Origin of the sequence: Ideonella sp. B508-1, from assembly GCF_000333615.1 — a bacterium.
Classification (GTDB): Bacteria; Pseudomonadota; Gammaproteobacteria; order Burkholderiales; family Burkholderiaceae_C; genus Ideonella.
The window spans coordinates 1-55,090 of record NZ_BADL01000126.1 but is presented as its reverse complement, the minus strand read 5'-3'; the positions used below and the strand labels follow the sequence as shown (position 1 = coordinate 55,090).

The 55,090-nt window shown below is 70.6% G+C and carries 44 protein-coding genes and 1 pseudogene; 19 read left to right on the top strand and 26 right to left on the bottom strand.

Annotated elements, in window-relative coordinates:
* The 9 genes and pseudogenes from I73_RS32365 to I73_RS05655 all read right to left on the bottom strand — a co-directional run.
* Window positions 1–454, bottom strand: a pseudogene (locus I73_RS32365) (phage late control D family protein); the annotation flags it as partial.
* 102 nt (window positions 455–556) lie between these two features.
* Window positions 557–994, bottom strand: a complete 438-nt coding sequence (locus I73_RS32360; protein ID WP_148289693.1) for a hypothetical protein — start codon at window positions 992–994, stop codon at window positions 557–559.
* 8 nt (window positions 995–1,002) lie between these two features.
* Window positions 1,003–3,222, bottom strand: coding sequence for a M23 family metallopeptidase (locus tag I73_RS32355; RefSeq protein ID WP_148289692.1), 2,220 nt, complete (start codon window positions 3,220–3,222; stop codon window positions 1,003–1,005).
* Between the two features lie 16 nt (window positions 3,223–3,238).
* On the bottom strand, window positions 3,239–6,148 hold the full coding sequence (locus tag I73_RS26195) for a type VI secretion system Vgr family protein (RefSeq protein ID WP_051049047.1): 2,910 nt from the start codon (window positions 6,146–6,148) through the stop codon (window positions 3,239–3,241).
* A 217-nt stretch (window positions 6,149–6,365) separates the two neighbouring features.
* Complete coding sequence (gene mdoH / locus I73_RS26190) at window positions 6,366–8,540, bottom strand: glucans biosynthesis glucosyltransferase MdoH (protein WP_234409419.1); 2,175 nt, start codon at window positions 8,538–8,540, stop codon at window positions 6,366–6,368.
* Window positions 8,541–8,542: 2 nt separating this feature from the next.
* Window positions 8,543–10,210 carry a glucan biosynthesis protein gene (locus I73_RS05670; protein WP_234409418.1) on the bottom strand — a complete coding sequence of 556 codons (1,668 nt, stop codon included), beginning with the start codon at window positions 10,208–10,210 and terminating at the stop codon, window positions 8,543–8,545.
* A 168-nt stretch (window positions 10,211–10,378) separates the two neighbouring features.
* Window positions 10,379–11,806, bottom strand: a complete 1,428-nt coding sequence (locus I73_RS05665; protein ID WP_051049045.1) for a sigma 54-interacting transcriptional regulator — start codon at window positions 11,804–11,806, stop codon at window positions 10,379–10,381.
* A gap of 21 nt (window positions 11,807–11,827) precedes the next feature.
* Window positions 11,828–12,436, bottom strand: coding sequence for a hypothetical protein (locus I73_RS26185; protein WP_051049042.1), 609 nt, complete (start codon window positions 12,434–12,436; stop codon window positions 11,828–11,830).
* Entirely contained in the window at window positions 12,429–13,874 is a 1,446-nt protein-coding gene (locus I73_RS05655) for an ATP-binding protein (protein WP_022979729.1), read from the bottom strand. Before I73_RS05655 ends, I73_RS26185 begins: the two co-directional genes overlap by 8 nt.
* Window positions 13,875–14,005: 131 nt before the next feature.
* Between I73_RS05655 and I73_RS05650 the strand changes: the two genes are divergently transcribed.
* Both I73_RS05650 and I73_RS05645 read left to right on the top strand, forming a co-directional pair.
* Window positions 14,006–15,310 (top strand): tryptophan--tRNA ligase, encoded by a 1,305-nt coding sequence (locus I73_RS05650; RefSeq protein WP_022979728.1) that lies wholly within the window; start codon window positions 14,006–14,008, stop codon window positions 15,308–15,310.
* Window positions 15,311–15,400: 90 nt separating this feature from the next.
* Window positions 15,401–16,735, top strand: coding sequence for a DUF805 domain-containing protein (locus I73_RS05645; protein WP_148289691.1), 1,335 nt, complete (start codon window positions 15,401–15,403; stop codon window positions 16,733–16,735).
* Between the two features lie 20 nt (window positions 16,736–16,755).
* Here the strand turns inward: I73_RS05645 and I73_RS05640 are convergent, their stop codons facing one another.
* From I73_RS05640 to I73_RS05630, 3 genes are all read right to left on the bottom strand, one after another.
* Complete coding sequence (locus I73_RS05640) at window positions 16,756–17,907, bottom strand: PepSY domain-containing protein (RefSeq protein ID WP_022979726.1); 1,152 nt, start codon at window positions 17,905–17,907, stop codon at window positions 16,756–16,758.
* Window positions 17,907–19,958, bottom strand: a complete 2,052-nt coding sequence (locus I73_RS05635; protein WP_022979725.1) for a TonB-dependent receptor — start codon at window positions 19,956–19,958, stop codon at window positions 17,907–17,909. The genes I73_RS05640 and I73_RS05635 overlap by 1 nt, the downstream gene beginning before the upstream one ends.
* A gap of 91 nt (window positions 19,959–20,049) precedes the next feature.
* Window positions 20,050–20,442 carry a DUF2946 family protein gene (locus I73_RS05630; protein ID WP_083876565.1) on the bottom strand — a complete coding sequence of 131 codons (393 nt, stop codon included), beginning with the start codon at window positions 20,440–20,442 and terminating at the stop codon, window positions 20,050–20,052.
* 74 nt (window positions 20,443–20,516) lie between these two features.
* Here I73_RS05630 and I73_RS05625 point away from each other — a divergent pair, with 74 nt between their 5' ends.
* The gene (locus I73_RS05625) at window positions 20,517–22,346 is read left to right on the top strand and encodes a long-chain fatty acid--CoA ligase (protein ID WP_026096351.1); all 1,830 of its coding nucleotides are present in this window, start codon (window positions 20,517–20,519) and stop codon (window positions 22,344–22,346) included.
* Window positions 22,347–22,366: 20 nt separating this feature from the next.
* Window positions 22,367–22,807 (top strand): potassium channel family protein, encoded by a 441-nt coding sequence (locus I73_RS05620; protein WP_022979722.1) that lies wholly within the window; start codon window positions 22,367–22,369, stop codon window positions 22,805–22,807.
* A gap of 13 nt (window positions 22,808–22,820) precedes the next feature.
* On the opposite strand, the gene glpK is transcribed toward I73_RS05620, so the two are convergent.
* Together glpK and I73_RS05610 are read right to left on the bottom strand one after the other, a co-directional pair.
* Window positions 22,821–24,317 carry a glycerol kinase GlpK gene (gene glpK / locus I73_RS05615; RefSeq protein ID WP_022979721.1) on the bottom strand — a complete coding sequence of 499 codons (1,497 nt, stop codon included), beginning with the start codon at window positions 24,315–24,317 and terminating at the stop codon, window positions 22,821–22,823.
* A gap of 58 nt (window positions 24,318–24,375) precedes the next feature.
* Window positions 24,376–25,143 carry a DeoR/GlpR family DNA-binding transcription regulator gene (locus I73_RS05610; RefSeq protein ID WP_026096350.1) on the bottom strand — a complete coding sequence of 256 codons (768 nt, stop codon included), beginning with the start codon at window positions 25,141–25,143 and terminating at the stop codon, window positions 24,376–24,378.
* A 139-nt stretch (window positions 25,144–25,282) separates the two neighbouring features.
* Here I73_RS05610 and glpD point away from each other — a divergent pair, with 139 nt between their 5' ends.
* Window positions 25,283–26,920, top strand: a complete 1,638-nt coding sequence (gene glpD / locus I73_RS26180; RefSeq protein WP_022979719.1) for a glycerol-3-phosphate dehydrogenase — start codon at window positions 25,283–25,285, stop codon at window positions 26,918–26,920.
* Between the two features lie 38 nt (window positions 26,921–26,958).
* Here glpD and I73_RS05600 read toward each other — a convergent pair whose 3' ends face one another.
* From I73_RS05600 to I73_RS05590, 3 genes are all read right to left on the bottom strand, one after another.
* Window positions 26,959–27,618, bottom strand: coding sequence for a hemolysin III family protein (locus I73_RS05600; RefSeq protein ID WP_022979718.1), 660 nt, complete (start codon window positions 27,616–27,618; stop codon window positions 26,959–26,961).
* 44 nt (window positions 27,619–27,662) lie between these two features.
* A complete protein-coding gene (locus tag I73_RS26175; RefSeq protein WP_022979717.1) occupies window positions 27,663–28,322 on the bottom strand; it encodes a class I SAM-dependent methyltransferase in 660 nt (219 codons plus the stop codon).
* A 107-nt stretch (window positions 28,323–28,429) separates the two neighbouring features.
* Window positions 28,430–29,950 carry a CoA-acylating methylmalonate-semialdehyde dehydrogenase gene (locus I73_RS05590; protein WP_022979716.1) on the bottom strand — a complete coding sequence of 507 codons (1,521 nt, stop codon included), beginning with the start codon at window positions 29,948–29,950 and terminating at the stop codon, window positions 28,430–28,432.
* A 91-nt stretch (window positions 29,951–30,041) separates the two neighbouring features.
* Between I73_RS05590 and I73_RS05585 the strand changes: the two genes are divergently transcribed.
* Together I73_RS05585 and I73_RS26170 are read left to right on the top strand one after the other, a co-directional pair.
* Window positions 30,042–30,995 carry a LysR family transcriptional regulator gene (locus I73_RS05585; RefSeq protein WP_022979715.1) on the top strand — a complete coding sequence of 318 codons (954 nt, stop codon included), beginning with the start codon at window positions 30,042–30,044 and terminating at the stop codon, window positions 30,993–30,995.
* 180 nt (window positions 30,996–31,175) lie between these two features.
* Window positions 31,176–31,904, top strand: coding sequence for a YecA family protein (locus I73_RS26170; RefSeq protein ID WP_022979714.1), 729 nt, complete (start codon window positions 31,176–31,178; stop codon window positions 31,902–31,904).
* A gap of 29 nt (window positions 31,905–31,933) precedes the next feature.
* On the opposite strand, the gene I73_RS05575 is transcribed toward I73_RS26170, so the two are convergent.
* The 5 genes from I73_RS05575 to I73_RS05555 form a co-directional block, all read right to left on the bottom strand.
* Window positions 31,934–33,244: an Hsp70 family protein gene (locus I73_RS05575; protein WP_022979713.1), complete on the bottom strand. Its 1,311-nt coding sequence runs from the start codon at window positions 33,242–33,244 to the stop codon at window positions 31,934–31,936.
* A gap of 121 nt (window positions 33,245–33,365) precedes the next feature.
* On the bottom strand, window positions 33,366–34,676 hold the full coding sequence (locus I73_RS05570; RefSeq protein ID WP_022979712.1) for a D-amino acid dehydrogenase: 1,311 nt from the start codon (window positions 34,674–34,676) through the stop codon (window positions 33,366–33,368).
* Window positions 34,677–34,825: 149 nt separating this feature from the next.
* On the bottom strand, window positions 34,826–35,248 hold the full coding sequence (locus tag I73_RS05565) for a universal stress protein (RefSeq protein WP_022979711.1): 423 nt from the start codon (window positions 35,246–35,248) through the stop codon (window positions 34,826–34,828).
* Window positions 35,249–35,325: 77 nt separating this feature from the next.
* Window positions 35,326–36,102 carry a metallophosphoesterase gene (locus I73_RS05560; protein ID WP_022979710.1) on the bottom strand — a complete coding sequence of 259 codons (777 nt, stop codon included), beginning with the start codon at window positions 36,100–36,102 and terminating at the stop codon, window positions 35,326–35,328.
* 39 nt (window positions 36,103–36,141) lie between these two features.
* A complete protein-coding gene (locus tag I73_RS05555) occupies window positions 36,142–38,013 on the bottom strand; it encodes a phosphoenolpyruvate carboxykinase (GTP) (RefSeq protein WP_022979709.1) in 1,872 nt (623 codons plus the stop codon).
* A gap of 350 nt (window positions 38,014–38,363) precedes the next feature.
* Here I73_RS05555 and I73_RS05550 point away from each other — a divergent pair, with 350 nt between their 5' ends.
* From I73_RS05550 to I73_RS05525, 6 genes are all read left to right on the top strand, one after another.
* A complete protein-coding gene (locus I73_RS05550; RefSeq protein ID WP_022979708.1) occupies window positions 38,364–38,612 on the top strand; it encodes a FeoA family protein in 249 nt (82 codons plus the stop codon).
* Window positions 38,613–38,623: 11 nt separating this feature from the next.
* A complete protein-coding gene (locus I73_RS05545; protein WP_022979707.1) occupies window positions 38,624–40,531 on the top strand; it encodes a ferrous iron transporter B in 1,908 nt (635 codons plus the stop codon).
* A 16-nt stretch (window positions 40,532–40,547) separates the two neighbouring features.
* Window positions 40,548–40,805 carry a hypothetical protein gene (locus I73_RS26165; RefSeq protein ID WP_022979706.1) on the top strand — a complete coding sequence of 86 codons (258 nt, stop codon included), beginning with the start codon at window positions 40,548–40,550 and terminating at the stop codon, window positions 40,803–40,805.
* A 185-nt stretch (window positions 40,806–40,990) separates the two neighbouring features.
* Complete coding sequence (locus tag I73_RS05535) at window positions 40,991–41,881, top strand: hypothetical protein (RefSeq protein WP_234409417.1); 891 nt, start codon at window positions 40,991–40,993, stop codon at window positions 41,879–41,881.
* 20 nt (window positions 41,882–41,901) lie between these two features.
* Window positions 41,902–43,092 carry a hypothetical protein gene (locus I73_RS26160; RefSeq protein ID WP_051049040.1) on the top strand — a complete coding sequence of 397 codons (1,191 nt, stop codon included), beginning with the start codon at window positions 41,902–41,904 and terminating at the stop codon, window positions 43,090–43,092.
* A 47-nt stretch (window positions 43,093–43,139) separates the two neighbouring features.
* Complete coding sequence (locus I73_RS05525) at window positions 43,140–43,733, top strand: MOSC domain-containing protein (protein WP_026096347.1); 594 nt, start codon at window positions 43,140–43,142, stop codon at window positions 43,731–43,733.
* A gap of 4 nt (window positions 43,734–43,737) precedes the next feature.
* Here the strand turns inward: I73_RS05525 and I73_RS05520 are convergent, their stop codons facing one another.
* Window positions 43,738–44,841, bottom strand: coding sequence for an alkene reductase (locus I73_RS05520; protein ID WP_022979702.1), 1,104 nt, complete (start codon window positions 44,839–44,841; stop codon window positions 43,738–43,740).
* A gap of 61 nt (window positions 44,842–44,902) precedes the next feature.
* Here I73_RS05520 and I73_RS05515 point away from each other — a divergent pair, with 61 nt between their 5' ends.
* A complete protein-coding gene (locus I73_RS05515; protein ID WP_022979701.1) occupies window positions 44,903–45,790 on the top strand; it encodes a 23S rRNA (adenine(2030)-N(6))-methyltransferase RlmJ in 888 nt (295 codons plus the stop codon).
* 21 nt (window positions 45,791–45,811) lie between these two features.
* On the opposite strand, the gene I73_RS05510 is transcribed toward I73_RS05515, so the two are convergent.
* Window positions 45,812–46,624, bottom strand: a complete 813-nt coding sequence (locus I73_RS05510; protein ID WP_022979700.1) for a hypothetical protein — start codon at window positions 46,622–46,624, stop codon at window positions 45,812–45,814.
* Window positions 46,621–47,313 carry an aquaporin Z gene (aqpZ, locus tag I73_RS05505; protein WP_022979699.1) on the bottom strand — a complete coding sequence of 231 codons (693 nt, stop codon included), beginning with the start codon at window positions 47,311–47,313 and terminating at the stop codon, window positions 46,621–46,623. Before aqpZ ends, I73_RS05510 begins: the two co-directional genes overlap by 4 nt.
* A gap of 133 nt (window positions 47,314–47,446) precedes the next feature.
* Between aqpZ and I73_RS05500 the strand changes: the two genes are divergently transcribed.
* Window positions 47,447–48,661 (top strand): CaiB/BaiF CoA-transferase family protein, encoded by a 1,215-nt coding sequence (locus I73_RS05500; RefSeq protein ID WP_022979698.1) that lies wholly within the window; start codon window positions 47,447–47,449, stop codon window positions 48,659–48,661.
* Window positions 48,662–48,687: 26 nt separating this feature from the next.
* Here the strand turns inward: I73_RS05500 and I73_RS05495 are convergent, their stop codons facing one another.
* Window positions 48,688–49,713 carry an AraC family transcriptional regulator gene (locus I73_RS05495; RefSeq protein ID WP_022979697.1) on the bottom strand — a complete coding sequence of 342 codons (1,026 nt, stop codon included), beginning with the start codon at window positions 49,711–49,713 and terminating at the stop codon, window positions 48,688–48,690.
* 117 nt (window positions 49,714–49,830) lie between these two features.
* Here I73_RS05495 and I73_RS05490 point away from each other — a divergent pair, with 117 nt between their 5' ends.
* From I73_RS05490 to I73_RS05475, 4 genes are all read left to right on the top strand, one after another.
* Window positions 49,831–50,937, top strand: a complete 1,107-nt coding sequence (locus I73_RS05490) for an acyl-CoA dehydrogenase family protein (protein WP_022979696.1) — start codon at window positions 49,831–49,833, stop codon at window positions 50,935–50,937.
* Window positions 50,934–52,319: an acyl-CoA dehydrogenase family protein gene (locus I73_RS05485; protein ID WP_022979695.1), complete on the top strand. Its 1,386-nt coding sequence runs from the start codon at window positions 50,934–50,936 to the stop codon at window positions 52,317–52,319. The genes I73_RS05490 and I73_RS05485 overlap by 4 nt, the downstream gene beginning before the upstream one ends.
* 1 nt (window position 52,320) lies before the next feature.
* A complete protein-coding gene (locus I73_RS05480; RefSeq protein WP_022979694.1) occupies window positions 52,321–53,106 on the top strand; it encodes an acetoacetate decarboxylase family protein in 786 nt (261 codons plus the stop codon).
* Window positions 53,107–53,169: 63 nt separating this feature from the next.
* Window positions 53,170–55,090: M61 family metallopeptidase (locus I73_RS05475; protein ID WP_022979693.1), on the top strand; the 1,921-nt coding region annotated here is incomplete at its 3' end.

Sequence of the window (55,090 nt, the reverse complement as noted above, 5' to 3'; positions counted from 1 at the left end):
GCACCCGGCCGAGGCGGTCCGTGTGCACCTCCTGGTCGCCCCCCGGGGTGGTGCTGCCGTCGGGCCCACCACGGTGGCCAGCAGCGGGCCCGGCGCCACGGCGGGCGGGTACAGGCACTGGCCGTGATTTTCCACCCACAGCGGCCGCCAGGGGATGTGGGCGCGGATGGCGGCAAAGGCGTTGGCGTAGCCGCGGGCCTGGGCCTGGCGGATCAGCGCGGGCTCCAGCCACTCGGGCCAGAACTCGGCCAGCGGGTCGTGGCGGCGGCGCCCCGCCCCAGGGCTGGAACTGGCGCGCCAGGGTCTCGGCCAGGTCCTTGGGCAGATTGTTCAGGCCGGCGTGGGTCACGTCGGTCAGCAGGAACTGCTTGTCTTCCTCGGGGCGCAGCTCGTCCAGGGCGTCCAGCGGGGAGTCGGTCAGCGCAAAGCGCTGACCCGCGCTGAAGCTGCGCACCACCGAGCGGCCCAGAACCGAGAGCGCCCTACTCCGCGCATCTGGCAGTCTCAAATTCGAAGTGCAACACCAGGCGCCCCACAGCCAATTAGAATAAATAAATTAATTTCCCAAGCATGGGCTATTATTCATAGAAATCCTAAATAAAACGACTCTACCATCCTTGTACCCCGTGTACTTTATATAGCGCCCCCCCGGATTTCCATCGTAATTTCCATATTCAACATATTGCCCCGTGACCTTACGATCGACGATCTCCAGCCATGTTCTCTGAAAATCCCCAGAATAGCCCCCCACCCCCTGAACTTCACTATCATAGACGACGGAGATGCTTAACTTTGAGTTATTATAATTAACAAAGCCACCGATATATGTATGATCATCTTCATCTCGGTATGACTTAAAAAAGAAGAACGACCTTCCCTTGCCGCCAGCACCATGCACCCCCTCACTTTGATAGCAAGCCGATTCGATACTAACTCCCGCATAAGTCATGCAGGAAATTAAAGCCAAAATTAATCCAATGAAATATTTTTTCATATACCATTCTAGCGCGGACGCTGCTTCATGAGCGACACAGAAATATCCCAGTCAACCGCAATATAACCCTTTACCGACTGACCCTTTTTATTCACGGTGAGCTCTTGCTCACTATTGCGTCGCCATGTGAAATGCAAATTTTCACTCGGCGAATCGGCAGGAAAATCCAGCAGAACATCTCTGATGAACAACACACTTTGCAAGCGCTCATCCAACCCATTTATATTCTGCAAGGCAACATTGCCATTGACACACCTACAGACGGCAACGCAGTCATCCACCGAGATCCCAGAGTCCATCTTTTTAATCATCCCACGATAACTAGAAATATAGTACCCAGCACTGTCCGCGCAATTGTCAGGATTATAATTCGTATTACTAGAAACCAGTAGATCGTCTGGATTCCATCCTGCCTCTGAAAATCTCGATGTGGCGCCTTCCGTTTGGGGGAACCCTCTGTATTTCCCGTATTTCTTGTAAGTCTCACCCCAGGTTAATTGTATTAGCCCCCGACCATAAAACGGATAATATGGCTTACTCTTTAGATACTTCCCATCCTTGCTATCGCCCTCTTTCATGAGACGCAAGTACCCCGTCTCGGGTATGACTTGAGCAAAGTAGTGAACCAATCGCTTTCGGCGATCAATCCCATATTTGCGATTCGCCCGATTGAAATGCCCACCCCAAGTCTCGCTTCTACTGAGGGCATCATTCCATGGGAAAGTATGGGCAACAAATTGTCTTCCGGTGAGATGCTTAAGCTCCCTGGGAAAGCACTGAGCCATTTCGTTGTTACTAATCCAGCCACACATCTTGTAGTGCCTAATGAATTGAAGCGGATGGAAATGCCAGACGCTGCGATCGGTCATCCCTGCGCCCGTCCAGAAAGCCATCTTGCTGACGTGTTCTTGGAACTTGCCCCAGCTCTCGTCGCTTTGCAACGGCTGCCCATCTTCACGCATGCGCGCATAGCGTGTCGACAAGTCCGAGTCGTCCCACTCGGTGGGCGCCTTGCAGATCATGTGACGAAGACGCCGCTCCGCATCCTCACCAGTTGCCTGTGCTAGAGCAATAACATCAGCATCGTCACACAGACCGTCTGCAGCATTGACGGTTGCCCCCTCGTCACTGCGCTTCCATCCCTGCCAATGCGGAAAGTCTGCATCACTGAGTTTGACAATCTTATTGGGCGCCAAGTCAATGTAGCCCACGGCGGAGTCGCTGTAACGAACCAGCTGCCAGTTTTCATTGCGAGTGGTGGTGTCTGACCCCAGCACGCGACCAAAGCGCAGCCATTCCAATCCAGCGCTGGGGCAATCGGGATACAACGCCGTCGAAAGCCGATACAACTCGTACTCGTAGTTGTCCTGCACGACCGGATGGCCAACCTGTTCGTAGCCTCCGGTTGCAGCTTCGCGATAGGTCGTGGCAATGCGCCGGCCCTGATGCAGACTCACGGAAACATACAGCTTCTCGTCATTGCGCCCCGTCACCCCAGGCGGGGTAGGAAAGTAGACGTCATGCTGTGTCCCAGGCGCATCCTGGATCAGGATGCCTTGAGTAGTGGCCCGCGGGTGACTCGCGGCAAAGTCACGTTGGGCAGGAACCACGAAGTGCGCATCACCAAACCAGTCGTCGCTACCGGTGCCCTGCGCGATGGCACCACTGTCATGCCAGACGCGGTTGAAATCCGCATCGAGCATGAACACCTCGAAGTGACAGGTCTCGCGTCCATACAGTTGTCCTGCAAATCCAAGCACGTCCTTGCGCCACACACGTTGATTGGCGGGGCGTTTGACATCTGTGCCTGGATTATTCCGAAACCATGTCGGTAGCTGACTGAGCCGATCCGCAGCCAAGTCCGCCTGATTCGCCAAATGCATATACAGCGAATAGAACACCACGGTTGTGTTCTCGCCAGACTGGGTTTCGTGGCGCAGCAGTACAAAGCTGGTGTCGTAATCACCCAATCCCTCGTAGGTCTCGCGAGCAGCAGTAAAGCGGCAAGCCACCACGGTGCCATCTGCAATGGCCCGGAGAGGCTCCCCGCCGCCATAGAGGTGCACACCACCATGCCAGCGGTGAACTTGCCCTTGGGGTGTGGTCAGCGTCGAGATGGGATAGCGCCCCTCGGTATTGACCAGAGCCGACTCGATGACGTTGGCCAGATAGATATCCTCGTCGTCGTGAATGTTGTCTTGACGCAGGATGGGATAACTTATCAGCATAAGGGAGATCGGAAACTCAAAGAGAGAAAGGGACCACCCCCGTCAGCACCAGGGAGCCTCGAGGTAGCCGAGGCATCACGGGGCTCACGGACGCCCCGCCCTCGAAGCTCTTGCTCCCCGCCTTGACCGTGATGGTCCCCGGACATTCGAAGGTGATGTTGCCGCCCTCCAGGGTGATGGAGGCCCCACCAGCGGTGGCCAGGGTGATCTTCTTGGCCGCGGCCCAGTTGACGCTGGCGCTCTGGCTCTGGATGGCCAGCTGCTTTTGCGCGGCCAGCTGGGCGCTGCCGGCCTGGGCCTGGATGGTCAGCGGGTCCTGCCCGGCGATCAGGGTCACGCCGGTGCCCGCGGCCTGGCCGCCGGGCTGGATGGCCCCGCCCAGGATGCCGATGGCCTGGCCGGTGTGCAGGCGCCAGGCGCCAGCCACGGCCTGGTCGATGTCCTGCGCGCTGGCCTGGTGGATGTTCTCGCCGGCGGCGTAGACGATGTCGCTAGCGGCGGTTTGCAGCAGGCCGCCACGGGCGCTGACGGCGGCGATGGCGTCGGTGCTGTGGGGCAGCTTGTCTGCGCTGGCCTGGGTGTTCTTGCCGGCCGCGTCGGCCTGGGCCTGGTCCACATCCTGGGCGCTGACCATGCCGCTGACCTGGGTGAGCCAGGCGGGGATGGGCGCGGCCTTCGGGTCGACCCGGCTCTGGCCGGCCTGGGCGCTGCCCAGTTGGCCGGAGAAGGCCACGGTCTGGTGGGTGGTGGCAGCCTGGCTGAAGGTCTGGCTCAGGGTGCCCAGTTGCCGGGCCAGGGCGATGCCCGCGGCGTTGTCGCCCGCGGGCTCGGCGGCCTGGGTGCCGAAGGTGCTGATGAGCAGACCCTGGCGGGCGCGCACGGCGCCGTAGGCGTCGGTGCGCAGCTCCCAGCCGGTGCCCCTAAAGCTGCCGCGGTGGTTGTCGGCCTGGTGGATGAGGTGGCCCAGGTTGAGCTGGCTGGCGTGCTGGGTGCTGGCCAGTTGCACCCGCAGCTGGCCGTCGCTGTCGTCGAACACGAGCTGGTTGTAGCCGCTGCCGCCGAATTCCTTGCTCTTGTAGCCGGACAGGGCTGCGGCGTTGCGCTGGCCGCCCTGGCTGAGCTCGCCCGGGGCGCCGCCGTGCCAGGCGGGGCTGTGGCCGCCGGTCAGATTGCCCTGGGCCGAGGGGCTGGCGTCGCTGCTGTTGGCAAAGCTGCTGGTGTCGGCCTCGGCCCCTTGGCCCCCCGGCGTGGCGGGCACGCCGCCCTCGCCGCGGCCGTGGTACAGGCCGCACAGGATGATGGGCTGCTCCAGGTCATCGTCCACATGGCCCACCAGCACCTCGTGGCCGATGCGCGGGGTCCACTGCAGGCCCTGGCCTTCGCCGGCCAGCGCCTGCAGCACGCGCACCCAGGGGCTGGCCAGCGCCGTGCCGGGTGCGTTGTCTTCCTGGCCCTGGAACTCGTAGCGGATGCGCACCCGGCCGAGGCGGTCCGTGTGCACCTCCTGGTCGCCCGCCGGGGTGGTGCTGCCGTCGGGGCCCACCACGGTGGCCAGCAGCGGGCCCGGCGCCACGGCGCGCGGGTACAGGCACTGGCCGTGCTCGTCCACCCACAGCGGCCGCCAGGGGATGTGGGCGCGGATGGCGGCAAAGGCGTTGGCGTAGCCGCGGGCCTGGGCCTGGCGGATCAGCGCGGGCTCCAGCCACTCGGGCCAGAACTCGGCCAGCGGGTCGTGGCGGCGGCGCCCGCCCCAGGGCTGGAACTGGCGCGCCAGGGTCTCGGCCAGGTCCTTGGGCAGATTGTTCAGGCCGGCGTGGGTCACGTCGGTCAGCAGGAACTGCTTGTCTTCCTCGGGGCGCAGCTCGTCCAGGGCGTCCAGCGGGGAGTCGGTCAGCGCAAAGCGCTGGCCCGCGCTGAAGCTGCGCACCACCGAGCGGCCCAGCCAGGCCTTGTGGCGGGCTTCGACGGCCTGCTGGGCCAGGGTGAGGCTGCGCTGGAGCTGGCCGCTGTCGGCCAGCAGGGCCCCGTGGCCGCTCTCGCCCAGGCTCTCGTAGGTTTCGAGCCAGGGGGCGTTCTGGCCGCCCACGCTGCCGGCGGTGGCCACCTCGGCGGCCACCAGGCGGGCCTGCTCGGGGTCGTAACGGGTGGCGCTGAGCACGGCCACGGCCTGCTGGCGTTGGCCGCCGAAGGCCTGGATCGTGTCCTGGCCTTCCTGCACGCCGTCGCGGTGAAAGCGCACGCCGCCCCAGGCGGCCGAGCCCGCGTCCTGCGGGCAGCTCTGGCTGGATGTGCTGTCGGCGAAGAAGACGACGGTGGGGCCGGGTTGGCCGTCTTCGGCCTCTTCAAAGCGATAGGCCAGGCCTTCGCGGGCCAGGAGGCGTTGCAGAAAGGCCAGATCGGTCTCGCGGTACTGCACGGTGTAGGGCCGCACGCCAGCCTGGGCCGAGGCCTGCAGGTGCGCGCTCACGCAGGGCGCCCAGCGCCAGCTGGCCCAGCCAGCGTAGCGCTCCAGCACGCTGTCGATGAGGTCGGTCAGCAGGGTGTCCTGCCAGACCTGGCTGCGCAGGGTCTGATCCAGAAAGCCCAGCCAGGGCTGGACGGTGAACTGGTAACGTGCCAGGCCGCCGTCGCTGTCCTCGGCCGCGGCCTGCAGCACCTGGCCTGTGCGGCGCTGCTCGCTGCCGTCGGCCAGGCGGGTGACCAGGGTCAGGGGCTGGCCCAGCAGGGCCTGCAGCGCCAGGCCCTGGGTCTCGCTGACGGCCAGCAGCTGCAGCTCCCAGGGGCGGCTGAGCGCTTCGCGCAGGGCCCAGGCCTGCACATGCAGGCCGGCCAGCTCGGCGCAGGGCGAATCGAGCCGGTACAGGCGCTGCTCATCGTCAAAGAGCCCCAAGGTGCTCGCCAGGGCGCTGGTCAGACTGCTGATCATGGTGTGCCGCCCTCCCTGGCCGGCTGTTGTGTGAACCTCTCAGCGCACGCCAACTCCACACTCGTCACACCGCACGCCCCGGGTCGCACGGATTCTAGGAAGGGGGCTCGGGCACTTCGTCACCCATCCGGGGGAGTTTTCATACGGACTGTCATGTCTGTCACCAACTGCAACAAAAAAAGGCCCCGAAGGGCCCTTGGAGGGATGCTGACGCGGCTCAGCGCGGCATGGCCTGGCCGGCGGTGGCGGCGTGCAGCAGGCGCAGGCTGTGCGGCTCGTTCAGGAAGTGCAGCTGCTCGGCGGCGGCGGCGTCCTGGGCGTTGCGGCTGAGCTGCAGCATGCGCTGGCGGCGGGCTTCGCCGCGCAGGCCCTGGCCGGTGTGGCGCGGGCCCACGGCCTTCATGGCCAGGGCCGCCAGGCGCGGCAGATCCGACAGCAGCGCGGTGGCCAGGGCCGGCAGGTTGGCGTAGAGCTGGGCGTAGTGCCAGGCCTGGCGCAGCACGGCGGGCGAACGCGCTTCCTCGGGGATGGTCAGCCAGCCGGCGTCGCGCAGGCGCTGGCCCAGCGCGCCCTGGCTGCTCAGCACCGTGAACGGCACCGAGAACAGCAGCGGCAGGCCCATGGGCAGCAGCCACAGCGTGGTGGCCGGCGACACGCTGGACACCGCCACCAGGGCCACGGCCACCACGGCGGTCAGCGGGCCGAAGCGGCGCAGGGCCTCGGTCCAGCTGACGTCGCTGGCTTCCCGCGGGGGCGACTTCCATTCCAGGGTCCAGCCGGTCAGGCCGCCGATGACGAAGACGCTGTGCGCGGCCATGCGGATGGGGGCCTGGATGGCCGACATCAGCGCTTCCAGCACCGAGCTGGCGATCAGCTGGGCGGTGCCACCGAAGGCGGCCTGCTCACCCCGGCGCAGCACGGCCCACACGCCCAGCACGCGCGGCAGGGCCAGCATCAGGCCGGTAGTGATCCACAGCGTGATCACGCTGCGGTGGGTCAGCAGGTTGGGCACGGTGTCGTCGTTGCTGTTCATCCAGATGCCGGCGCCCAGCACCACATAGGCTAGCCACAGTGGGGCCGACACATAGGACATGGCGCCGGTGGCCAGCATGGCGCGGTGCACGCCCTTGAGGCCCGGCTCGGCGATCAGGCGGGCGTTCTGCAGATTGCCCTGGCACCAGCGGCGGTCGCGCTGCAGCTCGGCCAGCAGGTGCGGCGGTTGCTGCTCGTAGCTGCCTTCCAGGTCGCCCACCAGCCACACCTCGTAGCCGGCGCGGCGCATCAGCGCGGCCTCGACGAAGTCGTGGGAGAGGATCTCGCCGGCCAGCGCACCGGTGCCCGGCAGGGTGCCCAGGCCGCAGTGCTTCATGAAGGGTTCGACGCGGATGATGGCGTTGTGGCCCCAGTAGTGGGCCTCGCCCAGCTGCCAGAACTGCATGCCCAGGGTGAACAGGCGGCCGGTCACGCGGCTGGCGAACTGCTGGGCGCGGGCGTGCAGGGTGGCGTGGCCGCAGGCGCGCGGGGCGGTCTGCAGGATGCCGGCGCGCGGGTTCTTCTCCATCAGGCGGGCCAGCGTCACCAGGGTGTCACCGCTCATCACGCTGTCGGCGTCCATCACCACCATGTAGCGGTAGTCACGGCCCCAGCGGCGGCAGAAGTCGGCCACGTTGCCGGCCTTGCGGCGGGTGCGCAGCTGGCGCCAGCGGTAGTACACGCGGATCTCGCTGCCCCCGGCGGCCAGTTGCTCGCGCATCGTCTGCCAGGCGCGCAGCTCGGCGGCCCGCACCTCGGGGCGGTTGGTGTCCGACAGCACGAAGACGTCGAACAGGCGCTGGGCGCCCGAGGCGGTCAAGGATTCGCAGGTGGCGCGCAGGCCGGCGAAGACGGTGGTCACGTCCTCGTTGCAGATGGGCATGATGACCGCGGTGCGGGCATCGGCCGGCAGGGTCACGCCCTCGGCGTCCTTCGCCGACAGGGTGTGGCGGTCGCCCTTGAGGGTGACCCAGAAGCCCATCACCGCGGTGATGGCACCGGCGGCCACCCAGGCGAACAGCAGGGTGAACAGGGCGACCTGGGCCAGCTCGACCAGGTTGGTGCCGGCACTGGGCTGGATGCTCCAGAGCAGGCCGGCCGACAGCAGAGTGGCCGACAGCACCCAGAACAGCAGCCAGCGGCGGCGGGTCTTGGCGGCGGCTTCCCAGGCCGCGGGAGCGGCGGCGCTGCGCGCGGCGCTCTCGCGCCAGGGCGCGTCGGCCGGGGCGGTTTCGCCGCGCAGGCGGCGCGTCACGCCCAGCCAGGGCTGGGGCTTCATGCTGCCGCGGTGGATGGGGGGCATGCCCGGCGCCGCGGTGGCGCCCGACGGGGTGGTGCTCGGAGTGCGGGTGTGGGTCATGGTCATTGCGGAGGAAGGATCTGGGTCCAGGTTTCGCTCACGGTGTCGGCACCGGAGCGCAGGTAGGCGCGCAGCTCGACCGGCCGGGCCGGGTCCAGGGTCTGCACGCGCAGGGTCAGTCGCCAGGCGCCGGTGGCGTCCACGCGGTAGACGTTCTGTTCGGTGATGCGGCCGGCGTCGTTGCTGCTGACCACCGCCTGCACGGCGGCGTTGTCAGGCAGGGGCTTGCCGCCCACCGTGCCGTTGAAATCGATGACGAACTGGCGCTCGCCCGCGGCCAGCGGGGCGAAGCCGCGGCCGGCGCGGGTCTGGCTGACCCACAGGGCGGGCGGGCGCTGCTGGGCGTCGCCCTGCCAGTCGATGCGCCAGGCCAGGTTCAGCGGCTGGCCCGCGGCGGGCAGTTGGGCCGGCACCCAGTAGGCGACGATGTTGTCGTTGGTCTCGTCCGGCGTGGGCAGCTGCATCAGCTCCACCCGGCCGGCGCCCCAGTCGCCCACCGGCGTCACCCAGGCCGAGGGTCGCTTTTCATAACGGGCCTCGGGGTCCTCGTAGCTGGCGAAGCTGCGGTCGCGCTGCATCAGGCCGAAGCCGCGCAGCGAGGGCATGGCGAAGGACGTGACCAGCGGCCAGCGCGGGTTCTGCAGCGGGCGCCACAGCCATTCGCCGGTGCCGCTGGCCACCATCAGGCCGTCGCTGTCGTGCACCTCGGGGCGGAAGTCGTCCTTGTTGGGCTGGTTCTCGCCGAACTGGAACATGCTGGTCAGCGGCGCGATGCCCAGAGTGCGGATGGGCTGGGTGGTCTGGCGCAGGAAGACGCGCGCCTGGACGTTGACCGCGGTGCTCTGGCCGGGCTGGATGTCGAAGCGGTAGGCGCCGGCCACGCGCGGGGAATCCAGCAGCGCGAAGACGGTCAGCACCTTGGCGCCGGCCTCGGGCCGCACGACCCAGAAGTCGGTGAAGCGGGGGAATTCCTCGGGGCCGCTGCCGCCGGCCGAATCGACCGCCAAGCCGCGGGCCGACAGGCCGTAATGCTGGCCGGCGCCCAGGGCGCGGAAGTAGCTGGCGCCCTGGAAGACGATCAGCTCGTCCTTGTAGGCGCTGCCATTGAGCGGGTAGTGCACGCGAAAGCCGGCGTGGCCGATGTCGCCCCAGGTGGCGGGCTGCAGGGCGGTGTTGGCGCCGTAGTCGAAGTCTTCCGGCCGATAGGGCAGCGCGCGTTCGCCATCTGGCGACAGCTCGTGCATGCGCACCGGCTCGGTCTGGTACTTGCCCAGGTGGAAGAACATCAGTTCGAAGGGCAGGCCCAGGCTGCGCCAGACGGCGTGGTCGGGCCGGAAACGGATGTCGCGGGCCTGGTCGTAGCTCAGGTCCTTCAGGGCCTGCGGGGTGCGGCTGGGCACCGGGGCGTAGGGCTGGCCGGCCAGGCTGCGGGCCCGCTCGCCCAGGCGGTCGAAGAAGGGCGCGACGATGCTGGCCGCGCTGGACGCGGCGGGTGCCGTGGCGGAGGCGGCGGCGCTGGCCGAGGAGGCAGCCGCCACCTGCAGCGGGGCTTGCGGCAGCTCAGGCGCGGCAGCCCGGGCACCGGCTTGGGCAGCCAGCAGCACGGCCAGCGCCAGCATCCGGCAAGCCGGGCGGCGGGCTGTGAAGAAGCGGCGGACAGGTGCAGTCATGCCGCTGACAGGGCAAAGCCCGTGCCAGACGGAAAAGTCGTTTCAAGTCAACGACTTGCAAACAAGCCCCCGGCCCACCCCCGGTGCTCGGGGGCAAAAGCGTCGCCGATCAGCGACAGGCTTTTTCGCTGCAGCGCAACAATTCAGCCAAGTGCTTGATGCACAAGGCTATTTGTCCTGTCGCTCGTCGGCGACAGGGGCCCCGCCCTCGTCGCCATCCGGCGACTCGCCGCGGAACAGGCCGGGCGTCAGGCCATGCTTTTGCAGCAGACGGTAGAACTCGGTGCGGTTGCGCTCGGCCAGCCGGGCGGCGTCGGCCACCTGGCCGTCGGTCAGCTTGAGCAGGCCCACCAGGTAGTCGTGCTCGAAGCGGCGCTTGGCCTCGGCAAAGGGCAGCACCTCCACCGTGGGCACCCGCAACGCCCGCTGCACCAGGCTCAGCGGGATCAGCGGCGCGGTGGCCAGCGCGCAGAGCTGCTCCACCACGTTGTGCAGCTGGCGCACATTGCCCGGCCAGGCGGCGGTGCTCAGGGCGCTCAGCGCGTCGGGGGCAAAGCCGTTCAGGCGCTTCTGGTACTTGGCCGCCAGGCGCTGCAGAAAGTGCTGGGCCAGCAGCGGGATGTCCTCGCGCCGCTCGGCCAGGGTGGGCAGGGTCAGCGTGACGACGTTGAGCCGGTAGTAGAGGTCCTCGCGGAACTCGCCGGCGGCCATGGCCGCGTCCAGGTCGCGGTGGGTGGCCGAAAGAATGCGCACATCCACCGGCACCGACTGCTGGGCGCCCACGGGCCGCACCTGGCGTTCCTGCAGCACCCGCAGCAGCTTGACCTGCAGCGTGGGCGGCATGTCGCCGATCTCGTCCAGGAACAGGGTGCCGCCGTCGGCGCTCTGGAACAGGCCGCGGTGGTTGGCCACCGCGCCGGTGAAGGCCCCCTTGACGTGGCCGAAGAGCTCGGATTCCAGCAGGGCCTCGGGGATGGCGCTGCAGTTGACCGCCACGAAGGGCCCCTTGGCGCGCGGGCTGGCGCGGTGGATGGCGTTGGCCAGCAGCTCCTTGCCGCTGCCGCTTTCGCCGCGGATCAGCACCGAGGCATCGCCCGCGGCCACCAGCCGGGCCTCGGCCAGCACCTCGTCCATCACCGCCGAGCGGCTGACGATCTCGGCCCGCCAGGCCTCGCCCGCCTCGTTGGTGCGGGGCGTGGCCGCGGCTGAGACGGCCAGGGCGCGGTCCACCGCGGCCATCAGCTCCTGGCCGTCGAAGGGCTTGGTGAGGTAGCTGAAGACGCCGCGCATGGTGGCGTCCACCGCGTCGGGAATGGTGCCGTGCGCGGTCAGCAGGATGACCGGCAGGCCGGGGTAGCGGGCCTGGATGGCGTCATAGAGCCTGAGCCCATCCATGCCGGGCAGGCGCACGTCGCTGAGCACCAGGCGCGGACGCGCCAGCTCCAGCCGGGCCAGGGCCTCCTCGGCCGTGGCGACCGCCGTCACGGCATGGCCGGCCGCGCCCAGGCGCAGCGACAGCAGGCGCAGCAGGTCCGGGTCGTCGTCGACCACCAGGATGGGAGTCTTGGTCTCGCTGTTCGTCGCGGCGCTGGGCATGGGCGTTCCTCGGGGCGGCGTTCAGGGACGCTTGGGGCCCAGCGAGCGCTCGATGGCCTTGAGGGCCTCGAGCTTTTCGCTGAGCTGGTCGATGCGGCGCTGGCTGTCGCGCTGTTGCTGGTTGAGCCGGTCGGCCTGCTCCTCCAGCCGACGCTGTTCGGCCGCGCGGCCGGCCAGCAGCCGGGCCCAGGGCGCCCAGGCCGCGGCCTCATCGCCGCTGGCCTTGCCCACGGCCTCCAGCAGGCCCTGGGCGCGGGCGGCGTCGCCGGGGTTGCGGGTGTGCAGCAGGGCCAGGCCCAGCTCCACCTGGTGGGCCGGCGTGGGGGTGTCGGCGCTCAGGCGGGCGATGCGCGCAGGCAGCGGCTCGCCGGTGGCGTTGCGCAGTTCGTCCTGCCACTGCAGCAGGCTGCGGCCCGCGAGATCGCGGTCGCTGTGGGTGGGCGCGCTGGCGGCCGGCGCGCAGGCCGGTGCGGGCGCGCTGGCGGGCACGGGCTCGGCCACGGGCCCCTGCGCGGGGGGCGGTGGCAGGCTGTCGCAGCCGGACAGCGCCAGCAGCAGGCCCATCAGGCCCGGCAGCAGCAAGCTTGGAACCCGGGCGGGGCGGCGGAACAGGAGGATCGGGTCAGGCATGGGGAGCTCGGGATGTGCGGGTGTCGCCCAGGGGCAGCAGGATGCGGAAGGTGGCGCCGCCCGGGCCGGGCTGCAGCGCCACGCTGCCGCCGTGGGCGGCCACCTGCTCGCGCACGATGGACAGGCCGATGCCGCTGCCGCGGGGCTGGTCCTCGGGCTGCAGGCTGCCACGGAAAAAGGGGTCGAAGATGTGCTCGCGGTCGGGCTCGGCCACGCCGGGACCGCTGTCCTGGATCTCCAGCGCGGCCTGGTCGCCCTCGCGCCAGAGCCGCCAGCGGATCTGCCCGCCTTCGGGGGTGAAGCGGATGGCGTTGATCATCAGATTGCCCAGGGCCATGCCCAGGCGGTCGGGGTCCACGGGCGCCTCCAGGCGCTCGCCGCCGGTCACCTCCACCGCGATGCGGCGGGCCTGCCAGCTCAGGCGCTGGGCCTCGACCACGCCCTCGACCAGGCTGCGCAGCCGGGTGGGCCGGCGCTGCAGGCGCTGGGCGTCGAAGGCGGCGGCGTTGTAGCGCAGCAGGTCCTCGATCTGCTGCTGCAGCACCGCGGTGTTGTGGCGCAGGATGCCCACGATCTCGGCCTGCCCGGCGCTCAGCGGCCCGCCCACGCCCTCCTGCAGCAGCGAGGCGCCCTCGCGCAGCGCGGCCAGCGGCGTCTTCAGCTCGTGCGAGGTGTGGCGCAGGAAGCGGTCCTTGTCGGCGTCGGACTCGATCAGGCGCCGACGCAGCCAGTCCAGCTGATGGCCCAGGCGAGCCAGGTCGGAGGGCCCGGAGATCTCCACCGGCTCGGCCATGCGCCCCTCGCCCAGGGCGGTGATGGCGCGGCCCAGCTGGCGCAGCGGCCGGGTCAGCCACAGGCCGAAGGCCAGGGCCGCCAGCGCCACCACCACGATGGCCACCGCCACCTGGCGCACCAGGCGGGCCCGCTGGGATTCCAGCGCGTCCTGCACCGCCTGGTTGCGCTCGGCGATGCTGCGCTGCACCTGCACCGTCAGGCGCCGCGTGCCCTCGCCCAGTTGCTCGAAGCCCTGGCTCAACGCCTGGTCGCGCTCGGGCGAGCCCAGGCCGGACTCGTCCAGCTGGCGGCGGATCTGGCCGGCCGCGCCCAGCCAGTGGCGGGCCAGCGGGGCGGTGGGCTCGAAGTCGACCAGCGGCTGCATGGCGTTGCGGGCCTCGCGCACCGCGGCGTCATAGCGCTGGCGCAGCGCCGGGTCGCCCAGCACCAGGTACTGGCGGGCGGCACGCTCCATGTCGGTGGCCCGGTCGCCCAGGCCGCTGACGGCCAGGTTCAGCGCCACCGCCTGCTGGGCGGCCTCGCGGCTCTTGGCCATCAGACCCTGCAGCGCCTGCAGGCCGCTGAGCGACACCGCGCCGAGCGCGGCGGCGGTCAGCACGAAAGCCAGCAGCAGCAGTTGGCGGAAGGAGGTGCGCAGGACCAAGGCAGGTGGGCTCCGCCGTGGAGCCGTGTGAAGCAGCCGGCAGTGTAGGCCGGCCGCGCCGGCCCGGGCGTGACCAGGGGCGACGCCGACTTGCGACAATGGCCCCCACAACCGCATTCACACCCCTTCCCATGCAACAGCGTGTCCTGACCGGCATCACCACCACCGGCACCCTGCACCTCGGCAACTACGTGGGCGCCCTGCGCCCGGCCATCGAGGCCAGCCGCGAGCGCGGCGTGGAGAGCTTCTTCTTCATGGCCGACTACCACGCGCTGATCAAGTGCGACGACCCGGCCCGCATCGAGCGCTCGCGCCTGCAGATCGCCGCCACCTGGCTGGCCGCCGGCCTGGACACCGAGCGCGTGGTCTTCTACCGCCAGAGCGACATCCCCGAGATCCCCGAGCTGTGCTGGCTGCTGACCTGCGTGACCAGCAAGGGCCAGATGAACCGGGCCCATGCCTACAAGGGCGCGGTGGACGCCAACACGGCGGCCGGCGAGGAGCCCGATGCCGGCGTGACCATGGGCCTGTACTGCTACCCCATCCTGATGGCCGCGGACATCCTGATGTTCAACGCCCACCGCGTGCCGGTGGGCAAGGACCAGATCCAGCACATCGAGATGGCGCGCGACGTGGCCACCCGCTTCAACCACCTGTTCGGGGCCGGCGAGGCGTTCTTCGTGCTGCCCGAGGCGCAGGTGGACGAGACCATGGAGCTGCTGCCCGGCCTGGACGGCCGCAAGATGAGCAAGAGCTACGACAACGTCATCCCGCTGTTCGAGGGCGGCGAGAAGGCGCTGCGCGAGGCGATCGCCCGCATCGTCACCGACAGCAAGCTGCCCGGCGAGCCCAAGGACCCGGACAGCGCCCACCTGGTCACCATCTTCGACGCCTTCGCCACGGCCGAGGAGCGCGCCGCCTTCCGCGCCGAGCTGCGCGCCGGCCTGGCCTGGGGCGAGGCCAAGACCCGCCTGTTCGAGCAGATCAACCGCCAGATCGGCCCGATGCGCGCGCGCTACGACGCGCTGATGGCCCACCCGGAGGAGATCGAGGCCATCCTGCAAAAGGGTGCCGAGCGCGCCCGCGCCCTGGCCCGCCCGCTGCTGGACCGCCTGCGCCACGCGGTGGGCCTGCGCCGCTTCCAGCCCCTGGCCGCCAGCGCGGCGCCGGTGGCCAAGGCCAAGACCGCCCTGCCCGTCTTCAAGCAGTACCGCGAGGCCGACGGCCAGTTCTACTTCAAGCTCAGCGCCCACGACGGCCGCGTGCTGCTGCAGAGCCAGGGCTTTGCCGGTGGCCGCGAGGCCGGCGAGTGGGTCAAGCGCCTGAAGCTGGAGGGCGCCGCCGCCCTGGCCGGTGCCCCGGTGAGCCTGGGCGAGGACGTGCAGGCCGAGGAGGTCGGCCTGGCCCTGGCGGCCCTGCAGCAGGCGGAAGTTTGATCTGCATCTCGCCTTGCCCCCCGCACAGGGGATTGCCGAACTGAGGCCGGCCCCCTAGCCTGCGGGGCGCATCAACACCCTGAGGGGCCCATGGATACTCCGGTTCGGCTGGTGTTCGCCGGCACCGTGCGCGATGGCTTCGATCGCGCCACCGTTCAGCAGAAGCTGGGCGCCTGGCTCAAGCTGGACGCCCCCCGGCTCGAGACGCTGTTCTCCGGCCGTTCGGTGGTCATCAAGCGCGGTCTGCCGGCCGAGGAAGCCGCGGCCTGGGTGAAGCGCTTCGCGACCCTGGGCGCCGAGCTGAAGGTCGAGCCCGACACCCCGATGCCGGCCAGCGTGCGCCCCACGCCAGCCCCTTCCGCGGTGCCCTCGGCCCCTGCGGCCACAGGCGCCCCTGCGGAGCCCGCGCTGTCCCTGGTGCCCACCGAGCCCCCGGCCACACCGCCGCAGGCCGAGCCGCCCATGCGCCTGGCGCCGGACCCCGCCAGCCTGGATGAGGTCACCTGCCCCACCTGCGGCGAGCGCCAACCGCGCCGCATCCTGTGCCGCCAGTGCGCCACCGACCTCCCCCGCGCCCTGGCCGCCCAGGAGGAACGGCGGGCGGCCGAACGGGCCGAGCGCGTGGCCGCGGCCCGGGCCCGGCGCGGCCTCAAGCCCCTGCCCGACCCGGCGGCCGAGCGCTTCCAGACCACCGAGGATGAAGTGCCGCTGCTGGGCCGCAGCTTCGACGGCCGCCTGGGCCGCATGAGCTACCTGGCCGGCAACCTGATGGCCTGGGCCGGCATGGCGCTGAGCTTCTTCCTGCTGATCAAGTGGCCGGGCTGGATGACCGGCCTGCTGCTGCTGGGCGTGGTGATCTGGGTCATGTTCTTCAGCTGGCGCCTGACCACGCTGCGCATGCACGACTTCAACCGCAGCGGCTGGTGGGCCCTGCTGTTCGGCCTGCCGGTGATCGGCCCCATCCTGAGCATCGTCATCATGCTGGTGCCGGGCGACGAGCACCCCAACGACTACGGCGAACCCCAGCGCGAGCGGCACTCGGGCCTGGCCATCGCCGCGGTGGTGGTGCTGGGCCTGTCGCTGAGCCTGAGCCTGCACGCGAGCAAGCGCTGGATGGAACGCATCTCCGACGACGAGGAGGCGGCACGGGCCGAGCAGGCCAACCGGCCCAAGGTCACGCTCGAGTCGGTGCTGGGCAGCCCGGAAGCGGTGCGGGCCTTCAACCGCCAGTACGTGACCGGGCGCGGTCACCGCGCCTTCGCCCGCTCGCCCAGCGGCGCCGCCTGGGGTCTGCGCACCGATGCCGCCTCGTCCGACGAGGCCGCCACCGACGCCCTGCGCCAGTGCAACGGCCGCCGCCCCGAAGGCGGCGTGGCCTGCCAGCTGGTGCACCTGGACGAGGACTGGGTGCTGCCGGAAGACTGAGCCCCGGCCCGGCCGCGCCCTCAAGACCCGCGACAGGCCCCAGGGCGATGGGCCGCCCCCCGTTGGCGGTCGCGACGGCGGCGCCAGCCGGTCCAGATGAGCACGGCCGGCAACAGCCCCCCCAGACAGGCCAGGAGCCGCCCCGCCTGACCAAACGCCTCGCCGTTGTGCAGGGGGTGCAGCCAGCGCCGCAGGGCATCGCCGGCCCCCTCTTGCGCCGGGTCCTGCACACCGCGCAGGGCCCCGCTGCAGGCGTCCACCCAGACATAGGTGGCCGGAAAGCGGGCACTGGGCTCGCCCGGCTGCTGCAGCCGCACCCGGATCAGGTCCTGGCCGGTGGCCGGGGTGTCGATCCAGCGGGGGCGGCCCTGCGGAAAGCGCAGCCGGGCCACGGCCAGGGCGACATCCAGTCCAGCCCCCCCATGCAGAGGATCGCAGGCCGGCACCGCCGCCGCAGGTGCGGGGGCCGGATGGGACCAGGGCCGCAGCAGCAGCGCCACGGTGTCCGGCCAGGCCAGGGCCGTCCCGGTGGCCATGAGCACGGCCAGCAGCCCGGCGCCATAAAGGCCGGTGAGGCGGTGCTGGTCCCAGCTGCGGCGGGGCCGGGCGGCGCCGGCCTTGGCCCACCAGGCCGTGCGCCACTGCGCGGGGCTGCGCGGCCACCACAGCACCAGGCCGGTGAGCAGGGCGGCCAGGCCCCACAGGCCCAGCAGGCCGACCACGGTGCGGCCGGTGGCGCCGGCCAGCAGGGTGTAGTGCAGGTCGTAGAGCCAGGTCATGGCGGTGTCGCCCCAGAAGCGCCGGGCCAGGGGCTGCAGGGTGCGCGGGTGCAGCGTGACCAGCCAGGGCGCGAAGAAGGCGCCTGCCCGCTCCGCCGGTCGGTACAGCCGCGCCGTCACCATGCCGCCCGGGGACGGCGGCAGCTCGATGCGCCAGGCCGTGCCCCGCTCGGGCGCCTGGGCCACCAGGGCCTGCCACACCGGCTGCCAGGCGGTCACGGCGCCGTCCCGCGGTGTCCAGGCCAGGGCGGGGTTGAGCTGCTCGTCCAGCGCCGGGTAGTAGACGAGCAGGCTGCCGCTCAGGCCCAGCAGGGCCAGCAGCAGCCCCAGCGGCCAGCACAGGCGGGCATGCCAGCGCCGCCAGCGCTCCCGCGCCTGAAGGGCCGCGGCCATCAGAAGCGCACCCGCAGGCTGCCCTGGACGTTGAAGCCCTCCACCGGGGAATGCAGGCGCTGGCTGCCATCCCACCAGACGTAGCCGGCGCGCTCGTCGCTCAGGTTGTTGAGGGCCAGGGTCCAGTCCACATCGGGCTGCATCTGCCAGTCCAGAGCCAGGTTGACGGTGGTCGCGCCACCCCAGCGTCCGGTGCTGTTGCTGCGCTCCAGGTAGTAGCGGGTCTGGCCCTGGTAGGACAGGGAGAGCCTCAGATTGGGGCGGGCCTGCCAGTCCAGCCCGCCGTTGTAGAGGACATGGGAGACGTGGTCGAGCTCCTTGCCGGCGGTGTCGGGCGCGTCGGGTGCCGGTGTGGTGATGCGGGCCCGCTGCAGGCTCAGGCCCGTCCAGGCCTGCCACTGTGGCGTCAGGCTGGCCTGCAGCTGCAGATCCAGCCCCCGGCGGCGGGTGGCGCCCACGTTCTCGGAATCGCCGCTGGGGTCGTTGAGCCGGCGGTTGACCTCGTCGGTGGCCAGCTGCTGCCAGACGGCCAGCCGCCCCTGCAGGGCCTCCAGGGGCTGGAACTTCCAGCCCAGCTCCCAGCCGGTGTTGCGCGAGGGCGCCAGATCGGCCTGCCGCGGCGGGATCTTGTAGCTGGCCGCGCCCACGCCGATCTGGAAGGTGCGCCCCCAGTTGGCATAGAGGCTGTGCCCGGGAACCAGTGTCCAGACGGTGCTGAGCTTGGGCTGGTGGATCAGGCCGTAGTGGTTGATGTCGGCCTCGGTGCCGGTCAGCCGGTTCTCGAAATGGCCGCCCACCGAGTCGATCCGCCAGGCCGGGACGATGCGCCAGGCGGGGGTGGGCTGCCAGAGCGCCTGCAGAAAGCCGCCGGTGGTGTCCAGGGTCCAGTGCTGGTCGCGGGTCTGGCTGCTGCGGCTGCGCTCGACGGTGAGGTAGCGCTGGCTGTCGTTGCGCTGGTGCTCCAGGTCCACACCGGCCTCCAGGGTCAGCCTGGCCGGCAGCAGGCGCCAGCTCCATTGGCTGCGCAGGCCGGTGTGCAGTTCCTGGCTGTCACGCTCCTGCTGGGAGGTGGTGGCGGAATAGCGCACCCAGCGGCTGTCGTCGTAGTGGTTGACCCAGCTCTTGAGCGACCAGGACAGGTCCGGGGCCCACTGGCCGTCCAGGTGGAGGCTGGCCTGGCTGACCTGGCGGTTGCCGCCATCGGTGGCGGAGATGGCGTAGGACATGTCGGGGTGGTCGACGGCATCCTGGTCGTCCAGGTAGCCGGGCTCCTGGGCTCGCTGGCTGTGGTGCCGCAGGATCAGGCCCAGGCGCCAGTCCGGATCGGCCTGCCAGAACCATTTGCCGGCCAGGGTGAGCTGGTCGGCGCTGGCGTGGTCCCGTGCGCCATCGTCGTGGCGCAGGGCCAGGGCGGTGTTCTGGCTCCAGTCGCCGCTTTCCATGGCGGTGGTCCACTGCAGATCGGCCAGGCCATGGCCGCCGGTGGCCAGGCGCAGGTCCTGCCCCTGCCCGCCGATGCGGCTGGCCACGTCCACATTGCCCGCGATGTTGTAGAGGCCGTAGCGGGCGTCGTTGGTGCCCCGCACGGTGGTGATGGTCGCCACGTCCAGCGGGGTGACGAGGTCCAGGTAAGGCATGTTGCCGTCATTGCTGTTGGACGGGATGCCGTCGAGCAGCAGCTTGACGGCGTTGACCTCGCCTTCGCCGTTGAAACCGCGCATGGAGATCTTGCCGGAGGTGGTGCCCTGGTTGAAGTTGGTCAGCTGGATGCCCGGCACGCGGCTGAAGATCTCCCAGGCATGGCCGATGGTGGTGTCCGACAAGGTATCGCCCCAGACCACGTCCACCGAGCTGAGCACCTGGCTGGCGGAGACCGGGCCGGTGGCACGGCCCGTGACCTCGACGCGGCCGATCTCGAAGGTGGTGCCGGCCGGCGTGGCCGTGGAGGGGGCCTGGGCCTGGGCGGGCAGTGACAGGGCGCAGGCCGCAGTGGCGATGAGGGACAGGGATGGCCGGCGCAGGACGGCCACGCCATGGAAGTGATGCTTCATGGTGACAACAAAGGCAGCAGCCCGCCGGGCATGCGCACGCAGGCGCGCCCAGCAGGCGGATCAAAGGGGAATGCGGGGAAGAAGGCCCGCGTCAGGCGGGCAGGCCGTGGCCCGGCACCGGGGGTGCGCGCGGCTGGGCGGTGCGCCAGACGGGCAGCCGGTACGGCGCCTGCAGGAACAGGCGGGGCAGCGCATAGGCCAGCACCCACACCACGGGCGCCAGGGCGGGGGGCTCGGCGGGCCAGACCAGCGGCGCATGGCCGAGGCTGCAGAGCTGGCATTCACCGGCGGCAGGCGTGCCGCCGCCGTCGTGGTCATCGTCGGTCCGGGCCGCGATGATCTTCATGCCGGTGCTGGTGCAGATGACCAGGCCGGGGGCCTGCCCGCTCGCACGCTGGAGTTGCAGCCCGAGCGGCATCAGGGCCGAGCACAACAGGCCCAGCCCCACCAGCACATGCAGCAACCTGGCCCAACGTGACGACATGGCCGGGATTCTAGAAAGGACCGGCGCCCGATAATCGCTGCGTCGACTCTTTGTGGCTTTGGCCCCTCACCGCCTTGACCTTGCCCCACGTGACCCTGGCTGACACCCTCCCGGCCCTGCTGAAGGCCCGCGTGGCCCTGTCCCCGCAGGGCGAGGCCTACCGGGCCTTCGACCCCGCCACCCAGCGCTGGGCATCCCTGAGCTGGGCCCAGGCCGGCGAGCGGGTGGGCCGTTGGCGCGACGCCCTGGCCGCCATGCCCCTGCCCGAAGGCGGGCGGGTGGCCATCCTGCTGCCCAATGGCCTGGATGCGATGAGCATCGACCAGGCTGCGATGGCCCTGGGTCTGGTGCCGGTGCCGCTGCACGCCATCGACAACCCGGGCAGCATCGGCTACATCCTGGCCGACAGCGCGGCCTCGCTGCTGGTGCTGGAGACGCGCCGCCAGTGGGAGGCCATCCTGCACACCGGCGCCATCCTGCCGGCGCTCAAGGCCGTGGTGGTCACCGGCGACCTGACCGCCAGCCCGGAGGACCTCTCCCGCCTGCCCTCGGCCCATGTGCCGGTGCTGGGCCTGGCCGACTGGCTGGCCGCGGGCCGGCCCTCGGCCGACCGCCCCGGCCCGGGGCCGGAAGACCTGGCCGCCATCGTCTACACCTCCGGCACCACCGGCCGGCCCAAGGGCGTCAAGCTGAGCCACCGCAACGTGGTGGCCAACCTGACCGCCGTGCTGCAGTGCGTGGCCCCGACGCCGCAGGACCGCTTCCTGTCCTTCCTGCCGCTGTCGCACACCTTCGAGCGCACGGTGGGCTATTACCTGCCCATCGCCACCGGCAGCTGCGTGGCCTACGCCCGCTCGGTGGCCGAGCTGCCGCAGGACATGCTGGTCCAGCGGCCCACCGTGCTGGTCTCGGTACCGCGCATCTACGAGCGGGTCTACGCCAAGCTGCAGGAGGTGATGGCCGCCTCGCCGCTCAAGGCTCGGCTGATGAACTGGACCATCACGGTGGGCTGGAGGCGCTTCCGCGCCCGCCAGGAACTGCCGCCGGACGCCGACGGCGCCCCGCGTCTGCTGGACGCCCTGGTCTGGCCGCTGCTGTCGCTGCTGGTAGCGCGGCCGGTGCTGGCCCGCTTCGGCGGGCGCATCCGGGTGGCGGTCAGCGGTGGCGCGGCCCTGCCCGCGGCGGTGGCCCGCACCTTCCTGGGCCTGGGCCTGCCCATCGTGCAGGGCTACGGCATGACCGAGACCTCGCCCATCGTCTCGGCCAACCGGCTCGAGAGCAACGACCCGATGAGCGTGGGCCGGCCCCTGCCGGGCGTGATGGTGCGCATCGGCGAGAACCGCGAGCTGCAGGTCAAGGGCCCCTCGGTGATGCAGGGCTACTGGCACCGCGACGAGGACACCGCCCGGGTGCTGACCCCCGACGGCTGGCTGTGCACCGGCGACCAGGCCGAGATCCTGGACGGACGCATCTACATCCGCGGCCGCATCAAGGACATCATCGTCACCTCCACCGGCGAGAAGATTCCGCCGGTCGACCTGGAACAGGCCCTGTGCGAGGACCCGCTGATCACCCAGTGCTGCGTGGTGGGCGAGAACAAGCCCTTCATCGGCGCGCTGGTCGTGATGCAGGAGGACGAATGGCGGCGACTGGCCTTCAGCCTGGGCCTGGACTGGCAGGACCCGGCCAGCCTGCGCAGCAGCGTGGCGCACGAGGCGGTGCTCAAGCGCCTGGCCCAGCGCGCTGCCGGCTTCCCGCGCTACGCGGTGCCGCGCGCGGTGGTGCTGAGCCTGGAACCCTGGACCATCGAGAACACCCTGCTCACGCCGACCCTCAAGCTCAAGCGCCAGAACCTGATGGCCCGCTTCGAGAATGAGCTGCAGGCACTGTACGCGTCGCGCTGAGCTGGCGCGTTACGAGCTCCATGCTGCTTGTTGTCTTTTCCGTTCTGACGCTGCTGGTGTCGACCACGCTGGTGCACTACGAGGTGCTCAGCCGCATCGACGCCAGATTGCCCCAGCTGCGCATTCCCAGCCGCAGCAAGCTGATGGTGGTGATGCTGGCCGCCTTCGTGGCCCATGCCCTGGAGATCGCGCTCTACGGCCTGACGCTCTACACCCTGCAACGCCTGGGGATGGGCAGCCTGACCGAGTCGGGGCGCCCCGAGTGGGGCAGCAGCCTGTACTTTTCGGCCGAGACCTTCACCTCGCTGGGCTTCGGCGACCTGGTGCCGGTGGGCCCGCTGCGCATGCTGGCCGGGGCCGAGGCGCTCAATGGCCTGGTGCTAATCGGCTGGTCGGCCTCCTATGCCTACCTGGCCATGGAGCGCTTCTGGCGCGAGGCGCGGCCCTCGGACGACCGCTGAGCCGCGGGCCCGATCATCCCGCCATGGCCTGGCGCACCGCCTGGTCCCAGCGCGCCATGCGTTCGCGGGCCTGATCACGCGGCAGCGTGGGCTCGAAGCGGCGCTCCACCCGCCACTGGCCAGCCAGGGCCTCGGGCCCGTCCCACACGCCGGTGGCCAGGCCGGCCAGGTAGGCCGCGCCCAGCGCGGTGGTCTCCACCACGGCCGGCCGCACCACCGGGATGCCCAGCAGATCGGCCTGGAACTGCATCAACAGGTCGTTGACGCAGGCGCCGCCATCCACCCGCAGCTCGCTCACGGGTTCGCCCCCGGCGGCCGCCACGTCCTGGCCCATGGCCTGCAGCAGCGCCGCGCTCTGGAAGGCGATGCTCTCCAACGCGGCGCGGGCGATGTGGGCCACGGTGCTGCCGCGGCTCAGGCCGACGATGGTGCCGCGGGCCTCGGTGTCCCAGTAGGGCGCGCCCAGGCCGGTGAAGGCGGGCACGAACATCACGCCGCCGGCGTCGGGCACGCTCTCGGCCAGGGCCTGCACCTCGGAGCTGGCGCTGATGGCGCGCAGGCCGTCGCGCAGCCACTGCACCACCGCCCCGCCGATGAAGACGCTGCCCTCCAGCGCGAACTGGGGCGCCTGGCCCGGCGCCGCCGCCGCGGCGGTGGTCACCAGGCCGTGGGTGCTGGCCTGGGCCTGGCCGCCGGTGTGCAGCAGCATGAAGCAGCCGGTGCCGTAGGTGTTCTTGGCGATGCCCGGGCCGAAGCCGGCCTGGCCGAACAGGGCGGCCTGCTGGTCGCCCGCCATGCCGGCCACCGGCACGGGCGCGCCCAGCAGGTGGGCCTCGGTCTGGCCGAACAGGTGGCTGCTGGGGTGGACCTCGGGCAGGGCCTCGGGCGGCAGGCCCAGGGCCAGCACCAGGGCCTCGTCCCAGCCGCCCTGGGCCAGGTTGTACATCAGCGTGCGCGAGGCATTGGTCACGTCGGTGGCATGCACCCGCCCGCCGGTGAGCTGCCACAGCAGCCAGCTGTCGACCGTGCCGAAGGCCAGCTCGCCGCGCGTGGCGGCTTCGCGCACGGCGGGCACCTGGTCGAGCAGCCAGCGCAGCTTGCTGGCGGAGAAGTACGGGTCCAGGCGCAGCCCGGTGCGCTGGCGCACCTGGGGCTCCAGCCCGGCCTCGCGCCAGGCGCTGCAGATGGCCTCGGCCCGCCGGTCCTGCCAGACGATGGCGCGGTGCAGCGGCTCGCCGGTGCGGCGGTTCCAGACCACCGTGGTCTCGCGCTGGTTGGTGATGCCGATGGCGCGCAACTGGCGGGCCTCGAGGCCGGCCCGGGCCAGGGCTTCGCGGGCGGTGGCCCACTGGCTCTCCCAGATCTCCATCGGGTCGTGCTCGACCCAGCCGGGCTGGGGAAAGATCTGGCGGAATTCGCGCTGGGCCATGGCGACGATGTGGCCGCGCTCATCGAACACGATGCTGCGCGAACTGGACGTGCCCTGATCGAGGGCCAGGATGTGGCTCACGGCGTGTCTCCTTGTCTGGTGCGTCTGTGGCGTGGCGCGCGATGGCAGGACCGGTGGCTCAGGCCGAGGCCAGCTCCAGCTGCACGCCCGCCTCGGCCAGCAGGGCCGGGAAGGGCTCGGGCGGCGCGGCATCGGTGAACAGCAGGTCGATCTGGTCGACCCGGGCCAACTCCACCATGGCCGGGCGGTTGAACTTGCCGTGGTCGGCCACCAGCCAGACCTCGCGGCTCTGCTCGATGATGACCCGCGCCACCATGACTTCGCGGTAGTCGTAGTCGCGCAACGAGCCATCGGTCTCGATGCCCGAGATGCCGATGATGCCGATGTCCACCTTGAACTGGCGGATGAAGTCCACCGTGGCCTCGCCGACGATGCCGCGGTCACGGTGACGCACCACGCCGCCGGTGACGATGACCTCGCAGTCGGGGTTGTCGGCCAGGATGCGCGCCACGTTCAGGTTGTTGGTGATGACCCGCAGGCCCTTGTGCTGCAGCAGCTCGCGGGCCACCGCCTCGTTGGTGGTGCCCAGGTTGATCAGCAGCGAGCAGCCATTCGGCACCCGCGCCGCCACCACGCGCGCGATGCGCCGCTTGCCCTCCGCGTTGAGCGACTCGCGCTGACGGTAGGCGATGTTCTCGGTGGTGGAGTGCGGCAGGCGCACGCCACCGTGGAAACGCGCCAGCAGGCCGGCCTCGGCCAGCAGCTTCACATCCCGGCGCACCGTCTGCAGCGTGACGTTGAAACGCTCGGCCAGGGCCTCGACCGTCACCGCGCCACGGGCACGCACCTCGTCCAGCAGCTGGGATTGGCGGGGATTGGGGGTCATGGACTGCATTGTCCACCGCCCCAAAACGAAAACAAACGATGCAATTCACATTGCAAACGATCAAATATTTGGTTAAAAAGGAAAATATAGGAACAGGCTCGCACCCTTCCGGGGCCCTTTCAACCTCAGGAGACACCGCTTGCCCAACGCCTCGTCCGCACCGGCCAACCCCGGAGCCACCACCGCTGCCCCGCTGGACTGCGACGTGCTGGTCGTGGGCGGCGGCATCAATGGCTGCGGCATCGCCCGCGACCTGGCCGGCCGCGGCTGGCGCGTGGTGCTGGCCGAGCAGGACGACCTGGCCGCGCACACCTCCTCGTCGAGCACCAAGCTGATCCACGGCGGGCTGCGCTACCTGGAGTACCGCGAGTTCTCGCTGGTGCGCAAGGCGCTGCAGGAACGCGAGGTGCTGCTCAAGAGCGCGCCACACATCATGTGGCCGCTGCGCTTCGTGATGCCGCACGACCCGGCCATGCGGCCGGCCTGGCTGATCCGCCTGGGCCTGTTCCTGTACGACCACCTGGCCCGCCGCGAGGTGCTGCCCGGCTCGCGCGGCGTCGACCTGCGCCAGCACCCGGTGGGCGCGCCGCTGCAGGACCGCTTCAGCCGCGGCTTCGTCTACTCCGACGGCTGGGTGGACGACGCCCGCCTGGTGGTGCTCAACGCCATCGACGCCCGCGCCCACGGCGCCCGGGTGTTCACCCGCGCGCGGGTCAGCAACGCCCAGCGCGAGGCTCAGGGCTGGCAGGCCACGCTGGCCCAGGCCGATGGCCGCCAGTGCCAGGTGCGGGCCCGCGCGCTGGTGAACGCCGCCGGCCCCTGGGCCGAGCGCTTTCTGCGCGAGACGGCCCGGCCGGCCGGTCACGAGGCCCTGGCCACCAAAAGCCTGCGCCTGGTCAAGGGCTCGCACATCGTCGTGCGGCGCTGCTTCGAGCACGACCACGCCTACATCTTCCAGAACCCGGACAAGCGCATCATCTTCGCCATCCCCTACGAGCGGGACTTCACCCTGATCGGCACCACCGACCAGGAGATCCACGGCGACCCGCGTGGCGCGGCCATCACCGAGGACGAGATCGCCTACCTCTGCGCCCAGGCCAGCCGCTACTTCAAGCGCGCCGTCACGCCGGCCGACGTGGTCTGGACCTATGCCGGCGTGCGGCCGCTGCTGGACGATGCCTCGGGCGACCCCTCGGCCGTCACGCGCGACTATCTGCTGGAGCCCAACCACGAGGGCGCGCCGCTGCTGAGCGTGTGGGGCGGCAAGATCACCACCTTCCGCAAGCTGGCCGAGGATGCCGCCACCGAGGTCGGCCAGATGCTGGGCGAGGCCCGCCAACCCTGGACCGAAGGCGCCTTCCTGCCCGGCGGCGATCTGCGGGACTGGATCGGCCCGGCCCGCCGCCCGGACACCGATTTCGAGCGCCTGGTGCAGACCCTGGGCCAGCGCCACCCCTGGCTGCCCGGCCCGCTGGCGCGCCGCCTGGCGCGGGCCTACGGGGCCCGGGTGGGCGCGCTGATCGGCGAGGCCCGTTCCCTGGCCGGGCTGGGCGCCGAGGTGGCGCCGGGCCTGCACGAGGCCGAACTGCGCCTGTTGCAGCGCGAGGAATGGGCCCAGGACGCCGACGACGTGCTGTGGCGGCGCAGCAAGCTGGGACTGCACTACACCCCGGAAGAGCGCCAGCGCGTGCGCGACTGGCTGCGGCAACACCCTGGGGGCAGCGGCGGCCTCCCCCAAGACTGCCCGCCGTGCTCGGTGGCGGCAGACCCGCCCTGAAGACGCGCTGACCGCGCCCGATCACGGCACGTGGCGAATCACTGCGCGTGCCAGAGCGCCGCGAAGAAGTGGCAGGTGCTGCCGCCCAGCACGAACAGGTGCCAGACGAAGTGGGCGTAGCGCACCCGGTTGTCGAGCATGAAGACCACCGCGCCCAGGGTGTAGCTGAGCCCGCCGATCACCAGCCAGAGCAGGCCGGAGACGGCCATCTGCGCCACCATGGGCTTGAGCGCGAACAGCGCCAGCCAGCCCATGGCCACATACAGGCCGGTGGACCACCAGGGGTGGCGCAGCCGGTCCAGCAGCTTGACCGTGACCCCGGCCACCGCCAGCGCCCAGATCACGCCCAGCAGCCACCAGCCCCCGTGCTCGCGCAAAGCCCCCAGGGCAAAGGGGGTGTAGCTGCCGGCGATGAAAAGGTAGATGGCCGCATGGTCGGCCCGGTTCATCCACAGCTTGGCACGCCCGGCCGGCAGCGCGTGGTAGACCGCAGACACCAGGTACAGCAGCATCATCGTGCCGGAGAACACGCTGACGGCGACCAGATTGAGCGTGCCGCCCCCCTGGCGCTGGGCCTGCCAGAGCAGAATGGGCAAGGAGGCCACGGCCAGCAAAAAGCCCAGGCCATGGCTGATCGCATTGGCGATCTCCTCCCCCAGGGTCTGGGGGCGGTCGGCGGTGAGGGACGCGGTGCGCATGTGTTCATTGTGCACCGCAGCGAAAACCATGTCCCCTCTCGGCATCAGGGTTTGTGGCCGATGGCGAAGTAGATGCAGCCCATCCAGGTGCTGTGCACCTGCAGGTCCGGCAGCCAGCGGGCCAGGTGCTGCCAGGGCTGGTGCAGCCGGTCCAGCGTGGTCAGCGAATAGAGCGCCGCGCTGAAGACCCAGGCGTTGGCGGCCCAGGCCCAGGCCGGCGCCCATTCCAGCCCGCAGGACACCACCGTGGCCCCGGGGCGCAGATGGTCCATCACGGCCGACAGGGCTTCGGGCTGCTGCAGCAGATCGTGGGCGAACTGGAACAGGGCGGCATCGGCCTGCAGCCCCTGTGGCCAGCCGGCATGCTGGACATCGGCCTGGCAGATCTGTACCTGGGGCCAGCCGGCCTCGGTGCAGCGCTCCTGTGCCCGCCGGGCCATTTCGGGGCAGGGCTCCAGCCCCCAGACGCGCCCTTGCGGCCCCACCTGCTCGGCCAGCAGCGGCAGGCTCAGGCCGGTGCCGCAGCCCAGGTCCAGCACCTGCTGGCCCGGCTGCAGCCCCAGCAGGGCCACCGCCTCGCGCCGCAGGGGTTCGAAGGGCGCCAGCTCCGCGTCATAGAAGGCCGCGCGCTGGCGGTAAAGCGCCTGGGCGCGCGCCAGATCCGGCGCGCCCGGCGGCGATGGGGATGCGGTGACTGGGGCCATGGCGGATCCTCCCGAAGCCTGAGCTTCAGGCCGAGCTGCCTGGCTTGTCCAGTCGACCGCCTGATCCTCGTCAACCCGTGGGGGTGTGCCGAGGGAAAGTCCCAGGCTTACTTGGCCGTGGGCATCACGAACTCGGCGCCCTTGGCGATGCTGTTGGACCAGCGCTGCATGATGCTCTTCTGCTTGGTGTAGAAGCGCACGCCCTCTTCGCCGTAGGCGTGCATGTCGCCGAACAGGCTCTTCTTCCAGCCGCCGAAACCGTGCCAGGCCATGGGCACCGGGATAGGCACGTTGATGCCCACCATGCCCACCTGCACCCGGCGACCGAACTCGCGCGCCACCTGGCCGTCGCTGGTGAAGCAGGCCACGCCGTTGCCGTACTCGTGGGCGTTGACCAGGTCCAGCGCCTCGGCGAAATCCTTCACCCGCACGCAGGCCAGCACCGGGCCGAAGATCTCTTCCTTGTAGATGCGCATGGCCGGGGTGACGTGGTCGAACAGCGTGCCGCCGGTCCAGAAGCCCTTCTCGTGGCCGGCCACCGTGGTGCCGCGGCCATCCACCACCAGGGTGGCGCCCTCAGCCACGCCGGCCGCGATGTAGCCCTCGATGCGGTCACGCGCCTCGCGGGTGACGATGGGGCCCATCTCGGCGTCCAGCTCCATGCCGTTCTTGATCTTCAGCGTCTTGGCGCGCTCGGCCAGCATCGGGATGATCTTGTCGGCCACGTCGCCCACCAGCACCGCCACCGAGATGGCCATGCAGCGCTCGCCGGCCGAACCGTAGGCCGCGCCGATCAGCGCGTCCACCGCCTGCTCCAGGTTGGCGTCGGGCATCACCACCATGTGATTCTTGGCGCCGCCCAGGGCCTGCACGCGCTTGCCGTTCTTCGCGCCGGTCTCGTAGATGTACTGGGCGATCGGGGTGGAGCCGACGAAGCTCACCGCCTTCACGTCCGGGTGGTTCAGCAGCGTGTCCACCGCCAGCTTGTCGCCCTGCACCACGTTGAAGACGCCATCGGGCAGGCCGGCCTGCTTGAGCAGCTCGGCAATGAACAGGCTGGGCGACGGGTCGCGCTCGCTGGGCTTCAGGACGAAGGTGTTGCCGGTGGCCAGGGCCATCGGGAACATCCACATCGGCACCATGCAGGGGAAGTTGAAGGGCGTGATGCCGGCCACCACGCCCAGGGGCTGGCGCAGGGTCCAGTTGTCGATGCCGGTGGAGACCTGGTCGGTGAAGTCGGTCTTGAGCAGCTGCGGTGCGCCGCAGGCGAATTCAACGATCTCGATGCCGCGGGTCACCTCGCCCTGGGCGTCGGTGAAGACCTTGCCGTGCTCGGCAGTGATCATGGCCGCCAGGGTGTCGCGGTGCTGGTTCAGTAGGGCCAGGAAGTTGTTGAGCACACGGGCGCGGCGGATCGGCGGGGTGTCGGCCCAGGCCGGGAAGGCGGCAGCGGCGGCAGCCACGGCGGCGTTCACGTCCTCGGCGCTGGCCAGCTGCACCTGGCAGCTCACCACCCCGGTGGCGGGGTTGTAGACGGCCTGGCTGCGGCCGCTGCTGGCGGGCACCGGCTTGCCGCCGATGAAGTGGCCGATGTCGGTGCTGCGGGTGAAGGCTTCAGGGGCGCCCATGGCGGTCTCCGGTGTGTTCTGAAAGGCCCTCAGTCTAGGCAGCGCCCGGCCTGGCGCCAATGCCCAGATTCTGGAATCATTGTTCACTGAAATGAACAATGAACCCCTGCGCGCCGACGCCTCCCGCCCCCTGGGCAGCCTCTGGTCCCACGTCCACGCCCTGACCGTGCTGGGCGAGGCCGGCAGCTACACCGCCGCGGCCCGCCGCCTGGGCCTGAGCAAGGCGGCCATGAGCCTGCGCATCAGCGAACTGGAGGCCGCCGCCGGTGTGCCCCTGGTGCGCCGCACCACCCGCAGCGTGCGCCTGACCGAAGCCGGCCGCCAACTGGCCGACAGCACCCGCCCGGCCTTTGCCAGCATCGCCGAGGCCTTTGCCGGCGTGCACGACCTGGCCGGCCAGCCGCGCGGCCTGTTGCGCCTGACCGCCCCGGTCGCCCTGGCCCGGCAGCAGCTCTTTCCCCGCCTGCCGACCTTTCTGCAGGCCTACCCCGAAGTGCGCCTGGAACTGGACCTGTCCGACCGCCTGGTGGCCCTGGCCTCCGAGGGTTTCGACCTGGCGCTGCGCCACACCGACCACCCGCCCGAAACCCATGTGGCCTGGGCCCTGTGTCCCACCGAGACCCTGCTGGTGGCCAGCCCCGGCTACCTGGCCGCCCAGGGCACACCGGCCCACCCGGCCGACCTGGCCCGGCACCGCTGCCTGTTCTACCCCCGGGCGGACGAGGCCCCGGGCTGGAGCTTTGAGCCCGATGGCGGTGGCGAGCGGGTGACGGTGGGCATTGCCGGGCCGCTGGCGGCCAACAACAGCGAGGCCCTGCGCGAGGCCGCGCTGGCCGGCCTGGGCATCGCCCTGCTGCCGGACTTCAGCATCCAGGCGGCCTTGCGTTCGGGCGCCTTGACGCCGGTGCTGCCCGGCTGGCGGCCGGTGGGGGTGTTCGGTGGCCATCTGTGGGCCATCCGGCCGCGCACCGCCCAGGTGCCGCGCACAGTGCAGCTGCTGGTGGAATTCCTGCGCCAGGCCTTCCAGGACGGCTTTCGCCCCTGAGGGATCCGACCAAAAAAAACGACCCACCCCCTGCGGGGCAGGTCGCTCAAGTCCTCCAAGAGGACGTCGTTGGGACCGGGGGAAGCGCCAACGCGCTTCGATGGGCATCACTGTAAGGAAATTCCGCTTTTGCGGTATCCCTCTGAAGAGGGACACCCCGCGCGGCGTGACAATGTCACGATGGCAGCTTCAATTCCCACCACCCCGTTGTCCGACGCCGACATGGCCGCGCTGGAATCCGCCCTGGATGCCCTGCCCGCCCCGCTGGAGCCGCTGGACCTGTCGATGCTGGACGGCTTCCTGGCCGGTGTGCTGCTGCAGCCCACCCCCGTGCCCGAGGCCGAGTGGCTGCGCCACGTCTACGACGCCGATGGCCGGCCGCTGCCCAAGGGCGTGGACCCGGCCCCCATCGCCAACCTGGCCCGCCGCCGCCATGCCGAGCTGAATCGCGCCATCCACGGCCGCCAATGGTTCGACCCCTGGGTCTTCGAGCTGGAAGACGAGGACGGCGACGAGATGGACCCCTTGGCCACGGTGATGCCCTGGGCCGCCGGTTTCGCGCTGGCGATGGAGTTCTTCCCGCAGCTGATGCGGCAGGACCCGCAGCAGGTCATGGAGCCGCTGGCGGCCATCTACCGCGCCTTCGACCCGGACGATCTGGAAGACGCCGACGAGCTGCTGGCCACCATCGAGGAGCTGGAGCCCCCGGCGGATCTGGAGGAAGCCGTGGAGGCCCTGGTCAGCAGCACGCTGCTGCTGGCCGATGTGACGCGCCCGCAGTCGGGCCAGCCGCGCACCGCGGGGGCCCGCCGCAGCGGCCCTCGGCCGGGCTCAGGGGCCAAGGCCCCGGGCCGTCCGGCGCCCCGTGGCCCGGGCAGCGGCCCGCGCAAGCCGGGCCCCAAGCACTGAGGTACGCCCGTCGAAGCGGGCGCTGACTTTCAGGCGAAGACCCGCTGGGCGTGCAAGCCCAGGCCCTGGGCCACGGAAGCCAGCCGGTCGCCGCGCACCGTGCGCGCCTGGGCGTAGGGCGCGGCGATGCGCTGGGCCAGCGGCGCCAGGCCGGTGGAACCGCCGGTCAGGTAGACCGCCTCGATGCGCTCGGGCGTGACGCCGGCCAGCCGCACCGTCTCCAGCCCGGTCTGGACGATGCGCTCCAGGTCGGTCTCGATCGCGTCCAGCGCCTGGGTCTCACCCAGCTGCGCCTGCAGCCCGCGCTCCAGGCTGTCCAGCGCGATGGTGGCGTCGCGTCCCTCGGCCACCGCGATCTTGGCGGCCTCGGCCTGCGCCAGCAGGCCATGGCCCAGGCGTTCCTCGGCAATGGTCATCAGCCGCCGGTGCAGCACCGGGTCGGCATAGAAGGCCTTCATCCCCCGCAGCTCCATCACCCGCGGCAGGGTGTAGACGGTGTTGATCAGGTGCCAGGTGGCCAGGTCGAAATAGACCTTGCTGGGCACCTCGCGCTCGGCCGGCTTGGGGCCGCGGGCGCGGTAGCCGGCCAGCGGCAGGATGGCGCTGAGCTCCACATGGCGGTCGAAGTCGGTGCCGGCCACATGCACACCGTGGCTGGCCAGGATGTCGTCGGCCCGGTCGATGCGGGCGCTGCGCTGCGGCCCCACCCGCACCACCGAGAAGTCCGAGGTGCCGCCGCCGATGTCGGCCACCAGCACCAGCTGCTCATGGTCCACCGTGGCCTCGTAGTCCAGCGCCGCGGCGATGGGCTCGAACTGGAAGGCCACTTCCTGGAAGCCGACCTGACGCGCCGCGGCCTCCAGCGCGGCCTGGGCCTGGGCGTCACGGGCCGGGTCGTCGTCCACGAAGAACACCGGTCGGCCCAGCACCGCACGCGGGATGGCGTGGCCGGCCTCGCGCTCGGCCAGGGTCTTGAGGTGGCGCAGGTAGCCGGCGATGACCTCCAGAAAGGTCACCGCATGGCCTTCGCCCAGGTCGGTGCTCTGCTCGATCAGCGAGGAGCCCAGCACGCTCTTCATCGAGCGCATCAGCCGACCCTCGACGCCGTCCACATAGGCGCGCAGCGCGGCGCGGCCGTACAGGCGCTCGGGCGCCTGGTCGGGGGCCAGGTCTTCCAGCGCGTAGAAGACCGCGGTGGGCATGGTGCGCTGGCCGGGCTCCACCTCGACCAGGCGCACCTGGGCGGCGGCCACCGGCAGGGCGATGGCCGAGTTGGAGGTGCCGAAGTCGATGGCGCAGAAGCCGGCGGTGGCGCCGGCGGAGGGCGAAGCGGTCGTCATGGCAGCGCGGAAACGAAAAGGGCGGCGATTGTGGCACGCAGGGGCCACCTTCGCCGCCCAGGGTCGGGCGCGGCCTTGGAAAGTCGTCCTCAGGTGGCCGCGGCCACCTGGGAAGCCGTGCTCAGGCGGCCACGGCCACCTGGGGCTTGCCGGCGGGCAGGGCCTCACCGCAGAAGCCGAACTGCAGCTGCGGGCGCTTGCCGCTGATCAGCTCGGCCATGGCCTTGCCGGAGCCGGCGCCATGGGTCCAGCCCAGGGTGCCGTGGCCGGCGTTGAGCCACAGGTTGCTGATCTTGCTGCGGCCGATGTAGGGGATGTTGTTGGGCGTGCTGGGGCGCAGGCCGGTCCAGAAGTTGGGCTCGCTGGTGTCGGCCACGCCGGGGAAGAGCTGCTCGTAGCGGCGCACCAGGGCGGCGCAGCGGGCCTTGGCGGTGGGCGTGTCCAGCCGGGTGTCCAGGCCGGCCATCTCGGCGGTGCCGGCCACGCGGATGTGGTCGCCCAGGCGCGAGATGGCGACCTTGGCGCCGTCGTCCAGCAGGCTGACCATGCTGGCCGCCTCGGGCTTCTTCAGGCGCATGGTGGCCGAATAGCCCTTGGCCGGGTAGATGTCCAGGTCGATGCCCAGGGGACGCAGCAGGGCCGGGGTGTAGGAGGCCATGGCCACCACCACCTGGTCGCCGGTGACGGTGCGCGACAGGCCGGTGCTGTGGTCCACCAGCTTGACGCCCGAGACCTCGCGGCCACGCAGGTCGAAGCCCTGCACCTCGTGCTGCCACAGGAACTTGACGCCGCGCTCGGCGCAGCGCTGGGCCAGCTGCTGGGTGAAGACCTTGGCGTCGCCGGATTCGTCGCTGGGCGTGTAGGTGCCGCCGAAGATCTGCTGGGTCGAGTGGGCCAGGGCCGGCTCGACCTTCAGCACGTCTTCACGGCTCAGGATGCGGCGGTCCACGCCGTAGTCGCGCATCAGCTCGGCCGCCTGGGCACCGGCCTCGAAGTCCTTCTGCGAGGAGAAGAAGTGCAGGATGCCCTTCTCCAGGCGGTTGTAGTCGATGGTCGTGCTGGCCAGGATTTCCTTGAGCGCGGCGTGGCTGTACATGCCCAGGGACACCAGCTGCTGGACGTTGCGGGCAAAGGCCGCGTCGGTGCACTGGGTCAGGAACTTCAGGCCCCAGCGCCACTGGTACGGGTCCAGGTGGGGGCGGAACAGCAGCGGCGCGTCGTCCTTGAGCAGCCACTTGGCCACCTTGAAGGGCGCGCTGGCATTGGCCCAGGGCTCGCAGAAGCAGACCGAGATCTGCGCGCCGTTGGCGTAGGTGGTCTCCAGGCCGGCGTCCGGCTGGCGGTCCACCACGGTGACTTCATGGCCTTCCTGGGACAGGAACCAGGCGGTGGCCGTGCCGATGATGCCGGCGCCGAGAACGATGACCTTCATGCCGCAACCTCGCGAGAAAAAATGGGACCCGACACCTGATCGATGTCAATGGGCGCATTCTGCGCAGAGGTCTGGCAGCAATGAAGATACTTTAATGAATTTCAGAGGCGATCAGTTTCTCTAATGTCTCAGGCGACGTCGGAAGGACCTCAGCGCACGAGCAGGACCGGCAGCTCGCAGCCGGCCATGACCTTGGTGGCCACCGAACCCAGCACCAGGTTGCCCAGAGTGCCGTGGCCGTGCGAGCCCATGATCAGCAGGTCGTAGCCGCCCTTCTTGGCCTGGGCCGTGATCTGGTCGGCCGCCGGCCCCACCTTGGCCAGGAACTCGGCCGGGATCTTCTGGCGGTTGAAGAAGGTGCGGATGGGCTTGAAGACCTTCTCGGCCTCGTCCTCGTAGTGGGACTTCAGCATGGCCTTGTCCAGCACCGCGGCGGCGCGCGGCGGCACGGCCGGCACGACGGTGATGACGGTGTATTGGTGCTGGCCACCCAGCCATTCGTCGTGCGCGGCCAGGTAGGCCAGCATGCGCTTGGTGTAGGGGCTGCCATCGGCGGGCACGAGGATCTTCATCGTCATCTCCTGGTGAGTTCTGGCTCCAGTGTGTCAGCCTGACCCGGGCTTCTCTTGCCCGGGATCAAGCCTGTGGCTCAGACCTCGATGAGGCGGTGAGGTTCAAAGCCCTCGGCTTCGCCCTTCTTGGCCAGGCCGCGGGCCTGGCAGACCACCCGGGCGGGCGCGCGACCGGGCCGCTCGATGCGGTAGTCGTGGCGGCAGTGCAGGTGCCCGTGCAGCCACAGGTCGGCCCGCGGGATCAGGTCGTCATCGGCGTTGCAGAAGCTGGCCGTGCCGGGCTGCCGGCCAAAGCGCGGATCGGCGCTGCGCAGGCTGGGCGCGAAGTGGGTGATCACCACGGTGGCATCCCAGGTGCCCTGGGCGGGCTGCATCAATGCAGCTTCCAGCCAGGCCCGGTCGGCCAGGCCGGCGGCGCGCACCGCCTCGGGGTCGAAGACCGCGCCGCCACGGGTGCTCTGCTGCACCCGGGTGAAGTAGCTGGCCGCGCGCATCGCGCGCTCCCGTTCACCCACGCCAAAGAGGTCGAAGTCACTCCAGCGCACTGTGCCCAGAAAGCGCACCCGCCGACCGTCCGCACCGGTGCGCACCGTGGCGTCGTGCTCCAGCAGGGTGATGCCCAGTTCGGCGCAGCGCGCGCGCAGACCGGCCAGGGCCTCGTCCAGGTCGCGGCGGTCGAACTCGTGGTTGCCCGGCACGAAGATCACCGGCACCGGCCAGTCGGCAAAGCGGGCCAGGCCGTCCCAGGTGGCGTCCACATCGCCGGCCAGCACCAGCAGCTCGGCGCCGGGGGCCGGCGTCGGGTCGAAGGTCTCGGTCTCGAGGTGGAGGTCGGACAGGAGCTGGAGTCGCATGGGCGGCAAGTGTCGCCCATGCGGGCCGGGCAGACCGGCTCAGCGCGCCAGGGCGGCTTCGAGCTTCTGCTTGGTGGCGCTCAGCTCGGCCGGCAGGTGGTAGGCCAGCTTGTCGAACAGCTCCTGGTGCAGGGCCAGTTCGTCCTTCCAGGCGGCCGGGTCGGCGTCGATGATGCTGTCGAACTGGGCCTTGGAGAAGTCCAGGCCGGTCCAGTCCAGATCTTCGTAGCGCGGGCTGATGCCGAAGAAGTGTCCTTCGCCCTGGGCCTGGCCCTCGATGCGGCCGATCATCCACTTCAGCACGCGGGCGTTGTCGCCATAGCCCGGCCAGACGAACTTGCCGTCGGCGCCCTTGCGGAACCAGTTGACGCAGAAGATCTTGGGCAGCTGGGCGCCCTCGCCCTCCAGCTTGTGCTCGATGTCGAGCCAGTGCTGGAAGTAGTCGCTCATGTTGTAGCCGCAGAAGGGCAGCATGGCGAAGGGGTCGCGGCGCACCACGCCCTGGGCGCCGAAGGCGGCGGCGGTGGTCTCCGAGCCCATGGTGGCGGCCATGTAGACGCCCTCGGTCCAGGTGCGGGCCTGGGTCACCAGCGGCACCGTGGTGCTGCGGCGGCCGCCGAAGATGAAGGCGTCGATGGCCACGCCCTTGGCGTCGTCCCAGGCCGGGTCCAGCGCCGGGTTGTTGGTGGCGGCCACGGTGAAGCGCGAGTTCGGGTGCGCGGCCTTGGCGCCGGTCTCCTTGGCGATCTGCGGCGTCCAGTCCTTGCCCTGCCAGTCGATGGCGTGGGCCGGCGGCTCGCCGTCCATGCCCTCCCACCAGACGTCGCCATCGTCGGTCAGCGCGACGTTGGTGAAGATCACGTCCTTCTTCAGCGACGCCATGCAGTTCGGGTTCGTCTTGAAGTTGGTGCCCGGGGCCACGCCGAAGTAGCCGGCTTCCGGGTTGATGGCATAGAGGCGGCCATCCTTGCCGGGCTTGATCCAGGCGATGTCGTCACCGATGGTGGTGACGGTCCAGCCGCCCAGGGCCGCCGGCGGGATCAGCATGGCGAAGTTGGTCTTGCCGCAGGCGCTGGGGAAGGCGGCCGCGACGTGGTACTTCTTGCCCTCGGGGTTGGTCACGCCCAGGATGAGCATGTGCTCGGCCAGCCAGCCCTGGGTGCGGCCCATGGTGGAGGCGATGCGCAGCGCGAAGCACTTCTTGCCCAGCAGGGCGTTGCCGCCGTAACCCGAGCCGTAGGACCAGATCTCCTGGGTCTCGGGGTAGTGGACGATGTACTTGGTGCTCGGGTTGCAGGGCCAGACGGTGCTGTCCTTCGCGCCCTCGGCCAGCGGCGCGCCCACGGTGTGCACGCAGGGCACGAAGTCGCCGTCGGTGCCCAGCAGGTCGATCACGGCCTTGCCCATGCGGGTCATCAGCTTCATGTTCACGGCCACATAGGCCGAGTCCGACAGCTCCACGCCGATGTGGGCGATGGGCGAGCCCAGCGGGCCCATGCTGAAGGGAATGACGTACAGCGTGCGGCCGGCCATGCAGCCCTTGAACAGGGCCTGCTCACCGGTCTGCAGCAGCGCGCGCATCTCGGTCGGGGCCATCCAGTTGTTGGTGGGGCCGGCGTCTTCCTTCTTCTGGCTGCAGATGAAGGTGCGGTCTTCGACCCGCGCCACGTCGGACGGATCGGTCACGGCCAGGTAGCAGCCCGGGCGCTTGACCGGGTCGAGTTTCTTGAAGGTTCCAGCGTCGACCAGCTGCTGGCACAGGCGGTCGTACTCTTCCTGGCTGCCATCGCACCAGTACACGTCCTTGGCCTGGGTCAGGGCCGCGATCTCGCGGACCCAGGCCAGCAGGCGGGCATTCTTGACGTAGGCGGGGGCGTTCAACGACACGCCCGGGGCGGCAGGATGGTTCATGGACAGCGCTCCTCAAGAGGGGAAAGGCGGAATGGGGCCAGCACCTGCAGGCCGGGGCCGGCCTCTGGCGAACAGCTCGCCCGAGGCGCTCGCCCCATCCCGTGAAGGGGGCAGACAGGCAGCCCGGATGCAGGCGCCGGACCCGTCCGGGATGTGAACGAGCGGCCCTGCCCCGGCTGCGCGAGGGGTGACTTTTGAGTGTAATTCGGTGGTAACCGTCGTGGCTCGCGGGAAGCCATGCAAAAGACGCATGACGGAATGTGCATCTCGACTGAACCCCGCGGGTTCACCCTGATCAGTGCAAATGAGACATAATCTCATTCACGTTTCACCCGGACCTGGTTTGCGTCATGTTGTTGTCCCAACTGCCCACGGGCGCCCGTGCCCTGGTTGACCGCTTGGAAGCGGCCAGCCCCGCGATCGATGACGGCACGCTGCTGCGGCTGGCGGAGCTGGGCTTTCTGCCCGGCGAGCCGGTGCAAATCGTGCAGCGTGGCCCGGGCGGGCGCGAGCCCCTGGCGGTGCTGGTGGGCGACACCCTGTTCGCCCTGCGTCTGGTGGAAGCCGGCTGCGTGGCGGTGACGCCCGCGGCGGCCTGAGGAGAGCGACCATGAGCGAGACCGTGGCCGCCACCCTGGGCGAACTGAAGCACCGCGCCCCCAGCATCGCGCTGGTGGGCAACCCGAACTGCGGCAAGACCGCCCTGTTCAACCTGCTGACCGGCGCGCGCCAGAAGGTGGCCAACTACGCCGGCGTGACGGTGGAGCGCAAGATGGGGCAGGTGCGCCTGCCCGATGGCCGCACCGTCTCGGTGATCGACCTGCCCGGCACCTACAGCCTGCGCCCGGCCACGCTGGACGAGCAGGTGACGCTGGAGGTGATCGAAGGCCGGCGCGCCGGCGAGGACGTGCCCGACCTGATCGTGGCCGTGGTGGATGCCACCAACCTGCGCATGAACCTGCGCCTGGTGCTGGAGCTGCGCGCCCTGGGCCGCCCGATGGTGCTGGCCCTGAACATGGCCGACGTGGCCCGTGACCGCGGCCTGGCCATCGACACCGCCGCCCTGGCCGAGGAGCTGGGCTGCCCGGTGGTGGAAACCGTGGGCGTGCGCAACGACGGCCACGCCGCGCTGCTGGCCCAGTTGGGCCCCAGCCTGACGGCCGCCGCCGGCCAGCATGTGCCGGCCTGCATCAACGCCAGCGAGGAAGTGTCGCTGGACGACGTGATGGCCCTGCAACAGCAGGTGCGCCGCATCCTGGCCCGGGTGCAGCCGCCGGTGGCCAGCAAGCCCCGGCTGGATGCCCAGCTCGACCGCTGGGTGATGCACCCGGTGGTGGGCCCGCTGCTGCTGGCCGTGCTGCTGTTCATCGTCTTCCAGGCGGTGTTCTCCTGGGCCAGCGTGCCCACCGACCTGATCGACGGCGGCATGAAGGCGCTGGGCGCCTGGGCCAGCGCGCACATGGCCGAGGGCCCGCTGCGCAGCCTGATCGTCGATGGCGCCATCGCCGGGGCCGGCAGCGTGCTGGTCTTCCTGCCGCAGATCCTGATCCTGTTCGCCTTCATCCTGGTGCTGGAGGACTCCGGCTACCTGCCGCGGGCGGCCTTCCTGCTCGACACCCTGATGGGCAAGGTCGGCCTCTCGGGCCGGGCCTTCATCCCGCTGCTGTCCTCCTTTGCCTGCGCGGTGCCCGGCATCATGGCCACCCGTACCATCAGCAACTGGCGGGACCGGCTGACGACCATCATGATCGCGCCGATGATGACCTGCTCGGCCCGCCTGCCGGTCTATGCGCTGCTCATCGCCGCCTTCGTGCCCAACACCTCGATGGGCCCCTTCAACCTGCGCGGCCTGACGCTGTTCGCCCTCTATGTGGCCGGCATGCTGGGCTCGGTGCTGGTGGCCTGGATCTTCAAGCGCCTGTGGCACAAGAGCCGCTACCAGCCACTGATGCTGGAGCTGCCGCCCTACCGCCTGCCCAGCCTGCGCAACCTGGGCCTGGGCCTGTGGGAACGCGCCCGCATCTTCGTGCGCCGGGTGGGCACCATCATCTTCGCGCTGACCGTGGTGCTGTGGTTCCTGGCCACCTACCCGGCCCCGCCGGACGGCGCCACCGGCGCGGCCATCCAGTACAGCTTTGCCGGCCAGCTGGGCCGCCTGCTCGAGTACATCTTCGAGCCCATCGGCTTCAACTGGCAGATCGCCATCGCCCTGGTGCCCGGCATGGCCGCCCGCGAGGTGGTGGTGGGCGCCCTGGGCACGGTGTACGCCCTCTCGGCCGCCGATGACGCGGTGGCCGACGCCCTGACCCCGGTGATCGCCCACAGCTGGTCCCTGGCCACCGCGCTGTCCCTGCTGGCCTGGTTCGTCTTCGCCCCGCAGTGCATCTCCACGCTGGCCACGGTCCGGCGCGAGACCAACTCCTGGCGTTACCCCGCCGCCATGGCGATCTACCTCTTCGCCCTGGCCTACGGGGCCGCCTTCATCACCTACCACGTGACCCTGGCGCTGACCGCCTGAAGCAAGGAGCCCCACCATGCTGCAACACCTGATCGTGGCCCTGATCGTCGGGGGTGCCGGCCTGTACGCCGCCTGGACCCTGCTGCCCGCCGCGCTGCGCCGCCCGCTGGCCCGCAAGCTGCTGCCCCTGGCCCCCAACGCCACCTGGCTGCGCAAGGCCGCCGGCAGCGCGGGCGGGGGTTGCGGCGGTGGCGATGGCTGCTGCGGCTGCAGCAGCAGCAGTGACCCGGCCCAACCCAAGCCGGTGACGCTGCACCGCATGCCGCGCCACTGAGCGCGCCCCCGCCACCGCACGCCTCCTGCCACGTCAAGCCGGGCCATCCCGGCTGTCACCACCGCGCCTCGCTGCCCCTGCAGACTGGGGGTTTTCCGTGATGGCGCGTGCCCCCGCCGACACGCGACCATCGCGCCGCACGACCGTTCGTTCGTGCAGAGAACACCGCGAGGAGGAGAGGCACCGTGAAGAAGGCACCACGCACCTGGATGTGGGCGTTCGCTGCCCTGGCCGCCATGGCCGTGGCGGGCACCGCCCTGGCCACCAACTATGCGCTCTGGGTCAATGGCCGCGGCGGCGGCGGTGTGGCCGGCAACTATGCCGACTTCACCTACTGGGGCCCGTCCTCCACCGCCGCGGGCGTCAACAAGAAGGCCGTCAACTGGGACGGCTACAACCACATCTCGGACCAGAACTACCTGATCCGCAACGCGCTGGACTGCTACTGCACCGGCAGCAACTGGTGCTACATCGCCGCCCACAGCGCAGGTGACCTGATGATGGGCTACACCCTGGCGATGTACGGTGGCAGCAGCCGCACCATCACCAACGCCACGCCCAACAGCGCGGGCGTGTGCAGCGCCAGCGGCGCCGGCACGCAGACCGGCTGGAACATCAAGTGGGTGGACATCGCCGCGGGCGCCGGCGGCGGCAGCGAGCTGGCCGACCTGGGCGACTGGGCGATGTCCGAGCCGCTGGTGTCGGACCTGAAGACCAGCACCGCCCGGGCCATGTACGACCACAGCAGCACCCGCGCGATCTGGTTCTACATGTACGCCGGCGCCTCGGGCACGCTGTACTCCGGCCTGCTGCCAGGGCAGGACGACGAGGCCGTGGCCTACCACTCCTCGGGCGGCGTCTCGGGCAGCAGCGGCGCGGCCTTCTGCAACCCCAGCGACTGGTTCTGCAACGACCTGACCCTGGGCACCGCGGCCAACGAGGGCGGACGGGCCAAGTGGGGCTACCACTCGGTCAAGTTCCGCGACGACAACGAGGCCTACAACCACTACACCAACGGCAACTGGGCCGGGGTGACCTCGCTGGTGCGCACCGACATGGTCAACAACGCGCGCTGAGCGCCCAGGCGAGGCCGACGGTGCGCAAGCGGGTGTGGATGATGCTGGGCGCGGGCCTGCTGGCCGCCGGCCTGGGCTGGTGGTCGGCCGGCGCCGCGCCCAGCCCGGCCGAGGCCCCGGCCCCTGCGGCGGCGCCGTTCTCCGCCGCGCCCGCCTCGGGCCTCTCCCGGGCCCCCTACAGCGCCGCCGGCCTGAAGCAGCGCGACCGCCGCCTGTCCCTGGCGCAGGACCGGCTGGCGCGCGCGCAAGAGACCCTGGCCAGCTACCGCCAGGCCACGGTCTACCCGCCGGAATCGCGCCCCTTGCGCGAACACCCCGACCAGCTGCGCCCCTTCGCCCCCATCCAGCAAAGCCTGCCGCTGCGCCGCCCTGGCCAGGATCCGGCCTCGGGCGTGCGCATCGTCACCACCCAGGAGAAGGTCTTCGCCAGCGGCGCCGAGACGGTGAAGCTGACCGTGGCCGCCGTGGACGACAACGGGCAGAGCCTGCCGCTGACCATCCCCCGCGCGGTGGCCTTCGACCTGCCCGACCCGCGCCAGGCCGCCGGCCGCCCGCAGGTGGCCATCGACTTCAACGATGCCGGCCTGGGCGCCGACCTGCTGGCCGGGGACGGCACCTACAGCGCGCTGCTGGCGCCGTCGCTGCAGGGCTTTGCCGATTACGCCGGCACCGTGCGCGTGCAGGTGGAGCTCAACCAGGACGGCCGCAGCGGGATGGTGTCCTTCGACGTGGTCTACCAGCCGCTGGTGCCGGCCGAATGGGGCGGCATCCGCGAATCGGTGGTGAACGGCTCGCTGGCCTTCGACCTGCAGGCCCAGGTGCATCAGGCCGGGCGCTATGTGGTCAACGCCCGGGTGGTGGACGCCCGTGGCCAGCCCCTGGCCCTGTTGACCTTCAACGACGAGGTCGGCACCGGGGCGCAGCGCTTCCGGCTGACGCTGTTCGGCCGGCTGATCCGCGATGCCCAGCCCGTCTTCCCGCTGCGGCTGCAGGACGTGGAGGGTTTTCTGCTGCTGCCCGACCAGTTCCCCGACCGGGCCATGCTGCCGCGCCGTGCCGGCGTGGTGTACAGCTCGCAGCGCTACGGGCTGGACCGATTCTCCGACGCCGAATGGCAGAGCGAAGAACGCAGCCGCTACCTGACCGAGTACCAGAAGGATGTGGACCAGGCCGCCCAGGACCTGGCCGGGCTGGGCGGCAGCGGCCCCTGACACCCCGGCCGCCGTGCGGCCAGGCGCGCACCCGCACAATGCGGGCCATGAGAGTTCTGAGCGTGAACGTGGGCACCGCGCGGCCGGTGCAGATCGGCGGGCGCACCGTGATGACGGCCATTGCCAAGCAGCCGCAATCCGGGCCGGTGGCCATCGGGCCGATGGGCCTGGCCGGCGACGAGCAGGCCGACCCCACGGTGCACGGCGGCCTGTCCAAGGCCGTCTACGCCTACCCCAGCGAGCACCTGGCCTTCTGGCGCACGGTGCGGGCCCAGGCCCGCGTGGCCGGCTGGGACGCCGAGGTGCCACCCGGCCTGGTGGGCGAGAACCTGACGCTCCAGGGTCTGACCGAGCGCCAGCTGTGGATCGGCGACCGGCTGCACCTGCCCGCGCGCGACGGCCAGCGCGCCGTGCTGGTGGTCAGCGAGCCGCGCCAGCCCTGCTTCAAGTTCAACGCGGCCATGGGCTTTGCCCAGGCCGCCAAGATGATGGCCCAATCGGGCTTTTGCGGCAGCTACCTGGCGGTGCTGCAGCCGGGCTGGGTGCAGGCTGGCGACGTTATCGAACTGGAGCCCGGCCCGCGCGAGCTGGCCCTGCCCGAGCTGTTCCGGGCCAAGATGCACCGGAACAAGGTGGACTGAGGACTCAGCCCAGGGTCGGGTAGTCGGTGTAACCCTCGGGGCCGCTGCCGCCGTAGAGCTTGGCCGGGTCCACCGGGTTGAGCGGCGCGTTCTCGCGCAGGCGGCGCGTCAGGTCCGGGTTGGAGATGGCCGGCTTGCCGAAGGCCACCAGGTCGGCCGCACCGCTGTCCACCGCGGCAATGGCCATGGCGCGGTCGTAGCCGTTGTTGACCATCCAGGCCACGCCGCCAAAGGCCGCCCGCAGCGCGGCGAAGTCGAAGGTGATGCCCTGGTCGGACAGGTCGCGCGGGCCACCGGTGGCGCCTTCGACCACGTGCACATAGGCCAGCTTCATCGGCGCCAGCACGCCGGCCACCGCGGCGAACAGGGCCTGGGCGTTGCTGTCCTGGCCGATGTCGTTGGCCGGGGTGATGGGCGACAGGCGGATGCCGGTGCGGTCGGCACCGATCTCGGCCACGATGGCTTCGGCCACCTCGCGCAGGAAGCGCACGCGGTTCTCGATGGAGCCGCCGTAGGCGTCGCTGCGGTCGTTGCAGCTGTCGCGCAGGAACTGCTCGATCAGGTAGCCGTTGGCGGCATGGATCTCGACGCCGTCGAAACCGGCCTCGATGGCGCAGCGCGCGGCATGGCGGTAGTCCTGCACCGTGGCGGCGATCTCCTCCACCGTCAGCGCGCGCGGCGCCGAGGTGGGCGCGAAGCCGCCGGCGATGTAGGTCTTGCTGTTGGCCGGCTTGCGGGTGGAAGACACCGGCGCCGCGCCACCCGGCAGCAGCGAGCTGTGCGAGATGCGGCCCACGTGCCAGAGCTGCACGACGATCTTGCCGCCCTCGGCGTGCACCGCGTCGGTCACCTTCTTCCAGGCGGCCACCTGCTCGGGCGTGTAGACGCCCGGGGTGTCGAGGTAGCCATGGGCCATCGGGCTGATGGGCGTGGCCTCGGTGATGATCAGGCCCATGCCGGTGGAGGGCTTGGCGCGCTGGCGGTAGTACTCGACCATCAGGTCGTTGGGCACCTGGTTCGTGGCCCGGTTGCGGGTGAGCGGCGCCATGACGACGCGGTTGTCCAGCGCGATGGCGCCGGCCTGGAAGGGGGTGAAGAGCTTGTCCATGGCGCGAAGCGTAGCGAGACCGGTACAGTGCGGGATTGATCTGTCCTGAAAGACCCCCCGAATGCTGGCCTATCGTCACGGCTTCCATGCAGGCAACCATGCGGATGTGCTAAAGCACCTGGTGCTCACGCGCGTGCTGCGTTACCTGGGCGAGAAGGACAAGCCTTTCCGCTACATCGACACCCATGCCGGCGCCGGGGGTTATCTGCTCAAGGGCGCCCAGGCCCAGAAGACCACCGAGTACCGCGAGGGCATCGGCCGCCTGTGGAGCCGGGCCGACCTGCCACCGCTGACCGCCGACTATGTGCGCCTGGTGCAGGAGTTCAACCTTCAGCCCGACGAGAACGGCCAGGCCCCGGTGCTGGAAAAAGGCATGACCCCGCCGCTGGCGCTCTACCCGGGCTCGCCCTCCATCGCCCGCCAGCTCATGCGCAAGGGCGATTCGATGCGCCTGTTCGAACTGCACCCGGCCGATGCCCGCACCCTGGCCACCCATTTCGGGCCCAGCAAGCATGTGCAGGTGCTCAACGAAGACGGCTTTGCCGGCCTCAAGGGCCAGGTGCCGCCCTCGCCGCGCCGCGCCCTGGTGCTGATCGATCCCTCCTACGAGCTGGTGCAGGACTACGGCAAGGTGGTGTCCAGCCTGCGCGACGCGGTGCAGCGTTTCGCCGAGGGCGTCTACATGGTCTGGTACCCGCAGGTCAGCCGGGTGGAGGCGGTGCAGCTGCCCAAGCGGCTGACGGCCCTGGCGCCCAAGGGGTGGTTGCATGTGCGCCTGACCGTGTCCCAGCCCGACCCGCAGGGCTTCGGCCTGGTGGGCAGCGGGGTGTTCATCCTGAACCCCCCCTGGACCCTGCACCAGGAACTGGCGGCCGAGTTGCCCTTCCTGGTGGACACGCTGGCCCAGTTCGACGGCGCCAGCTACCTGCTGGAAGAGCAGCCGGCCTGAGCGCCCACGGGTAGACGGACCTCAGCCCGGGGCCGACCAGCGGGCCCGCAGCCTGGCCATCCAGCCGGTCTCGGCGGGCGGCGCAGCGTGCAGGTCGGCGGCCATCGGGCCGTCCCGATCCGGCGCCGCGGCCGGATCCTCCTCGGTCAGGCAGCTCAGCAGACCCTGGCGATCCATCTCGGCCAGGAAATCCTCGCACTCGGTCTCGCCCACATTGCTGAGCGCGGCCAGCCCCGACAGGCTGAGCGAACGCGACAGCAGCAGGCTGGCCAGCCGAGGCAGGTAGCGGTGGTGCACCAGGCTGCCCGGGGCCGGCCAACGGCGCAGGCGGTAGAGGTGCGGGCCGGCCCGCCAGGCCGCCACGGGATCGGCCAGCGGCGCCGCGGCGGCCTCTGGCACGATCAGCATGGCGGCCGGCGTGGCCGGGGCGGCGACCGGCTCTGGCCGGCGGGGCCGGTACCAGGACGGCATGCCCGCCTGGCGACGCGCCGGCTGCATGCGCTCGACATCGCGCAGCACCAGCAGCAGGGCCGCCGCCTCGAAGGGTTCCTGGAGCGAACACCCCTGGCCGGCGCCCGCGGCGAGGGGTCGCTCGGGCGCATCCACCCACACCAGCCGCACCGGCGGCACCACCGGCGGCATGGGCACGCCCCGCGGCAGCAGCACCACATCGGCCTCCTCGGCCGGCCCCAGCACCCAGGCATCGGCCGTGCTGCCGCCCAGGTGTTCCAGCGCCTGGCGCAGCTGCGCCAGCGAGTGATTGGGCAACAGGTGGCCCGCCAGCACCCGGTCGCGGGGCTGGCGGCTCGGCGAGGACAAGGGCAAGGCGTTCATTCGTCCAGCAGGCTCCGATGGACCAGGGCCCCCAGCACGGCGCCCGCCAGCGGCGCCACGATGAACAGCCAGAGCTGCTGCAGCGCCCAGGGCTCGGCAAACAAGGCCACGCCGAAGGAACGCGCCGGGTTCACCGAGGTGTTGGTGACAGGGATGCTGATCAGGTGGATCAGGGTGAGCGCCAAGCCGATCGCAATGGGCGCGAAACCGGCCGGCGCGCGCTCGCTGGTGGCGCCCAGGATGACGATGAGGAAGACCGCGGTCAGCAGCACCTCGGTCAACGCCGCTGCGGCCAGACCGTAGCCGCCGGGCGAGTGTTCACCATAGCCGTTGGAGGCGAAGCCGCCCAGCGTCACGCCGGCCTTGCCGGTGGCGATGGCATAGAGCGCAGCGCCGGCCAGGGCCGCGCCCAGCAACTGGGCCAACACATAGGGCAGCAAGCGGGCGGTGGGCAGGCGGCCAGCCACCCACAGGCCCAGCGACACCGCCGGATTGAAATGCCCGCCCGAAACATGGCCCACGGCATAGGCCATGGTCAGCACCGTCAGGCCGAAGGCCAGGGCCACGCCGGTGAAGCCGATGCCCAGCCCCGGGAAGGCCGCCGCCAGCACGGCACTGCCGCAGCCGCCCAGCACCAGCCAGAAGGTGCCCAGGCATTCGGCCGCCAGCGCTTTGGAGAAAGAATTCATCGGATCCTCGTTCGGGGATGTTGAAAGAGCCGGCAGCCTAGAAACTGCCAGGCGCGGGGGCCATCCCCCAAGCCGCCAGGGCGTGATCAATGTCACCATGACGAACTTCTCCCAGAGACAAACTGCAACAGAGATGAGAACTCCGCACATCCCCCCGACGCAGGATGGCGGCCCGCTGGCCGGCCTGAAGGTTGTCGAGTTGGGCCAGCTGATCGCCGGTCCCTTCGCCGGCAAGACCCTGGGCGACTTCGGTGCTCAGGTCATCAAGGTGGAGCCCCCGGGCACCGGCGACCCGCTGCGCCAGTGGCGGGTGGTGCAGGACGGCACCAGCGTCTGGTGGCAGGTGCAGAGCCGCAACAAGCAGAGCGTGGTGCTGGACCTGCGCACCGACGAGGGCCGGGCCGAGGTGCGCCGCCTGATCGACGAGGCGGACGTGCTGATCGAGAACTTCAAGCCCGGCACGCTGGAGAAATGGGGCATGGGCTACGAGACCCTGGCCGCCCGCAACCCCGGGCTGATCATGCTGCGCATCAGCGGCTACGGGCAGGACGGCCCCTACCGCGACCTGCCGGGCTTCGCCGTGGTGGCCGAGGCCATGGGCGGCCTGCGCCACCTGATGGGCGAGCCCGGCCGCCCGCCGGTGCGCGCCGGCGTCAGCCTGGGCGACACCCTGGCCGCGCTGCACGGCGTCATCGGCGTGCTGCTGGCCCTGCAGACCCGCGCCAAGTCCGTCAGCCCCGAGGCGCCCAGGGGCCGCGGCCAGGTGGTGGACGTGGCCCTGTACGAAGCCGTCTTCAACTGCATGGAAAGCCTGCTGCCCGAGTACAGCGCAGCCGGCCTGGTGCGCCAGCCCGCCGGCTCGGCCCTGCCGGGCATCGCCCCCAGCAACGCCTACCGCTGCGCCGACGGCCAGGTCGTCATCGGCGGCAACGGCGACAGCATCTACAAGCGCCTGATGGCCGCCATCGGCCGCGACGACCTGGGTGAGGCCCCCGACCTAGCGCACAACGCCGGCCGCGCCGCCCGGGTGGACGAGATCGACGCGGCCATCACCGCCTGGACGGTGCAGCGCCCGGTGGCCGAGGTGGTGGCCACGCTGCAGGCGGTGAGCGTGCCGGTGGGCCGCATCTACACGGTGCAGGACATCGCCGAGGACCCGCACTACCGGGCCCGCGGCATGATCGAACGCATCGTCACCACCACCGGTCAGGTGCTGGAGGTGCCGGGCATCGTGCCCAAGCTCTCGGCCACGCCGGGGGCGATCCGCACGCTGGCGCCGGGGCTGGGGGAGCACGACGAGACGCTGCTGGGTCGTCGTCCTGGCGACGCTCTGCCGGGCCCCACCTGAGCGCCGTGGGGCCCGCCTGTGTACGCTCAGGAGAGCCCGCGCCGGTAGGCGGCGGGAGACACCCCGTGCCAACGCTTGAAGGCTTGCGAGAAGGTGGAGAGGTCGGCGTAGCCCAGCCGCTCGGCAATGTCGGTGATCGACAGCGACCGGTCGCCCAGCAGCTCCGCTGCCTCGCGCGCCTGCGTGGAGGCCAGGATCGCGCGGTAGGACTGGCCTTCCTCCTGGAGGCGCCGGCGCAGCGTGCGTTCGCTGGTGTGGGTCCAATCGGCCATCCGCCCCAGGCTGGGCCGGGCATCGCTGGCGGTGGCGTCCAGCACCTGTCGGACCAGGGTGGCCGTGCCCGAGCGCAGGCGCCGACGCTCCACCAGCCTGGCGCACATCTCGTCGCACATGGCGGCCGACGTGGGGTTGGCGTTGGGCAGCCTGCGCGCCAGCCAGTGGCTGTCACAGGACAGGCCGTAGCCATCGGCGTCGTAGCGTGGCGACACGCCCGCCACGCTCGTCACCACCGATGAGGGGCGAAAGGCGCGCCCCCGCCCGCGCTGCAGCTCACAGGCCGAGAGCTGAAATCCCGCCCCGCCGAGCTCGCTCATCAGCGCCGCCGCCGCGGCCAGGTCGCGCTCCACCAGGAAGCGACTCAGGCCGGGCGCCAACGCCGGCGGACGGAACCGCAAGCAGGCCGTGTGGCCATCGTCGCTGTGCTCGATGAGCGAGTAGGCATGGGTGAGCTGGATGAAGCGCAGCGCACGCTGCAATGCCTGCGCGAGCGTGGCGCTGCAAACCAAACCGTAGCCCCAGAGCCCGAAGGTGGAGAAGCGGTAGCGCAAGCCCACCTCCAGCCCCAGCCCGGGCCGGGCGTTGGACAGGCGCAGCAGGTTCTCGATCACCCGCAGCTCCTGCGTGGCCGTGAACTCGGCGTGGGGATCGTCCAGCCGCGACGGCGCGATCTTGCTGCGCGCCAGCAGCGCGGCCTCGGGCAGGCCCTGCTCCAGACCGAAGTCCAGCAACAGCCGGATGCCTGCCGGACCGCGGGAGAAGTCCCAGAAGCTCATCGGGTGTTTCCCGTAACGTCGCGGGCTTGGCCGAAAAACTAAAGTTTACGGCCATTCCAACCCTTCGTCGGCCGGGCCATCCCCCGGATCATGGCGCCTCTTTTACGGAGCCCTGCCATGATCGAAGTCGATGATGTCGCGCCCCTGCTCGAGGAAGTTTCGAGCTTTGCGCGAGGGCGCGTGGCCACCGAGGCGGCACGCCCTGAACACCCGATGTCTCCCCAGACCGTGTCCGCGCTGACGGACGAGGCGCTGGCACTGGGCCTCCTGCCCGCTGCTCAGGCGCCAGGCGGAGTCGGCCTGTGGGAGAACCTCGACAGCGGCCATGAAATGGCCTTCAACATCGGCCTGCTGCGCCACGTCGCCCGGGCCGACGTGGGACTGGCCTTCGCCTGGCATCGCCAGGCCCTGGCGCACCGGCTGGCCCACGACGCCGACCAGCCCCTGCCGCAGGGCAGCTACTGCCACCTGGTCGGCCACCACGGCCTGGCCCGCACCGCACTCGCCCGCTGGCTGACGACGCAGGATCTGAACAAAGAGGAAACAGCTCTGCTGGCCGACTGGCTGGACCGGCGCACCCATGCCACCCCGGTGGTGCTGCCGCAGGACTGGCAGACCCTCGTCTGGCCCGTCTGGCGGCAGGGCAGCCTGCACTGGCAAGCGCTGGCGCGCGCCCAGGCGTCCATCAGCCTCTGCGCCCCCCAGCACGGCCTGGACGAGCTGCGCCTGTGGCGGGTCAGCGATGCCGGCCCGGGCGGTGAAACCTGGGCCGCAGGCCCCGCATCCATGGCTCGCCTGCTCACGCTGGAGATGGTGGGCCTGCTGGCCATCGCCGAGGGCGGGCTGGCCCGTGGCGAAGAGCAGGTGCGCGACTACGTGGCGATCCGCCGGCAGGGCGGCAAGCTGATCGGCAGCCATCCCGCAGTGCACCAGATGGTCAGCGAGATCCGCGCCATTCGGCAAGGCGCCGAGGTGGCCCTGGCCGCCTGCGAGCGCCCCATCACGGACATCGACCTGGGCCTGCTGGCCGGGCTGCGCGCCAGCCAGCACACGGCGCTGTGCCATGCCGCCAACCAGGCCGTGCAGGTACACGGCGGCATCGGCTACATGCGCGACCTGGGCATGGAGAAGCTGGTGCGCGACCTGAACATGCTGCGGCTGCAGGCCGGCGGCGTGCGCGAGCTCCCCGGCTTCGTCACCGGCTGGAATGGGGGCCGCGAATGAGCACCGCCATCCTGTCCCCGGCCCATCTGGAAGGTCATCTGGCCTTTGACCATCCGCTGTCGCCCCGCAGCCACCTGGCGGACCTGCCCGCGCTGGCCCGGGCCTTCGCCCACTACGACGCCCGGGATCTCTGGGAGACCGACACCCGCCGTCTGCCGCGTCCCTTGGGCCGGCTGCGCCGGCGGGCCCGGGCGTTTGCCGAGGCCTTCATCGCCCCCGCTTCGGCGGAGCTGGACCTGGCCCCTCATCTGCCCCCCGGCCAGGTCCATCCGGCGGCACAGCGCGTCCTGCAGGCGGCGGGGCGGGATGGCTGGCTCAGCTATTTCCTGCCCGCCCCCGTCGGCAGCATGGGCCTGAGCTGTGCGCTCCACAGCCCGATCTGGCAGTGCAGTCTGGTGGTCGAGGAGTTCGCCCGGGCCTGTGGTGGCCTGATGCTGTTGCTGTCGGCCCACCACCTGGGCGTCATGCCCTTGATCCTCTCGGGCAGTCCGTCGGTGATCTGGAAGCATGTGCGCCCGATCTACCAGAGCAACCTGCGCGGCAAGCCCCATCTCGCGGCCTTCGCCATCACCGAGCCGGGCGCAGGCTCCGACGCCGAAGAGGGCCATGGCGCAGCCGCCTATCGCCCCGGCGTGGTGGCCACGCGGGCCCCGGGGGGATGGAAGCTCAACGGGCGCAAGGTCTACATCAGTGGTGGCGACCTGGCCCAATCCCTGACCGTCTTCGCCGCCTTGGAAGGCGAGGGCATGGCGTCCTGGACCTGCTTCCTGGTGCATGCGCCGGCGCCGGGCTTCACGGTCGCACGCACCGAGCTGAAGATGGGCATGCGGGCCTCGGGAGCCGCCGAGCTGGAGTTCAGGGACGTGTTCGTGCCCGACGGCCATGTGATCGGCGGACTGCGGCAGGGCTGGGTGCTCAACCGCGCCACCTTGAACAGTTCGCGCATCCCGGTGGCCTCGATGGGCGTGGGCTTTGCCGCCGCGGCCACGGAAATCGCGCTCCAGTTCGCACTGAGCTACCGCCTGGGCGGCCGGCGCCTGATCGACTACCAGGACGTGCAGATGCACCTGGCCACCATGGTGGCCGAGACCCGCGCCATCCGCAGCCTGGTCTGGCAGGAAGCGCGGCATGCCTGGCAACCCCGACAGCTCTTCGCATCGGCCGCCAAGTTCCACGCCACCGACCGGGCGCAGGTCGTGGCCGAGATGGCCATGGACCTGCTGGCCGACCATGGCGCCGCCCACGAGGCACGCATCGAGCGGGTGTTCCGCGACATCCGGCTGACCCGGATCTTCGAGGGCACCAACCAAATCAACCGCCTGTCGCTGATCGAAGACTGGCAGGGCGAACTGCTGGCCCCGAGGGCCCAGCTGGGAGTGTGAGATGACCGACTGGAACCGCGACCCCTTCTTCCAGGTTCCCCTGAACCTGCTACCCACCTCCGAAGGGGAGGTGGCCATGCCCATCCTGTACCACGACAACTCCAACTTCCTGGCGATGTTCTGGGTGGACCATCCGCGAGCCCAGGCCCAGACCGATGCGGACGGCTTCGAGGCCGTGCGCTTTGGCAACGGCAAGGCGCTGGCGGTGGTGGCCTTCTACGAGTACCGCCAGACGGCCATCGGCCCCTACAACGAAGTGGGTGTGGCGATCGCGGCCGTTCCGCCGGGCACCGCCCTGCCTCGCTCGCCACTGCGTTCTCTCCTGCGCACGCCGGACAGAAATCCGGTGGGGTTCGACATCATCGACCTGCCTGTGACGACGCCCGCAGCCTGCGCCGCCGGACGCGAGATCTGGGGCTACCCGAAGTTCGTCACCCCCATCCGCTTCTCCCTGGGCTCCGGCCAGTTCTGCGGCACCGTCAAGGACCCCGCTGCGCAGGGGCCTATCGTGACGCTGTCAGGCCGCATGGGCCTGAGCGTACCTGCCCCCCTGCTCGACCTGGTGCTGTTCTCGCGCCACCGGGACCAGATTCTGCGCGGCAGTGCCATCACCCGGGGCGGCGGCCGGCTCTGCCTGCCTGGCTCGGTGCGGCTGGAGGTGTCCGACAGTGCGCACCGCATGGCCAACCACCTGCGCGAGCTCGGCCTGGACGGCGCCCGGCCGTTCTGCGTCAGCCACACCCATCGGCTTCAGCTCCGGCTCAACGCCGGGGCGGTGGTGGGCTGAGGCCGCCTTGCTGCCCCGCGCCACGGCGCCGGAGGGCCGGTGTGCGGGATACTGCCGCGGCCGATGGACACCCCGCCCGCCATGACGACCCTGCCGCTTTCCCCCCTGCGCCGGCTGGCGCTGCTGCTGGCCCTGTGCGCCAGCGCCCAGGCCGCCACGCTGCCCGCCCCGGTGGCCGCGCCGCTGCCGCCAGCCCTGCCCGCGGTGGCCAACGCCGCCTGGCCCGCCCCGCTGAGCCTGGAGGTGGACGCCACCGACCTGGCCCACCGCGTGCTGCAGGCCCGGCTGCTGCTGCCGGTGACGCCTGCGGACGCCCAGCGCGAGCTGACGCTGCTGTACCCGCGCTTCCTGCCCGGCGCCCACGGGCCCTATGGCGATGTGAGCCGGCTGGCCGGGCTGATGGTCAGCGCCGGCGGCCGGCCGGTGGCCTGGCAGCGCGACACGGTGGACACCCACGCCTACCGGGTGCAGGTGCCCGCCGGGGTGAGCCAGCTGGAGCTGCGCCTGCAGTACATCGCCCCGGCGCGGCGCAGCAGCGAGCGCATCTCCATCACCCGCAGCCTGCTGAACGTGGAATGGGAGACGGTGTTGCTCTACCCGGCCGGCACGGCCGCCAGCGACGTGCGGGTGCAGACCCGGCTGAAGCTGCCGCCGGGCTGGCAGGCCGCCACGGCCTTGCGCGGGCCGGACGGCCAGGCCCCGGCCGCGGCCGATGGCCAGGGCTGGTGGACCTTCGGCGAGACCTCGCTGGAGACGCTGGTCGACTCACCGTTGTTCGCCGGCGCGGTGCTGCGCCGCGTGGCGCTGGACGCCCCGGGCACGGCCGCCCCGGTCACACTCAACCTGCTGGCCGATGACGCGGCGGCGGTGGCCGCCACGCCGACCCAGCTGGACGCCCACCGCGCCCTGGTGCGCCAGGCCGACCGGCTCTTCGGCAGCCGCCCTTACCGGCATTACGACTTCCTGCTGGCCATCTCCGACGAGTTCGGCGGCATCGGCCTGGAACACCACGAGTCCAGCGAGAACGGGGTGGAGGCCAGCTACTTCACCGACGACTGGGAGCGCGCCATCCGCGCCCGCGAGCTGCTGCCGCATGAGTACGTGCACGCCTGGAACGGCAAGTTCCGCCGCCCGAGCGACCTCTGGACGGCCAACTACAACCAGCCCATGCGCAACAGCCTGCTGTGGGTGTACGAGGGCCTGACCCAGTACTGGGGCCATGTGCTGACGGCACGGGCGGGCCTGTCCACGCCGGAGCAGGCGCGCGACCGCCTGGCCTGGCTGGCCGCCGAGCTGCAGGCCCGCAGCGGCCGGGCCTGGCGCAACCTGCAGGACACCACGCTGGACCCGACCGTCGGCCCAGGCCACACCGCCGAGTGGGAGGACTGGCAGCGCAGCACCGACTACTACGACGAGGGCCTGCTGCTGTGGCTGGACGCGGACACGCTGATCCGCGAGAAGAGCCACCAGCAGCACTCGCTGGACGACGTCGCCCGCGCCTTCTTCGGCGCGCCGCATGCGACGAACGCTGACGGCAGCACCCGGCCGGCCGTCTATGACTTCGACGCGCTGATGCAGGCCCTGAACGCGGTGCAACCGCACGACTGGGCCGGCTTCTTCCGCGACCGGCTGGACGGCCACGACGGCCGCCACCTGCTGGATGGCGTGGAGCGCGGCGGCTGGCGCCTGGTGTGGTCGGCCCAGGAGAGCCGCTTTGCCCAGAACGAGCGCGGATGGAGCGGCCCGGAGGGCGACGAGCGGCCGCAGGACCTGGCCTTCTCGCTGGGCCTGCGGGTGACCAGCGACGGCAAGCTCGAACAGGTCTTCTGGGACAGCCCGGCCTTCCGCGCCGGCCTGGCCCCGGGCATGACGCTGGTGGCCGTCAACGACCGGGCCTACAAGCCCGAGCGCCTGACCGCCGCCGTCACGGCCAACCGCCAGGGCCAGGCCCCCATCCGCCTGCTGGTGCGCGATGGCGACCGTC

Excerpts from the sequence above, each read along its gene's own strand:
- I73_RS32360 (WP_148289693.1), bottom strand. The coding sequence starts at position 994 with ATGAAAAAATATTTCATTGGATTAATTTTGGCTTTAATTTCCTGCATG.
- I73_RS32355 (WP_148289692.1), bottom strand. The coding sequence starts at position 3,222 with ATGCTGATAAGTTATCCCATCCTGCGTCAAGACAACATTCACGACGAC.
- I73_RS26195 (WP_051049047.1), bottom strand. The coding sequence starts at position 6,148 with ATGATCAGCAGTCTGACCAGCGCCCTGGCGAGCACCTTGGGGCTCTTT.
- mdoH (WP_234409419.1), bottom strand. The coding sequence starts at position 8,540 with ATGACCCACACCCGCACTCCGAGCACCACCCCGTCGGGCGCCACCGCG.
- I73_RS05670 (WP_234409418.1), bottom strand. The coding sequence starts at position 10,210 with ATGACTGCACCTGTCCGCCGCTTCTTCACAGCCCGCCGCCCGGCTTGC.
- I73_RS05665 (WP_051049045.1), bottom strand. The coding sequence starts at position 11,806 with ATGCCCAGCGCCGCGACGAACAGCGAGACCAAGACTCCCATCCTGGTG.
- I73_RS26185 (WP_051049042.1), bottom strand. The coding sequence starts at position 12,436 with ATGCCTGACCCGATCCTCCTGTTCCGCCGCCCCGCCCGGGTTCCAAGC.
- I73_RS05650 (WP_022979728.1), top strand. The coding sequence starts at position 14,006 with ATGCAACAGCGTGTCCTGACCGGCATCACCACCACCGGCACCCTGCAC.
- I73_RS05645 (WP_148289691.1), top strand. The coding sequence starts at position 15,401 with ATGGATACTCCGGTTCGGCTGGTGTTCGCCGGCACCGTGCGCGATGGC.
- I73_RS05640 (WP_022979726.1), bottom strand. The coding sequence starts at position 17,907 with ATGGCCGCGGCCCTTCAGGCGCGGGAGCGCTGGCGGCGCTGGCATGCC.
- I73_RS05635 (WP_022979725.1), bottom strand. The coding sequence starts at position 19,958 with ATGAAGCATCACTTCCATGGCGTGGCCGTCCTGCGCCGGCCATCCCTG.
- I73_RS05630 (WP_083876565.1), bottom strand. The coding sequence starts at position 20,442 with ATGTCGTCACGTTGGGCCAGGTTGCTGCATGTGCTGGTGGGGCTGGGC.
- I73_RS05620 (WP_022979722.1), top strand. The coding sequence starts at position 22,367 with ATGCTGCTTGTTGTCTTTTCCGTTCTGACGCTGCTGGTGTCGACCACG.
- I73_RS05610 (WP_026096350.1), bottom strand. The coding sequence starts at position 25,143 with ATGACCCCCAATCCCCGCCAATCCCAGCTGCTGGACGAGGTGCGTGCC.
- I73_RS05600 (WP_022979718.1), bottom strand. The coding sequence starts at position 27,618 with ATGCGCACCGCGTCCCTCACCGCCGACCGCCCCCAGACCCTGGGGGAG.
- I73_RS26175 (WP_022979717.1), bottom strand. The coding sequence starts at position 28,322 with ATGGCCCCAGTCACCGCATCCCCATCGCCGCCGGGCGCGCCGGATCTG.
- I73_RS05590 (WP_022979716.1), bottom strand. The coding sequence starts at position 29,950 with ATGGGCGCCCCTGAAGCCTTCACCCGCAGCACCGACATCGGCCACTTC.
- I73_RS05585 (WP_022979715.1), top strand. The coding sequence starts at position 30,042 with ATGAACAATGAACCCCTGCGCGCCGACGCCTCCCGCCCCCTGGGCAGC.
- I73_RS26170 (WP_022979714.1), top strand. The coding sequence starts at position 31,176 with ATGGCAGCTTCAATTCCCACCACCCCGTTGTCCGACGCCGACATGGCC.
- I73_RS05575 (WP_022979713.1), bottom strand. The coding sequence starts at position 33,244 with ATGACGACCGCTTCGCCCTCCGCCGGCGCCACCGCCGGCTTCTGCGCC.
- I73_RS05570 (WP_022979712.1), bottom strand. The coding sequence starts at position 34,676 with ATGAAGGTCATCGTTCTCGGCGCCGGCATCATCGGCACGGCCACCGCC.
- I73_RS05565 (WP_022979711.1), bottom strand. The coding sequence starts at position 35,248 with ATGAAGATCCTCGTGCCCGCCGATGGCAGCCCCTACACCAAGCGCATG.
- I73_RS05560 (WP_022979710.1), bottom strand. The coding sequence starts at position 36,102 with ATGCGACTCCAGCTCCTGTCCGACCTCCACCTCGAGACCGAGACCTTC.
- I73_RS05555 (WP_022979709.1), bottom strand. The coding sequence starts at position 38,013 with ATGAACCATCCTGCCGCCCCGGGCGTGTCGTTGAACGCCCCCGCCTAC.
- I73_RS05550 (WP_022979708.1), top strand. The coding sequence starts at position 38,364 with ATGTTGTTGTCCCAACTGCCCACGGGCGCCCGTGCCCTGGTTGACCGC.
- I73_RS05545 (WP_022979707.1), top strand. The coding sequence starts at position 38,624 with ATGAGCGAGACCGTGGCCGCCACCCTGGGCGAACTGAAGCACCGCGCC.
- I73_RS26165 (WP_022979706.1), top strand. The coding sequence starts at position 40,548 with ATGCTGCAACACCTGATCGTGGCCCTGATCGTCGGGGGTGCCGGCCTG.
- I73_RS05525 (WP_026096347.1), top strand. The coding sequence starts at position 43,140 with ATGAGAGTTCTGAGCGTGAACGTGGGCACCGCGCGGCCGGTGCAGATC.
- I73_RS05520 (WP_022979702.1), bottom strand. The coding sequence starts at position 44,841 with ATGGACAAGCTCTTCACCCCCTTCCAGGCCGGCGCCATCGCGCTGGAC.
- I73_RS05515 (WP_022979701.1), top strand. The coding sequence starts at position 44,903 with ATGCTGGCCTATCGTCACGGCTTCCATGCAGGCAACCATGCGGATGTG.
- I73_RS05510 (WP_022979700.1), bottom strand. The coding sequence starts at position 46,624 with ATGAACGCCTTGCCCTTGTCCTCGCCGAGCCGCCAGCCCCGCGACCGG.
- aqpZ (WP_022979699.1), bottom strand. The coding sequence starts at position 47,313 with ATGAATTCTTTCTCCAAAGCGCTGGCGGCCGAATGCCTGGGCACCTTC.
- I73_RS05500 (WP_022979698.1), top strand. The coding sequence starts at position 47,447 with ATGAGAACTCCGCACATCCCCCCGACGCAGGATGGCGGCCCGCTGGCC.
- I73_RS05495 (WP_022979697.1), bottom strand. The coding sequence starts at position 49,713 with ATGAGCTTCTGGGACTTCTCCCGCGGTCCGGCAGGCATCCGGCTGTTG.
- I73_RS05490 (WP_022979696.1), top strand. The coding sequence starts at position 49,831 with ATGATCGAAGTCGATGATGTCGCGCCCCTGCTCGAGGAAGTTTCGAGC.
- I73_RS05485 (WP_022979695.1), top strand. The coding sequence starts at position 50,934 with ATGAGCACCGCCATCCTGTCCCCGGCCCATCTGGAAGGTCATCTGGCC.
- I73_RS05480 (WP_022979694.1), top strand. The coding sequence starts at position 52,321 with ATGACCGACTGGAACCGCGACCCCTTCTTCCAGGTTCCCCTGAACCTG.